We start from the raw sequence: 57,671 nt of genomic DNA, 5'->3' as shown, positions 1-57,671 counted from the left end.
AAAAGGCCGTTGTGAGTGCCCAGCGAGCCGAATGGCATCAGCTGTTCAAGTGGACTTTTCATGCCGCAACGGTCGGCTAACCGTTGGTCTCCTACAGGCGGCGGTGCCGCCGGCCGCCCGGGGGGCGGGGGTTGTCATAGGCCCCGGTCCGCCCATACTTCCACAGCAATCAAAGCCCCGTCCCTCCCCCAACTCTCTGCGTAAAAATGTCCCGAACCGGTGCGATCACGTTCAAAGGCAACCCGATGACCCTGGCCGGCGCAGCGGTGTCCGTTGGCGACGCCGCCCCCGATTTCACGCTGCACTACTTTGAGGGGGGGATGCAGAAGCTGGACCTGGCCGATCTCAAGGGCAAGCCGACCATCCTGAGCGTTGTCCCCTCGTTGGACACCGGCGTCTGCGCGATCCAGACCAAGAAATTCAACGAGCATCTCTCCGGAATGGGCGATGCCGTTAACGCTGTAACCGTGAGCCTCGACCTGCCGTTTGCCATGAACCGCTTTTGCGGTGCCGAGTCGATCACCAACTTGCGCGTCGCGAGCGACTATCAAGACCGCTCCTTCGGCAACGCCTTCGGCACGCTGATCGAAGAGCTCAAGATTCTGTGCCGTGCGGTTTTCGTTCTCGATGCCAACGGCGTTGTTCAGTACGCGCAGTATGTTCCGGAAGTCACGGAAGAGCCTGACTACACGGCGGCACTTTCCGCATTGAAGGGTCTGGCCGGCTAAGGCCGCACGACCGCTGCGCACTTCCCCGTTGCTGTTATGTTGCGAGCCTCTCCGCTAGCGATCGCCGCCCTTGGCGCGGCGATCGCTGCGCAAAGCGTGATCACCAGCGCGTCGACGCCCCTCTCAATCGAATCGCCCGCTAAGGGCCTTCGGTTAGTTGGTGCAGACGTTTCGACACCGCCGCAGCGTGTGCCTCTCGGCGAAGGGGAACTGCTCCAAGGCCTGCCGGGGTCCGGATCGCTCTCGGCAGAGGAGTTGCAGAAGTGGCTCTCCAACGCTGCCAACCACGCAGCGCTGCAACCGGTTCTCCCCGTGGGCCTCGATCAGGGAGAGCTCGATCGCCAGGGCCTCAAAGCGAACCCGCTCACGCGCGCTAAAATCGAGTTGGGACGACAGCTCTTCTTCGACCCGCGGCTGTCGATCGACGGAACGATTCGCTGCGCGTCGTGCCACGATCCCGACCACGGCTTCGCCGATCCCCAACGCTTTAGCGTTGGCGTGCGGGGCCAGTTCGGAACGCGCAACACGCCGACGGCAGCCAATCGGTTGCTCTCGGCTGCCCAGTTCTGGGACGGCCGGGCCGACTCGCTCGAAGCGCAAGCGATCGGGCCGCTGGCGAATCCCACCGAAATGGGCTTCTCACACGCTGCGGTCGTCGGTCTTCTCGAGCAGGTTCTCGGTTATCGGATACAGTTCGAAACGATCTTCGCCGAGGGGGTGACGATCGAGAACGCTGCTCTGGCACTCGCCTGTTTCGAAAGGGCCTTGGTGACGGGCCCCACGCCGTGGGATCATCGCGCCCGCCGTAGCGCCTTTGAGGTTGCTAATGCGGATGACCTCGCCGCTGTTGCGGACGCGGCGCCCGAAGACTTGGACGCGGACGACGCCGAGTTGCTCGCTGATTATGGCCTGCTGATCCGGGCAACCGAGGCGATGCCGCTGTCGGCACCTGCCCTGCGCGGATCCAAGCTGTTCTTTGGCGAGCGCGGCGGGTGCTTTCAGTGTCACGCCGGGGCCAACTTTTCTGACGAGCAATACCACAACCTGGGAATCGGTTTGGCAACCATCAATACCAATCGGCGCGTCGAGCCGCTTGCTGCCAATCTCGAAACGACGATCGATTGGGGCCGCTACACCGTCACCAAGAACGAAGCGGACCGTGGAGCCTTCAAGACACCCACGCTGCGTAACGTTACGCAAACGCCGCCCTACATGCATGACGGCTCCCTGGCGACGCTGAACGAAGTAATCGAATGGTACGTCGGCGGGGGTCACCGCAACCCGTGGCAGAGCGAGAAGATCCAGCCGCTCGATCTGTCCGTAGATGAGCAATCGGATCTTGTGGCTTTTCTCGAAGCACTTACCGGCGCTTGGCCCCAGGTCGAGCGGGGCCGGTTGCCCGAGTAATCGAGTCGAACTGGTTGCGTCCTAGCGGCGCCAATAACTTCTGCTGTGCTCAGCAACGAGCGATCGGATCCCGCTCAGGGAGCCATCCGTGCCATCGTCTCGACGGTGTTCGCATACAGTTCGGCGACAAGCTCGACATCGCGAGCGTACCCGCCACCCATCATGCCGATAACCGGCAGTCCGAAATCTCGACAGGTCTGTAGCACACGCTGATCGCGCAGGCGGAGCCCCTCGCCGGTAAGCTTCATCCGGCCATACCGATCCTGCTCGTGGGGGTCAGCGCCCGCGATGTAGAACACCGCATCAGCCGCTGCGAGCTGCGGAGCAATCTGGTTGAGCGCCTGCGCGAGCTGCGCGAGGTACTCGTCGTCTTCACAGCCGTCGGGCAAAGGAACGTCCAGATCGCTCGGCTCCTTCAACCGTGGGTAGTTGCGGGCCCCGTGCAGAGAAAGGGTGAACACCGACGCGTCACCAGCAAAGATCGCCGCGGTGCCGTTGCCTTGATGGACATCGCAATCGATCACCACGACACGGGCGAGGCACGCTTCGGCTTGCAAAGCGCGGATCGCCACCGCGGCGTCGTTGAATACACAAAAACCTTGCCCCCGGTCCGGGAAGGCGTGGTGCGTGCCGCCCGCTAGGTGGACCCCCCAAGCCTGCCGTCCTGCGGCGCGATCCGCAAAAACCGCTCGCGCCGCGGCAACGGTTGCCCCGGTCGAGTGCAGCGAGCGGTCGACGAATCCTGGCGACCAAGGGAAACCGATCTCGCGTTGTTCTTGGCTGGTCAGCTCCCCTGATCGCACACGATGCACATACGCGGGCGTATGCACCCGCAGCAGATCCTCATCGTTCGCTGCGGAGGCGGCCCGCAGCACAACCCCCAGTTCGTCCGCGAAGCGCTCGACGCGTTCACGCGCCAAGCGATACTTGTTGCGCGGAAAAGCGTGCTTCTCGGGTAGCGGCAGAGCGATGTGGTCGCTGTAGTAGGCGTAGAGCACGTCGCGGCGCGGTGTCAAGAGAAGCGGTTCTCTGCAAGCCTCGGCACTGTAGGAGCCGCCCCTACCGCGGCCAGGGTACGCGAGGGCGTGGCCGCCGGCCGTTGCCTACGCGGCTTAGCGCAGACCCGCCGCTCCGGGCTGCGTGCCGGCACCGTAGATCGTCCCGCCGCGCACGTCCTCGTACTTGAACTTATCGAGCTTGGGCCAGTACAGCAGCTTGCGGCCATCAACCCGCTCGGGTTGGCGGCCGGGGGCGGCTTGGCGCCAGATGGTGGCGCTGCGGTTGACGTCGCCCTCTAGCACAAACACCTCTTTTGCTTGGCTATAGCTAGCGACCACGGCCTCGGCGGCAAAGGCCTGTGAGTTGCTCGGATCAGCACCCTCGGGTCGGCCCTCCAGGCGGACGGCTCCTGTCGCTTGGGCTTCGATTGGCCCGATCGACGTCCCTTGCGCCGAAGAGGGGGCAACGGCGTAACGGCTGGCCGGATCTTCGCTCAGCCGCAGCTCGCGGCAGGCGAGCGTGACGGCTCCCGGCGGCGGACCGGCTGAGCTCACCGGCGGGGGCTGATCGTCCCATGCCAGCACCGGTGTATACAGCGCGCTGACACGTTCATGAAAGCGAACCACGCGTGTGTTTATGTTGCCGCTTAAGCCGCGGCGGAAGTCGACCCGCAACATACGGAGCCCGCCATTTCCGCCGACTATGCCGTTGACGCCTGCCCCCGTGGTAATCTGCTGCGCGGCACCGGCAAGGTGCACACTGCGAAGCCAACCGGGCCCTTCTCCGCCGAGCTCGCCCGAGCGGAGATCCGCGCCCAGTGTCTTGAGTTGCAGCCGTTGGTGCGACGTCTGACCTTGCGGGTCAATCGTGCGATGGTCAATCGAGACGCCGCCGCCCGCGTCGAGGCGGGCGACTTCCAATCGTCCTGAAACCCCCTCGCGCAGATCGATGGGTCGCGTGAATCGAGCGGCTAACTCCGCGCAATGGAGCCACTGCTGCGGAGTCTCGGCAAAAACCTCGCCCCGCGCGACAAGCCGATCTCCGAGCAGTTCGAGTCCGTCGCGCCAACTGAGTTTTGCTTCGGGACCGAGCGAGCCAAGCAGCCCACCCGTGGCGCCCGTCTGGCTCAGTCGGATGCGGGCATCGCCGGGCCCCTCGATCCAGGCGCGGCCCGATTGCTGATCGACATGCAGATCACGTGCAAAGAGATGAACCCCCTTGGCCTGAACCTCGGCGCGTCCGCTGTCGGCTGTGTTGGCTGAATCCTCGGCAACGCTTCCCAAGACCGTCAGCCGCACACCGGGCTCTGAGATGCCCTCCACCCGCAGCGCAGCGCCGCGCACGACAAAAGGTTGCTCGGGTTCGCCGTTCGCGTCTCGCCGCGGGGCCGCAGCGAGTACCTGCCGTAGCTCAACTTCGCCGCGGCAAACGGCTTCGGTGGGTTCCGCGCGACGGCCTCTAAGAGTGACTGAAAGCTCAAGCTCTTCACCGGTCACGCGGTATCGGCTGGGAGCGCTCTGATTGAGGGTCGATGGCTGAACCCTGTCCGGAGCGACCGAGACGCCGGTGGCGGGCGTGAGCGCAAGCGTGCCACTCACCGGCTCTGAATCCGCGGTAGGGGGAGCAGGCTGAAAGTTTGCGCGAAGTCGGTCAACACGCCCTTCGAGCTCGGCACCGCGAAAATCGACCCCGCCTGCGGCGCGGATCGTGCGCACCAAGAAACCCTGCGAAGCCGCGCCGCGAGACAACGGCGTTTCAACAACGGGGCCTTCGCGGCCGTCTCCCGCGAGTTCGACCAGCGACGCTTCGAGCCGCGCCGCTTTCAACCACCCGACCTCGGCGGCGGCGATCTCCGGCTCGCCCTCGGCGATCAGCAGCGGATTACCGCCTTTGTCGCGCACCAAGCGCACCGCTTCAGAGGGACGCCCATCGCTGCTTGCTATCCCTTTCCAACGCGCCTCGACCAGTCGGGTGGGATCGCCAGCGCGAGTCGCAACGCGCATCCAACCGGGTCCCGCCATCGACAGGTTGCCCAGCGCACGCCCGGAACTCGCCGGCGGTGCTTCATAATCGATCCAGGCAGCGCGGGCTTCGTTCAGACCGTAGGCGACCATCGCCAGACGATCCCCGGGCACTCCTTCGACCCGCAACCGCGGCGTACCCAGCCACAGCTGAATCCGTCTTCCCTCGGCCCCGCCGAGAACACTGGGAGATTCAATCTTTGCGGGGGATCCGAGGGCTTCAACCCGATCGATCTTGAGGGCACCCAGTGTGGCAGTCTGGCTGCGGGCAAGATCCGGTTCGTCGATCGGGCTGATCGAGATACTGGCACCATCGGACCGCGCAAAACGCGCTCGCAGCTCATCGCACACAAGCGTGTCGGGGGGACCCTCGGGCCGAGGACGCACTATCCGCACGTCGTCTTGAAGCGACGCGGTAAAGGTGGTGAAGTCGAATCGGAACGAGCCGGCGCAGCGGGCATCAACCGGCTCGGTCGTCGGTGCCATTTGCGCCGAAGCCAACCGGATGGCGCGTTCCGCATAAACCGGGGCGATGGGTTGTCCTTGTCCGGCGGCAACAACGACGGGGCTAGCCGGCGACGACGCGGGGATTTCCACCCTTGCACGCACGTCGTGTCGCACTTCGAGCGAAGCCACTCCCGCTACCCCCAGCGCGGCAGCCACCCCATCTGGCGCAGCGTTGGGGTCTTCCAGCAGCTGGATCTCGAGCACGCGGCCCGAAGCCTCGCTGGCACCGATCCGTCCCACAACCTCGGCGTCGCTCGAGATCAGCAGCCCTTCGAGCCGAAGGTCGCGAGTACGAACGAACAGATCATCTTCAGGACCCGGATCGTTCATCGCGCTACGGATCGTTATCTCTCCCTCGAAGAGGCCGCGTTTCGGCCACCCGAAAGTTCCCTTGGTTGGATTGAAAGCCTCGTCAAATTGCAATTTGGCGACACCGGGCGCATCGATCACGATCGCGTCAGGCGGCGCGTCGTTCATGCCCCGCCGCGGTGTGGGAAAGAACACCACCGCGGTGTTGGTGATATCAACCCGACCAAAACGGTCCTTGCTCAGATCGCCGTAAACCAGCAACGCGTTGGCCGCGGTGTGCTCCAGCACCTTGGGAGACCCGGTGAGGGTCCAGTGCCCGGGCGGAAAATAATTCGCGAGCAGGCGCTGATAACGCTCCACCGCGTGCTGAACCTGATCCCACGGATCGTCCGCGTCCGCTTGCGCCGCCACCAACGGGGGCGGATCAAGTCGCGGTGCCACCGTCAGCGTGTAGGTGTGATACGCCGCCAAGAGGGCGAGCAGCGTCACAACGGCGTTACGGAGACGACGGTACACAGTGACTGGGTTGGTGAGAAAACGGACTTAGGTGGAAGCAAGCCCCTGGGCGTCGGCAAGTTGCCAGCGTCCCGACGCACGCAGCAACGTCTCGATAAGCTCACGCACCGCCCCGCGGCCCCCAGGCAGCAACGTTGTGTGGTCGGCGGCAGCCAGCAGTTCAGGACACGCGTCTCCGACCGCCACGCCAAATCCCACCGCGCTCACCACGGGGAGATCGGGCAGGTCATCGCCGATGTAGGCGACCTCGGCTAAGTCCATACCGTGGTTGGCCGCGATCTGCCGCACAATCGGCAGCTTGTCTTGAACGCCCTGATGAACGATCGATAGGCTGAGCTCTTCGGCGCGCTTGGTGACAATTGTCGAGCTGCGGCCCGTGATAATGCCAAACTCACCGGCCGAGCGGCGCCACAGCTTGATCCCCAGGCCGTCACGCACATTAAAGGTCTTCAGCTCACGGCCTTCAACGTCAAAGGTGAGCGACCCGTCGGTCATGACGCCATCCACATCCGAAAGCAGCAGGCGGACCTGCGCGGCGCGGCGCGGTAGTTCGGATTCATCCATCATAGGTAGGCTCATTTTCGACCGCGACACTCAACCCGCCGCATAGACGTCCTCGCCAGGGAAGATCCGCACCGGGGTTGAGGGTACGGGGTCGGCTTGCGCCATTGCTTCGGGGGCCTCGACAACGTCGGTCACGTCGATCATTCCGATCGGCTTGCCTGCGGGATCGGTGACAGGTAGCTCGCTGAACTTTCGATCGGCCAGCAGTTTGATCGCCTCGCTCATGCGGGCACCGCTGCCGATCGTTGTCGGGCTGGCAACCATCCGTTGCGAGACAGGCTCGTCCAACGCCGCTTCGTCGCGGGCTTCGAACAGTCGGACCAGATCGCTATCCGTAAACAGGCCCGCAAGTTTGCCCGCCGCATCAACGAGCATGACCGCACCTGTGCGACGACCGGGCTTGCCACAGCCAACAATCACTTGACGGACCGTTTGCGTCACGAGCGCGACACGACAATCCACAAGCGGACGCATCACCTCATCAACCCGCGCCAGCTTGCGCCCCAGCGATCCGCCCGGGTGGTAGCGAGCGAAGTCTTCCGCGGTGAAGCCCCGCATCGAACTGAGCACTAAAGCTAGCGCGTCGCCGAGTGCCAGCATGGCGGTGGTAGTGGTGCTCGGAGCCAGCCCCAGCGAGCACGCCTCGTCGAGTTCTCCCAGCGGCAGAACGACCCGCGCCGCGCGGCCGACGGTGCTCTGCCCGTTCGCGGTGATCGCGATGATCGGCACGCCAGCTTGATCGAGGCTTGGCAACAGTTGCAGCACCTCGCCGGTCTCTCCGCTTTGCGAGAGCATCAGCACCACGTCGCCGCAGCGGACACGCCCCAGATCGCCGTGGAAGGCTTCGGCCGGATGCATGAAGTGACTGGTGGCGCCGGTCGAGGCGAGGGTCGCGGCGATTTTTCGGCCGATGAGCCCCGCCTTACCCATACCGGTCACGATCACGGCACCGCGGCAGGCGTGGAGCAAGTTCAGCGCGTCGTTCAGCTCTTCGCCCAGCCGGTGCGAGACCTGCCAGAGCGCAATCGCCTCGCGGCGAAGCACCTCGCGTGCCGCTGCCAATTGCTGAGCCGGCGCAAGCTGACTAGGTGGCGATATCGAATCGAGGCGGAGAGCCGTGCTGGCAGCCATGGGAGCGTCGTCCGTGACGTCTTCCAAAGTGGGGGGGGAGGGGGGAGGGGTCGCGGAGTCTAATGACCCAGCGGCCTCGCCACAACGCCGAAGGGTGGGCGGCGTTACCCCACCGACCGCGCATAAAAAAAGCTCCCAGAAAAGCACACGTCCCAGGGGGGCGGAGGACGGGAAACTTTTCCGGGAGCGATTGGACGCTGCAGCAGCCCTTTGGCCGAAGGGGGGAGGGATCGGCCGAAAAGCGGCTAAGGCGTCGGGAGTGGACGCAAGCGGTGGAGCGGCTTCCTTGCCACTGCCTACCGCCCGGTGAGCGACGCCTTTGAAGGGCGTCTCTCGCCACGTGGTTCGCTGAGCTGATTTGTGAGAGAGCGGCGTCGGGGCGAGGCGTAATCAGCCGCGGCCCCCGACACGTGTGGGGCGGAAGTTACGGGGCTCGACCGAACGCAGCAAGGGCGATTTTGTTCGACGCGAAAAAAAAGCCGATGCGAGCCCTGCTAGCAACTGCCAGCGGCGCACCCTCAAGATCCATCACGGCGATGCGCTCACGAATGTGCGATCACGAATGTGCGATCACGGCTCGCTGAAGCGCTCTTGCAGACTTTGCACCTGCATCTCTTCCGTGGCCAGCGCGGCCATCGCATCGACCGCCGCGTAACACGCCTCGATGGTTGTCAGACACGGCACGCCAGCGGCGACGGCCGCGGCCCGGATCTTTCCCTCGTCGGTGCGGGCCCCCTTGCCGATCGGCGTGTTCATCACCAACGCAACGTTGTCTTCCGCGAGGTAGTCCAACAGGTTGGGGCGTCCCTCTTGCAGCTTGTTCACTGAGGTCGCCGCAACGCCCGCCTGTTTGAGCGACGTCGCGGTGCCCGAAGTCGCGAGCAACTGATAGCCCAGCTCATGGAGTCGTTTGCCGATCTCCAAACCGTACTCTTGATCTTTCGGCGCGAAAGAGAGGAAGACGTTGCCGCTCGGTGGCAACACCGTGCCGGCCGCGAGCTGCGATTTGGCAAACGCCATCGCGAAGAGCGGACTGCAACCCATTACCTCGCCCGTTGATTTCATCTCGGGGCCCAGCACGATATCCACACCGCGGAACTTGATGAACGGCAGCACCGCCTCCTTAACCGATACGTGCTTGGGGACCGGGTCTTCCGTCACGCCTTGTGCGGCAAGTGTGGTCCCCGCCATGACCTTCGCCGCCACCGCCGCGACCGGCATGCCAGTCGCTTTGGCGACAAACGGCACGGTGCGGCTTGCGCGAGGGTTGACCTCGATCACGTACAACCGCTCTTGCCCCTCTTCGGTGCGGACCGCGTACTGGACATTCATCAAGCCGATCACGCCCAAGTCTTCGGCCATCGCGACGGTCGCTTCGCGGATCTCACGCAGGATTGCGGTCGAGAGGCTAAAGGGGGGCAGCGCGCAAGCCGAGTCGCCCGAATGGACACCCGCCTCTTCGATGTGCTGCATGATGCCAGGGACAACGACCCTTTCGCCGTCGGCGATCGCATCAACGTCAACCTCGGTCGCTTCTTCCAGGAAGCTGTCGATCAGCACGGGCTGCCCCTGGGCAGCTAAAAACGCCGGGCCGATGTAGCGATCGAGCTGCGTCGCGTCGTAGCAGATCTCCATCGCCCGACCGCCCAAGACAAAGCTGGGCCGCACGAGCACCGGATAGCCGATCTTGAGGGCGATCTCGCGGGCCTCGGTCGTCGTCCGGGCGATGCCGCTGGGGGGCTGTCGTAGGCCCAGGCGATTGATCAGGGCCGCAAACTTTTCGCGATCTTCGGCCGACTCGATCGCTTCGACCGGCGTTCCGATAATCGGTAGCCCGGCGTCTTTTAGCGCGCGGGCCAGGTTGAGCGGCGTTTGACCGCCGAACTGCACGATGATGCCATCCGCGGCGACACGCTCGCAGACATTCATCACGTCTTCTACCGTGAGTGGCTCGAAGAACAGTAGATCGCTCGTGTCGTAGTCGGTGCTGACCGTCTCCGGGTTCGAGTTGATCATGACCGACTCGATGCCCATCTCGCGCATCGCGAAGCTTGCGTGGCAGCAGCAGTAGTCAAACTCGATCCCCTGGCCGATACGGTTAGGACCGCCGCCGAGGATTACGATCCGCTTCTTCTCTGACTTGCTTGGCGTCTCGTCCTCGGTGCCCGAGTAGGTGCTGTAGAAGTAAGGCGTGTAGGCTTCGAACTCGGCGGCACACGTATCCACCGACTTGTAGACGGGTGTCACCCCGCGCGCCAGGCGATCGCGACGAACCTCGGTCTCTGAGCACGAGAAGATGGTGGCGAGCTGGTTGTCAGAGAAACCATGCCGCTTCGCTCGGCGGAGCAACTCATCCGCTAACCCCGCGATACCCTCGGACGCTTCCGCCGCGGCGCGCAGCTCGTCTTCGGTCTCGACGATCTCGGCGAGGTTGTCGAGAAACCAGGGATCGATCTTCGTCATCTCGAAGATCTCGGCGGTCGTCATGCCGAACTTCAGCGCGTAACGCAGGTACCACACGCGGTCGGGGCCCGGAGTGATGAGCTTCGCACAGATTTCATCGTCATCGGGGCGATCTTCGGTATACCAGCGGTCCTTCAGATCGCTGCCGAAACCGAAGGCCCCCACCTCGAGCCCACGCAGGGCCTTCTGAAAGCTCTCTTTGAACGTGCCGCCGATCGCCATCGTCTCGCCAACGCTCTTCATCTGCGTCGTGAGCGTGCTGTCGGCCTCGGGAAATTTCTCGAAGGCAAAGCGCGGGATCTTGGTGACGACGTAATCGATGCTCGGCTCGAAGCAGGCGGTGGTCTTGCGGGTAATGTCGTTGGCCAGCTCGTGCAGCCGATATCCCACGGCCAGCTTGGCGGCGATCTTGGCGATCGGGAAACCGGTCGCCTTGCTCGCCAGCGCACTCGAGCGGCTCACCCGCGGGTTCATCTCGATCACGATCATCCGGCCGTCGTCCGGGTTGATCGCAAACTGAATGTTCGAGCCGCCCGTCTCGACGCCGATCTCGCGGATCACCGCTAGCGAAGCGTCACGCATCCGCTGGTACTCTTTGTCGGAGAGCGTCTGCGCGGGGGCGACGGTGATGCTGTCACCCGTATGAACGCCCATCGGATCAAAGTTTTCGATCGAGCAGATGATGACGACGTTATCGTCCGCGTCGCGCATCACCTCCATCTCGTACTCTTTCCAGCCGATGATCGATTCCTCGATCAGCACCTCGGTCGTGGGCGACATCTCCAAACCGGTGCGCACGAGCTGATCGAACTCAGCGCGGTTGTAGGCGATGCTCGATCCGCTGCCACCCATCGTAAAGCTCGGCCTCACCACCGCCGGCAAGCCAACGATTTCGAGTTGCTTCTTGGCGTCTTCGACCGTCTTAACCGTCGCGCCCTGGCAGACGCCCAGGCCGATCTTGTGCATCGCGGCCTTGAAGCGCTCACGGCTCTCGGCCTTGTCGATTACGTCTGCTTTGGCGGCGATCATCTCCACGCCGTGCCGTTCGAGCACGCCGTGGTGGTCGAGCGCCATCGCCAGGTTGAGCGCCGTCTGGCCGCCGAGGGTCGGTAGTACCGCGTCGGGCTTCTCACGCTCGATGATCTTTTCGAGCACCTGCCAGGTGAGAGGCTCGATGTACGTGCGGTCGGCCATGACCGGATCGGTCATGATCGTCGCAGGATTCGAGTTGACGAGCACAACCTCGTACCCTTCCTCGCGCAGCGCCTTGCAGGCCTGGACGCCCGAGTAATCGAACTCGCACGCCTGGCCGATCACAATCGGTCCGGAGCCAATCAGCAAAATCTTGTGGATATCGTCGCGGCGTGGCATAGCGTTAGCAGCGGGAAGCAGGATAACAGCGTCAGACGCGGCCCCAACCGGTCGGTCGCAAGTGACACGGGCGCGGGGCCTGGGGAATCGGACCCCGGTCGCCGCCGGCGGAAACTCCCCCGCGGAGGCGCGCCAAGGCGATAGCTTGAGCAGGGTATCACGGCGAAAACGCCGGCGAAACGGGCCGGATTGGCGACTTCGGTCGCGCACGCGGAGTTCCTGGCGGCCCGAGGCTCGATCCAAGCGTTGGCCTCGGTCCCACCACGGATTACAACCGCAGTAGCCGCCACGCGAACAGCGCGAAGCCGGACAACCCACGGCGTGTCTCAGATGGGCTACTTCCGACCGATAAGGGGGCGATGACACCACCTCAGAGACCGCTGTTCGCAGCTCTGCTGCTGGCCCTGGCGGGCCTGCTGAGCGGAGGATTCACCGCCGGGCTCTCGTGGGGGCAAACGCCTTCAGACGAAGATGCCGAATCGACCGCCACGCTCGACGTGGCCCCTGCCCGTCCGCCGCAGGGACTCGAGGGGCTCATGGTTCCCGAGGGGGTCGAGCCCACACCGCCCGAGGTGCCCGTCGTCGCGTATCAGCCCGCGCCCGGCATCGCCCCGCAGATCGTGCGTGTCTTGTGCGATTTGGGCCCGCTGCGCGTGGTGGTCCTTCCCACGGGCGAACTCAAGGCGGTCCCGCGAGAGCAGACCCGCCCCGCCACGGAGCCGCTTAGCGTCGCCACTGACGACGAGATCCGCGCGTGGCTCGAAGCGGGCGGGCTGCGCGACTTTCAGCACGAGCGGGCCGGCTACTTCTACTTTGTCTATCAGTCGAGCGATGGTTTTTACCAACACACCCGCGGCATTCTTGAATCGATGCTCAAGGGGGTCGTCACTCAGCTCAGGGCCTGGGGCTTGCCGGTCGAGCGCCCAGCGACGCCGCTGGTGGTCATCATCCTGCCCAGCCGCGCGGCATTCGACGCCTACTACAAAGCTCCGCCCGAGATGCTCGCCTACTACAACATCGACACCAATTGTGTCGTGATGTACGAAGACGAACGGCTCTTCGACGCCGCGCCCGAGTACGCCCTCAAGCAGGCCTCGTACGTGGTCGCCCACGAGGCGATTCACCAGCTGCTCGCCAACACCGCCATCCAGCAGCGTCGTTCGGGCTGGCCCGCTTGGATCACCGAGGGGATCGCTGAGTACTTCTGTCCCTTGCAGGTCAGCTCGCGCATCCGCAAAGCGGACGGTGATCAGATCCCCGCCCGCGCGGTCGCCTGGACCCAGCCGGGCATGGTCAACGATCTCCGCATGCGTGACCTGCTTCGCACGCCGGGCGAAGGGGGGCGTGTCATCCGCGAGGTGGTCTCGGCACCGGGCCTCACCTCACACGGCTACGCCGTCGCCTGGGGGCTAACGCACTATCTGGCCGAGCAGCGGACCGACGAATTCACCGCCTACCTGCGCGAGCTGTCGGTTAAAGAGCCATTGACGCCGCCGCCCAGCGCCGTTCAGCACGGGCCCGATCCGTTGTTCGTCAAACACTTTGGCGACGACTTTGCCGCGATCGAGCAAGAAGTGCAGGCCCATCTTACCAGCCGTAAGCTGCAATCCGCCTACACAGACCCAATCGACAACCAAACCCACTACGTGATGAGTGTCACGGTCAAACGGGGGCGGGTGTTCTACACGCTGGCCGAGGTCGCGATCTCTCCTTCGGCAGCAGACCGGTGGGCCCGCAAGGTGCGAGAACGGCTGAAGGCGGAGGGCGCTTCGGGCCATATCGTGACGAAGGAGTATCCCGACCGTCGCGGCGCGATTCGCCATCTGCAACGCTTAAAGGCAAGGTTGCAGTAAAGCGATCAAATCACCGTCAGAAGGTGATCTCGTGTCGCGAGACCGGCAAGATGGCGCTAGGCGAGGCAACTCGGCCGCGACGGGATCCGTCGCTGATTCGCCGTGCCTTATTGCGAGACCGAGGCGGTGTGATTCAACAATCGCTGGCTAGGCCCTAAGTTGGCTAACGCCGCCGCCGACGAGGGACGAGCATCATCCCCACGCCGACCAGCAGCAGCCCTGCGGGTTCGGGCACGGCGATCGCGGGGCCCATCGCACCGAAGTTGTTGACCCACACGTCGTAGTCGTCTTGATCGACGATGCCGTCTCGGTCGCCGTCGGCGGTCAGATTGATCGTGTCGCCCAGGCTGTCACGCCACAGCGTGTAGTCGGCGACATCCACAACGTTGTCGTTGTTGTAGTCGCCCGGCAGACCGACCTCGACCACTTCCAATCGGACCGCGGTACCCGTGTAACGGACCTGCCAGGTGAGCCCGCCGCCGATCGTGGCGTCGCTCGTGTTGACCGCCGCAAAATTGCCGAACTGACCGCCCGGGGTGAGGAGCACATCGAACGTGTCCCCGAGCGAGGGCACAAACCCACTGATCAGGTCGATATCAAGATCGCCAGCGAGGTTGGCACCGTTGGTGGCGACGAGTCGGTCGTAACGGCTCGGATCGGTCCCGCCGATGTCGATAAAGAGTTGGGCGAAAGCCAACTGGTCGTAGAAGAACGTCGTGGCGGTGGCCACGTTCATGTCGGCGGCGGTTCCCAGGCGAACGCGACGATCGTTGACCAAGATCACGTCCTCCGTATCCACGCCGTCACGCAGCATGACGGTGCCCGAGTTGGTCGACCACAACAAACCACCCCCCACAAAAGTGGCGTTGGCGTCTACCGTTAACTGATTGAGAGAGACTCGGAGCTGTTCGTTCTCGTCCAGGTTGACGGTCGCAGTCGCGCCGAGATTCGCATTGGCGCTGATGTTCGCGCGGTTGCCGACGTTGAGCGTGCCGTTGAGCTGGGCTTCGCCCGCTCCGCGGAGCGTCGCGAAGGAGGTGGCCGATCCGTTCAGGTTGAGCGTTCCGCTCGGGGCGAGGGTCCAGTCTTCGTTGATCTCGAGCGAATAGGCGATGCCGCTGGGCGTGTCGAAGCCGACCGTTGCGATGCCGTTGAAGGCATCGCTCAGGGGGCGGTCGATGCGGAGATTGCCGCCGGTCACTTCGAGGCTGCCGTTCTCCGTAGTGCCGTCAAGGTTCAGGGTGCCGGCCCCAGCGGCGATAACCAGTTCTTGACCCACGCCCCCTTGGGTGCGGATCGTGCCGTTGTTGATCATCACGCCGGGATTGAGAGTCCCGTAGCCGCGGATCTCCGTGGTGTTGGTGGCCCCCGCTAGAGCGGTCACGAGCCCGCCGCGCAATTCGATTGCGCTGCCGGCCGGAGTGGAATAAGCATTGGCAAGCACAAGCTGCGAACCGGGCCCTGCGACGCCGATCACGCCCACGTCGAGCACCGCACCGTTTACAAAGAGCTGCCCCCCTTCGGCGATCAGCTCCGAGTTGCCAAGAAACCGCACGTTGGCGTCCACAAAGCCATACCCATACAGAGCCTTGCCGTTCTCGGCAACGATCTCGCCGCCGCTGGAGATCTGCCCGCCCGAGATCGTGTTCGGATTGTTAATCGATCCGCCGCCCAGCCGTGCCTGGGGCGTGACGGCGATCGTCGCCGTGTTGGCGCGCAGGGTGCCGGTAGAACCAATGTCGAGCCGAGCGCCCAGCCGTGTGATGTTGGTAACATCCACCAAGCCGAGAACCACGAGATCGTCGCCGGCCAGGGTTGTCGTGATGGTCCCCGACCCGTTGATGGTGATGACGCCATCGGGACCGAGCGTCCAGGTGTTGGTCGAGGACTGATTGACGGTCAGCGTGGCGTTGGCGTTGTTGATCGCGATCAGGTCGATGCCCGCTGCCACCGACCCGGCACCAAACACGCCGACCGAGGCGGCGTTCACGGTGAAGTCGTTGTTAAGCGTGAGCGTGGTGTCGTTGTTCGCCGCATCCTCATCGAGGAGCACGTCGCCCGTCATGTTGATCGTGGTGGCGCCGTTTACCGTGGTGGTGGTGCTATCGAACGACAACCGACCGGCACCGGTGTGAGACGACCCTCCTTGGAAGGTAACGCTGTTCGTGAAGATCAGCTTGCCATTGCTGTTCGGCGCAACAACCGTTGAAGAACCCGGCTCGAAAATGACCGGTGCGCCAATCTGCCCGAAGCCGGCAGTGTGATTGATCAAGCCGCCGCTGACGACGGTCATGGGACTTGATCCACCGAGCCGCCCCGCGATGCCCGAGCCAAAGGCAATATTCACCGTGCCGCCCATCTGCCAGCCACCCACAACGTTCGCGACGAGACGGCCCCCGGTGATGTTGATCGTGCCGTCAAACGTATCGTCCACCGCGCTCGGAGAGATATCGGTCGAGTTGATCGTCAGCTGGCCTGTGGGGCTGATGTTGGTAACCGAGTTCTCGGCCCCATCCCAGTCGAAAGGCGTCGAGCCGATCGTCACGGTATCGTTCACATTGATCGCGAGCCCCGAGCTGCTGGGAACGGCAAACGTCCCCAGCACGCTGGCGGGGGCGTTGAACGTGATCGCCGAGTTAGCAACGCCCAGCTGCAGAGTGGAACCCGGCTGAAAGTTGGTCCCCGCGTCGATCACCAGCTCGCCGCTGTTGACGAACACGCCCGCGCCAGGATTCACAACGACCGTGCCGCCGTCGATCGTCGCTTGCGGCGCAACCCCTGGCAGCGGGCTGCCCGCGTTGACCGACACCGTGCCATTGAGCGCCCAGCTGGTGTTGATATCGAGTTCGGCCCCCGGGTTGAGCGTCATCGTGCTGCCGAACGGCGTGATCGGCTGGTTGATGTCCAGCGTCGTCTGCGAGGTAACCCCGACCGTTCCATTGCCCGCGAAGCCGTCCAGATCGAGCGGCGCGCTGGCGGCGCTCGAATCAATCGACAGCGTAAAGCGAGTGGCATTGGACGAACCGGACTCGCGTTGGGTGGTCAGGCTGCCATCGTTCACCAGCGGCGAGATGCCGGCCCCGTAGGTGTCGTTGAATTGCAACTGGCCGTAGCCCGCGAAGAAGCTGTTGACTCCCACGATCAGGTCTGCCGAGGCGGCGCTTGAATCGGCCAGAACCGTTCGACCGCCGTTCATCACAAAGGCACCATTGAGTCCAGCAGTGATCGACGCGGCGTTGATGGCGTCCACGGCGGAGCCATCGACGTGCTCCGACGCTGTGAGCGTCGAGCCCGCGCCACTCACCGAGATCGGGCCGCTCACCTTGAGAAAGAACTTGGCCGTATCGACGTCTGCGGCGTTGCTGATCGTTAGGCTGTTGATCGCGAAGTCGTCGTCCAGCGTGGTGCTGTCCCCTACCGCGGCGGCAAGATTCCCCACAAAAACGTCGTCATTGTCTGGTCGCTGGTTCGGGCTCCAGTTGTTAGCGGTGGTCCAGCTCTTGCCGGAACCCCCATCGTCCCAAAAGACATTGATCGCCTCGGCAGGCGAGGCAACGACAAGCGCAAGAACCGCGCATAAGAAAAGATGAAGAGTGCGCATTTGTGGGGCCCGGGGGATACGTCGGGGCAAGCGGATGTCCGCAACATGGCGGACATCACCCTAACTTCCCCGGTCGGGGCATGCAAAGAATCTTTGTTTTTTTGGCCCAAGGAATGCAAAAAAACCTCGGCCAAAAGGCCGAGGTTTCGCGGTGACTTGTTTCCGATGCGGGCCTGTCGCGTTGGCTCAGCCCACTTCCTTCTCGTCGATCCAGCTCATCATACGGCGTAGCTCCTTGCCGACCTGCTCGATCGAGAACGGTCTCCTTCAAATATAATTTATACGCCTAAGTCTAAGCCAGCCTCGATATTCAAGTAGCCTACGCGACAAGCATCCATGAATTTTTCAGTCGATGACCAGCCATCACTACTGGGCATGCTCTCGTAACCATACCTCCACTTGGCAAAATTATCCGATATTCGATCCAAGTGACTATAGAAATCTGCTAGCTCTTTTTGCATGAACCCCAATCTGGGCGATGCTTCTATCTGTTCTACGCGAATTACAGGTGCGCTCCTTGTAACAAGATCTAAATAGCACAGCTGGATAACAGCTTGAGCATTTTCGCTTAAAGCATCGAACAGTTCGCGTAGTCTATGTGTTCGGGGCGGTTTGTTACCTTCAAATGTGATAGCAGCTTTTAGGTATAACTCCGAAGCAAAAGCTGCAAGCACAATGCCTGGGAATATGGCGGGCTTCTCCCATTTGAGTTCGCACTTTCTACCGGTCATTAACGAGTAATCTAGCTCGGCAACAGCCCGGTTTGCTTGATCGAATGAATTTGCCCAGTTGTATATTTTTCTTGAGGGCGACAACTCGTCGTGCGATGGGGAGTTGTTCATGCGATTCACTTAGCGCGTTCAGCCCACTTCCTTTTCGTCGATCCAGCTCATCATACGGCGTAGCTCCTTGCCGACCTGCTCGATCGGGTGGGCCTGCTCACGGCGACGCGTGGCTTTGAACATCGGGGCACCCGCCTTGTTCTCGAGCATCCAGTCGCGGGCGAAACGGCCCGATTGGATGTCGTCCAAGATGCGCTTCATCTCGGCCTTAGTCTCAGGCGTCACGACGCGCGGGCCCGACTTGTAGTCGCCGTACTCGGCCGTGTTGCTCACGCTGTAACGCATGTAGCTGAGGCCACCCTGATAGAACAGATCGACGATCAGCTTCAGCTCGTGGAGGCACTCGAAGTAGGCCATCTCGGGCTGATAGCCGGCCTCGACCAGGGTCTCGAAACCCGCCTTCACCAGTTCGCTAACACCGCCGCAGAGAACGGCCTGCTCGCCAAAGAGGTCGGTCTCGGTCTCCTCGGCGAAGGTGGTGCGGATCACGCCACCGCGTGTGCCGCCGATCCCCTTAGCGTACGCCATGCCGATCTTGAAGACACTCGACGATTCGTCGGCCATGTCGTCGTCAGCCGCTTTGGCGTCTCCCTTGCGGGTGGCGATCAGGCAGGGAACTCCACCGCCGGCGACGAACTCGCTGCGCACCAGGTGGCCGGGGCCCTTCGGTGCCACGAGCAGCAGATCGACTCCCTTCGGGGGCTGAATCAATCCGAAGTGGATGTTGAAGCCGTGCGAGCACATGAGGATTGCGCCCGACTTGAGGTTCGGCAGAATATCGGCCTTGTAGACATCCGCCTGGACTTCGTCCGGCAAGAGGATGTTCACCACGTCGCCCGCCTTGGCCGCCTCAGCTGCTGAGACCGGCTCGAAGCCATGCTTCTTGGCCAGATCATAGTTCTCACCGCCCGGACGCTGACCCACGACTACCTTTACGCCGCTCTCGCGTAGGTTTTGGGCGTGGGCGTGGCCCTGCGAGCCGTAGCCGATAATCGCCACGGTCTTACCTTCTAGGGCCTTCGCGTCGGCGTCGTAGTAAATCTTGGCCATCGTGTCTGCTGGGGGGTTGTAACGAAGCCAACTGCTAAAGGGCTGGCGATTCGTAAAGGCTGATAGTAAGCAGCGAACGACTCGCTGTGATCTCTTGTCTTGGCGACGCCGGGCGGGAGTCGCGAATCACGCCGGGCTCAGGCCCCGGCGTTGCTGACCTCATCGGGCTGACCCGTGAGCGGGCGGTTCACGCTACGGACCATGGCGATCCGCCCGGTGCGACACAACTCGATAATTCCAAACGGACGCATCATGTCGATAAACGCTTGAACCTTCTTCTCTTGGCCCGATAGCTCGATCATCATCTCGGTCGGCGAAACATCGACGATGCGGCCGCGGAAGATGCGGCTCAGCTCGCGGATCTCGGGGCGATCTCCTTTGTCGGCCTTGACCTTAATCAGCATCAGATCACGCTCCACGTGATCCTTGGAGCTGACGTCGTCCACGCGGACAACGGTGACGATCTTCTCGAGCTGCTTGCGGACCTGCTCCAGGATGCCGTCATCGCCGACCACGACGAAGGTCATCCGCGAGAACTCCGGATCCTCCGTCTCGCCTACGGCCAGACTGTGAATGTTGTAGGCCCGCGAGGCCAGCATGCCCGAGACGTGAGCTAGCACGCCCGGTACGTTCTGGACGAGGGCTGAGAGGACGTGTCGCATGGGCCAGAACGCGGCGAGCGTCGATGGAAGTAGGGAAAACGTTAAATCGAAAGGTACCGCCGAAATGCGGTTGCCCGCACCCAGAGCCCCGCAGTCAATCATGGAGCCCCGCAGTCAATCAAGGGCGATCCCGGGAGGGCCGTTGTCGGGGGGGGGGGATAAGGTCCCTCCACCGAGCCGGCACCGAGACGCCGCGAGCCCCGAATCGTAATCCGCCCCCCGGGGCCTCGCAACCTGCCCGCCCCGGCAACGGATTGACCAGCCGAGACGCCCCCCGTAACCTAACCAGCTTCGCGACCCTTCATCGGCCCGAAGGGTTCACGAGAGGGGCGGTCCGCAGCGACCCCGCCGCCGACAGCCCCAGCGCCACCCGGCGCAGCACACCAAGAGGCCGAAACCACCTAACGCCGGACCTTATGACCGCAGCCCCCCGGGCCGCTGTCGCGCCGGTGTGCCACTGAAAGTCGATTTTCGATGTCGCTAGTCAATGAGCTCGTTGAATCGGGCGTCCACTTCGGTCACCGCGCTAGCCGCTGGAATCCGAAGATGCGGCCGTATATCTACGCCCGCCGCAATCTGATCCACATTATCGATGTTCGCGAGACCATTCGCGGTCTGCTGCGTGCCCGTAAGTACCTGTCGGATGTCGCGGGCCGCGGGAGCCTGATCCTGTTTGTCGGCACCAAACGGCAGGCCTCGGAGACGGTCGCCCGCGAGGCCGCACGGGCGGGCATGCCCTTCGTCTCGGAGCGTTGGCTGGGCGGTACGCTGACCAACTTCCGCACGATCCGCGACCGGCTCAGCCGACTCGAAGAGCTCGAAGCCATCCGCCAGGGCGAAGCGATCAAGAGCTACTCGAAGAAGATGCAATCGACCCTCAACCGCGAGTACCGCAAGATCTACCGCAACCTGAACGGGATGCGGACGATGTCGCGGCTGCCCGAGTGCTTGTTTGTGATCGATCCGCGCAAGGAAAAAAACGCGGTCAAAGAAGCCCGCGTGCTGGGCATTCCGGTGGTTTCGCTGATTGATACGGACTGCGACCCGGACACGGTCGATCTGCCGATTCCCGGCAACGACGACAGCCTGCGTTCGATCGAGCTGATCTGCCGGTTGATCGCGGACTCGGTCGTGGCGGGCAAGGCCCAAGCGGTTCTGCAACAGCAAGCCGCCAAGGACGAAGCACGGGCCCAAGCTGCCGAGAAGGCCGCGGAACGAGCTGCCGCCGACAAGGCCGCCGCCGACAAGGCCGCTGAGCAAAAGGCCGCTGAGGACAAAGACGCGGATACCGCGAGCTGAGCGCTTCCCGCCAGGGAGCCGCCGATTGCCTACACACGACGCGGAACCGGCGCTAACCAGCGCGATCGGGACGAGGGCGATTCTTTCGCGAATCTTTGCCTTGCGAGACGCCCTCGACCCGGCCAGCGACTTTTTCCCCCTTTCAACCATCCGTTTAACATATCGCCGCGGTCCGCACGCCGGCGGCAAGAGCATCCCCCACACTGAGGACTCCCATGGCCGAGATCACCGCCGCGATGGTTAAGGAGCTGCGTGACGAAACACAGCTCCCGATGATGGATTGCAAGAAAGCGCTCGCCGAAGCAGGGGGCGACAAAGAGGCCGCCAAGCAGGCGCTCCGCGAGAAGGGCCTGAAACTCATGGAAGGCCGCCGTGACCGCGTCACCGAAGAGGGCCGCATAGCGGTCTTCTGTGGTGTCGATCAATCGGCGGGAGCAATCATCGAGTTGCAGGTGGAATCGGCCCCCGTCGCGGGCAACCCCGAGGTGGTCGCTCTGGCCAACGATCTGGCGAAGCAATTGGCCACGGGTCCCGGGGCCGCCACCGCCGATGCGCTGTGGGAGCAACCGAGCCCCACAGCGGCGGGCAAGAAGCTCAAGGAGATCAAAGACGACCTGGAAAACCGCATCCGCGAGGTCTTCAAGCTCGCCCGCATCGCACGCGTCGAAGGCCCGTGCGGTGGCTACGTGCACTTCGACGGCAAGAGTGGCGTGCTGCTCTCGGTTGAGGGGGGCACGAACGACCTGGCCAAAGACATCAGCATGCACGTCGCGGCGATGAAGCCCACCGCTACCAGCACCGACGAGCTCGACGCCGACGAAGTAGCCCGCGAGCGCGCCATTTTGGTCGAGGCGGCCAAGAACGAGGGCAAGCCCGACAATATCATCGAGAAAATGGTCGATGGGCGGATGAAGAATTACTACGCCGAAAAGGTGCTCTCTGAGCAAGCCTTTGTGAAGGACGACAAGCAAACCGTCGGAGCGATCGCCAAGGCGGGTGGCATGAAGCTCAAGGGGTTCACGAGCTGGCGCCTGGGCGAGACGAGCGTCGCGAGCTGAATCCGAGCCGTAAGCTTTTCCCCGAGCACGCACTTCAGCGAGCGTCCCGCGGCCCCCGCGAGACGCTCGCTTTTTTGTTGCGTTCCGGCAGCACACGTCCCCCCCGCCGGTTTCCCCGTCCACGGCAAGCCGATTAGACTCTGCCTAAGAGTTTCTCGCCCCTCGCCTGAGCGCAACGTTTGACTATGGCCGCATCCACCGGTTCGTCACCCTACAACCGCATCATTCTGAAGCTCTCGGGGGAGAGTTTTGCCCCTTCCGGGCAGCGGGGCATCAGCATGACCGAGGTGGTCGACATCGCAAGCCAAACGGTTCGTGCAGCCCAGCAGGGTGTGGAGATCGGCATCGTCATCGGGGGCGGCAACATCCTGCGGGGTGCCCAATTCACGGCCGGTGCCAATAGCATTCAAGAAGCGACGGCCCATTACATGGGGATGCTTGCGACGGTCATCAACGGCCTCGCCCTGCAAGACGCGCTCGAGTCGCTCGGAGCCGCCACACGGCTGATGACCGCCATCAAGATGGACGGCGTGGCCGAGCCCTTCATCCGTCGCCGTGCAAAGCGTCACCTGGAGAAAGGCCGGATCGTCATTTTCGCGGCGGGTACCGGTGCCCCCTTCGTGACGACCGATACGGCCGCGGCCCAGAAAGCGTTAGAGCTGGAGTGTGACATCCTCATGAAGGCCACCCGCGTCGATGGCGTCTACAGCGACGACCCCGAGACCAACCCCAACGCTGTTCTCTACGAGGAGCTCACCTACCAACAGGTTCGTGAGCAAGAGCTGCGCGTGATGGACTCGACCGCCATCGCGCATTGCATGGAGCACGATTTGCCGATCCTGGTGTTCAATTATCGGCGCGATGGCAACATCGAGCGTGCGGTCCGCGGCGAACCCATCGGCACGCGCGTTATCAGCCGGTCGGCAACAACCGCTTGAACAGCGATCCGAAACAAACTTTTTCCTTCCCCCCTCATCGTTTGCGCCATGACTGTTGAAGAAGTGCTTATCGACGCCGAAGAGCGGATGATCAAGGCGGTTGAGAAGCTCAAGAACGATCTGAACGGCATCCGCACCGGCCGGGCCAATCCGGGCATGGTGGACTCGCTACGGGTGGACGCCTACGGCTCGCCAACGCCGCTGAAGCAGCTGGCCAGCGTCAGCGCTCCCGAGCCGCAGCAATTGGTGATCCGTCCGTTCGACCCGTCGGTAATCAAGGACATCGAAAAGGCGATCGTCGCCTCGGACCTGGGCCTTGCGCCCCAAAGCGATGGCAAAGTGGTGCGGCTCAATATCCCGGCGCTCTCCGGCGATGTGCGCAAGAAGATGGTTGCCCGCACGAAAGACCTCACCGAGGAAACCCGCGTGAGTATTCGCAACGTCCGCCGCGACGCGAACAAGCACCTGGATCAGCTTGAAAAAGACAAGGAGCTGAGCGAAGACGAGTGCAAAACCTATAAGACGGACGTGCAGGACCTGACCACCAAGCACGAAGGGCAGGCCGGTGATCTGGCAAAGAGCAAGGAAGCCGAGGTGATGGAGCAGCTATAAACATGCGGCTTAGCGCAATATGTTGCAATTATGCAACGACTTGCTTGCTATCCGCGTGATCGTCGCGATACTTCGGATTGGTGGTAAAAACCGCATCCTGCCTATTCTTTCATCTGCCAGCCCCCCCACCGCGTGAGGAGCTACTGTGCGCCTACGATTTACAGCTCTGTTCGCTATCGCCGCCATGGCGGTCGTTACAAGTGCCCCCGCCGCGATTGTGTATGTCGGTCCCGATGAGGGCCCCGATGGCCCCGGCGGCATGACCGGCTGGATGGGTGCCGACGCGTGGTTCGGCCAGGTCACGGAATCGAACGATGAGGGGCCCGGTGGTTCTGACGCCATGCTCTTCGGCGCACCGACTTCGGTGAGTGGCAACTCGCTCGATTTCAGCCCGACCGGCTTCCTCGCTAGCGTCAACAGCACGGGACCGCTTGTCTCGGAGATTGTTGACAGCCAACTCAGCATGATGATCGTGGCCAAGCCCGGCAAAGTGCTCGACAACCTCCGCTTTACCGAGGCCGGCGACACAACGCTGGCAGGCAACCCCGCCTCGTTCACAACCGCTTCGAGCGTGACCAACGAGGTCTTCATCGATGTGGTCGAGGTCGATGGCATGCCGATCAGTGGCTTCAACATCCAAGCCCAGATGACGTTCACCCCTTCGGGCGGAACGTACAGCATGGCCCAAGACTCCAACGGCTTCCCGATCTTCTCGACCGATTGGTCGGGCTCGGTTGACGTGGATATCGCGCAAGCCTTGCTGAATGAGGGCATCGCCTTCCAATTCGGCGTGACGAAGATCAACGTCACGCTCGACAACACGCTCACCGCGGTTGCTAGCGATGGTGGATCGTCCTTCATCAAGAAGAAGGACTTTGACGGGCTCATCATTACGACAAACATCCCCGAGCCCAGCTCGCTAGCACTGCTGGCCCTGGCCGGCCTTGCCGCCCGTCGCCGTCGGTAATAGCCGCCTGGCCTGATCGACAAACTTTCTCCGAGCCGGGCGTGCTAGCACGCCCGGCTTTTTTTTGCGCTGTCTGTCTTCGTGTTATCACGGGTGGCGAGGCGTATCGGCGGTGGGCTAGCGATTTCTCTTCTCGCAATTCTCATGGGGTGCTAATCTCTCGCTCCCCGTCGGCGCTACTCCCCGCAAACTCTGCGCCCGGACTTCCTTTTTGATGGAGCAATAGCGATGGCCCGCAAGGACGCGGCGAAGACGCCCCCTGAGAGAGTACCCGCCAACACCGTTGTGCCAGATCGGCGTCGATGGTGGCTCGCGGCTTCTGCCACGCTGGCCCTTGGTGCCCTGGTGGTTGGCCGGCTGTTGATCGGCAATCCGGTTGCCGAGGCGGCACCGGGTGACACCCAAACGAGCCATCGCGCTCCGGCAACCCAGGCCGGCGCTGCAACCACGCCGCAGCAAGAAGTGATGGCGTTGGTCAACGGACAAGACATCCGTCGCGAAACCCTGATCCAGGGTTGCGTCGAGCGGCACGGCGAGGGGGTTCTTGAAAGCCTCGTCAACAAACGCCTGATCGATCACCACTGTCGCAAGCGCGGTTTGACAGTGACCGACGCTGACATCGACGCCGAACTCGATCGCATGGCGAAGCGCTTCAAGCTCGGTCGCGAGCAATGGCTCGAGCTGCTCGAGCAGCAGCGAGGCGTCAGCGCCGCCGAGTATCAGCGAGACATCCTGTGGCCCACGTTAGCGCTGCGGAAGCTGGCCGGGAGCGAGCTCGTGGTGTCCGACGCTGAGCTGAAAAAAGCCTACGAGACCCGCTTTGGGCCGGGAGTGCAGGTACGCCTGATCGTGGTTTCGGACGCTCAGAAGGCGCAGCAAGTGCAGCGCGAAGCGGCGGCCCGTCCGGCCGAGTTTGCACGGCTTGCGATGCAGCACTCGGAAGACATCAACTCGGCCAGCATCGGCGGTTTGATCCAACCAATCCGGCTGCACGTCGGCGAGGCCGCCATTGAGCGAGCAGCCTTCTCGATGCAAGCCGACGAGGTGTCAAAGGTCATCACCGTCGGCCCCCAGCACGCGATCATCAAGTGCGAGGGGCACGTGCCAGCACGAAACGTTGCGATGGCCCAAGTCCGAGCCGAGCTGGAAGAAGAGATCCGCGAGGGCAAGCTGCGTGAGGTCGCTAACGACCTGTTCGCCAAACTCCAGAATGCCGCAACGATCCAGAACGTCTACAACGACCCGCGTCTGCGGCAGTCGATGCCCGGTGTGGTCGCGACAGTTAACGGCGAACCGATAACGATGCAGGAACTCGGCCAAGAGTGCCTGCTGCGTCACGGAAAAGAGGTGCTCGAGGTCGAGGTGTCGCACCTCGCGCTACGGCAGGCACTGCAAGCCGCGGGATACAGCGTCACGCAGCAAGACCTCGAATCGGAGATGCGTCATGCCGCCCGCTTGGCCGGTGTGCTCGACTCAGCGGGCGAGGCCGACATGCGCCGCTGGGTTCAGATGGCAACCGAAGAGCAGGACGTGAGCTACGAGCTCTATGTCCGAGACTCGGTGTGGCCGTCTGCCGCGCTGAAGAAGCTAACCGGTGATCGCGTCATGGTCACGGATGACGATCTGAAGAAGGGCTACGAGGCCAACTACGGCGAGCGGGTCCGCTGCCTCGCAATCGTCATGGACGATCTGCGGCGTGCACAAGAAGTTTGGGACAAGGCGCGGCAGAACCCGTCCGCTGAGTACTTCGGCGAGCTTGCGGCCGAGTACTCGATCGAACCATCGAGCCGCAGCCTTCGCGGCGAGGCACCGCCGGTGCGCCGCTATGGCGGACAACCTCAGCTGGAAGAAGCCGCCTTCGCGCTCTCACCGGGAGAGATGTCCGGCATCACGCAAGTCGGAGACAAGTTTATCCTTCTTCGTTGTGAGGGCCGCACCGAGACGCTCGATATCGAGCTGGCCGAGGTTCACGATGTCTTGTCGCAAGACATCTACGAGAAGAAGATCCGCATCGCGATGAGCGAAGAGTTTGACCGGTTGCGGAGCGCCGCGCGGATCGACAACTACCTGACCGGTACAAGCCAGGCACCCGCTAAAGCGGAAGGCCAAGCCGAGTCTCGCAAGGACACGGCGGTACGGCAGGCTAGTGGCGTTCGCTAAATCAGCGACACACCCGATCCTTCATGCCCTGATGACAACGAGCGAGGCCGCGATCCTGCAAGGAGCGCGGCCTCGTTTTTTTGTCGGCATCCTCTCACCAGTCGCCATCGTCTAGCTCGACCAGGCCCTCGTCCTGCATCTTTTCGGCGCGGGCAACGATCTCGTGCGCCAGCAGGCATTCAGGGTCGGTGAGCTTCTCGGGGTCGATCTGCACTAGCAAGTCGAGCGCGCGGCCTGGCCGCTTGAGGCGGTCGACACAGAGCTGGGCCAGTCGCAAGCGGAGCGCGTGCGCCTGGTCGGGCTGGATTTCGATCCAGTCGGAAAGCAGTCGGGCACCCTCGGGAAAGCGGCCGGCTGCAAGCAGCCCCTTGATGGCGGGGGCGTACTGCGCGGGCTCGAGCCGCAAGCCCGCTCCGGTTCCGCGGAGTTTTGCGCACAAGGCCCCTGCGGCGGCGTTATTGCCATCGGCCAGGTACTTGGCGATCTGTTCGCGGGCCTCGTCCAGCAAGCGCTGGTCGCGTTCCGCGTTGTTCGAGGGCGTTGGAGCCCCGCGTTTACCAAAACGAGAAAGAAAGGACACGCGCCGCCTCGTCGGAGGAAACGGACCGTTTCCCGCACGGGGAGACGGGGCAGGTTGAAAGCAAGCGAAAAGGCCGGCTCGGCGAACCCGAGCGTAGACGAGTATACTCAAGCGTGGGCATCCGCTCGCCCAACTTTTTTCCCGTCCACGGCCCTCCGCCCGCCGACCATGAACCCCTCGAATCATCCGGCCGCTGCCTCCGAGCCCTTTTCAGTACGTGTCGCCGATCGGGTGACGCGGTTGCCGCCTTATTTGTTTGGGCGGATCAACAAGATGATCTACGACAAACGCGTCGCAGGAGACGACGTGATCGAGCTGGGCATGGGCAACCCGAGCGATCCGCCCGAGGAGCTCGTCATCGAGAAGCTCGTCGAGGCCGCGCGGGATCCACGCAACCACCGCTACAGCAAGAGCAACGGTATCGCCAACCTGCGCCGCGAGGTCGCGGCCAAGTACTTCAAAAAGTACGGGGTGCGGCTCGATCCGGACGCGGAGGTCATCACGTGCCTCGGCTCGAAGGAGGGCTTCAGCCATATGTGCCTGTCCCTGATGGGACCGGGCGATACGGCATTGGTGCCAACGCCGTACTTCCCCGTGCACGTGTATGCGGTTGCCCTAGCCAGCGGCAATGTGATTCAGTTGCCGGTGACCGACTCGGACAAATTCTTGTCGGCAATCGCTCACACCTGCGAGACGCTGTATCCCAAGCCGAAGCTCCTGCTGCTGTGCTACCCGCACAACCCGACAAGCGTTGTTGTGGAGCAGCCGTTCTACGACGAAGTGGTGCGCCTCGCGAAGCGCTATAACCTGATGGTGATCAGCGACTTCGCTTATGCCGACGTAACCTTTGATGGCTTTCACCCCCCCAGCTTTTTGTCGTCGCCCGGGGCGATCGATGTGGGGGTTGAATTCACCACCATGAGCAAGGGCTACAACATGGCCGGCTGGCGCGTCGGCTTCTGTAGCGGCAACCGCCAGATGATTCAGGCGCTGGCTACCATCAAAGGCTACTACGACTACGGCATGTTCCAGGCGATCCAGATCGCCGCGATCATGGCGCTACGCCACACCGACGCGGCGGTCGAACGCCAATCGCAGATCTACCAGTCGCGGCGCGACGCGCTGTGCGATTCGCTGGCGAGGATCGGCTGGGAAGACGCCCGCCCCAAAGCGGGCATGTTTGTCTGGCAGCCCATCCCCGAGCCGTGGCGCAGCCGCATGAGCACGATGGACTTTGCCATGATGCTGCTCGACAAGGGGAACGTCGCCGCGAGCCCCGGCAGCGGTTTCGGCCCCGATGGCGAAGGCTACCTGCGGATGAGCCTCGTTGAAAACGAAGAACGCCTCCGCCAAGCGGTCCGCCAGATCAAGGCATGCCTCAAAGAGGCTGAGGCCGACTACGCCGGTGCCCCCGCAGAGACGGCCGCCACCTGACCGACGCAACCGATTTATCGGTGCTGCATCGAACGTGGGCGGCGCGCTCTGCGTTTGGAGCTGGTTGTCATTCGGTCTCGCTGGCGGCTGAAGCCACGCGGCGTCGGCCCTCGACCGCCTGCAATTCTTGCCGCTGCCCCCACACGTACAGCACCAGCCCAACGAGCACCCCTACGAGCGCTGAGGACAAGACGGCACCCGAACTATTGGTGAAGCTGGAATTTTGCGCTGCCGCCTGGGTCGTCAGTACGAGGCCCACCAGGCTCACGAGCAGCCCCAAGAGGTCGGAGATAATCTCCGACAGGCTGAATCCCATTCGTCCCAACACAACGAGCTTGCCCAGGGTCAGTTGCAAGGCAAAGCTCACCACACCGGCCGCCATCAGGGCAAAGGCGATCCAGTGGAAAGCGGGAAACGAAAAGGCCTCGGCGAGCTGATAGATCGGCTGGAGCAGTCCGGCGGACACCTGCTGGACCCGCTCATCTTGGTCGATGGTCTGGGCGAGTGTTTCGGCGGTCTCGCGAGCGCTTTTGAGCGTTTCGGCCGCCTTCTGAGAGACGCTGGGGCTGGGCACCGGATCGACCGCGGCGGGCGTGTCGGAAGCTGCTTCCTGCCCCCAGGCGAAGCCCGTCAGCGCGAGCCCCAGAATCAGCAGCAAGGGCAGGAAAACCCGATGGTTGGCCATGATGCGACAATCTCCCTATTTTAATACGGGGGGGAATCCGCTCCGCGTCGGCAAGCGTTGCCGTCGGGCAGCGTTGTTTTCAGGCTATTCGCCGGGCAAGAACTAATCTTGCCCCGAATCGGCTTCCACCCAGCCGCCGGCCCGTTGAACCCTCCCGAGGGCCGAGAGACAATACGGCATCCTCCTCAGCCTTTGCTTCGCTCCCGACTAACGACTGCGGTTTCGCTATGCCCGAATCGACGCCCGCCAAGCTCGCCCTGGAAGACGGTACGGTCTTCACCGGCCTGTCAATTGGTGCCGAAGGGGAGGTGGCGGGAGAGGTCTGCTTCAACACCTCGATGACGGGCTACCAAGAGGTGCTGACCGACCCGAGCTACACGGGTCAGATCGTCACGATGACCTACCCGCAGATCGGCAACTATGGCATCAGCAGTGAAGACACGGAGAGCGCAACTCCCAAGGTGACCGGCTTTGTGGTGCGCGAGAACAGCCGCATCGCGAGCAACTTTCGCAGCGAGATCAAACTCGATAATTACCTCCGCCGTCACGGAGTGGTGGCGATCGAGGCGATCGACACCCGCGCGCTAGTGCGACGGCTGCGCTCGTCGGGTGCCATGCGCGGCGTGCTTTCGACGCGTGACCTGGACGACGAAAGCCTCATCGCCAAGGCGCGAGCGAGCGCCGGCCTCGTGGGGCGCGATCTGGTGAGCGAGGTCACCCCCGCCGAGCGTGGCACGTGGAGCGAGCCGCTCAGCTGCTGGACCCGTCTGGATGGCAGCGGCAGTCAGCCCGCCGGCAGCGCCGGCCCGCATGTGGTGGCCTATGACTATGGCATGAAATGGAACATCCCCCGTCACTTGGCGGGCAACGGCTGCCGCGTGACGCTCGTGCCCGGCCAGACCACCGCCGACGAGGTGCTCGCCCTCGAGCCAGACGGGGTGTTCCTTTCCAACGGCCCGGGCGACCCGGAACCGCTCGTTTACGCCAGCCAAGCGATCGCTCAGCTGGTCGGCAAGAAGCCGATCTTTGGCATCTGTTTGGGGCACCAGCTGCTGTCGCTAGCGTGCGGTGCCAAGACCTTCAAGCTGAAGTTCGGCCACCGGGGCTCCAACCATCCGGTGCAGGATCTCGCGACCGGCAAGGTGGAGATCACGAGCCAGAACCACGGCTTCGCGGTCGAAGCGGATTCGTTGCCCTCCGATCTAGAGGTGACACACGTTTCGCTCAACGACGGCACGATCGAAGGGGTCCAGCACCGCGGCTTGGCGGGCACCGCCACACCGGCGTTCAGCGTGCAGTACCATCCCGAGGCCTCCGCCGGCCCGCACGACAGCCACTATCTGTTCGACCGCTTCATGGCAGCGATGCGCTGAGCGGTGCCTGCGCAGCGGGGTTCTCTAAGAGATCGCCCGTTCCAGGGCCGCCAGATCGATCTTTGTCATCGTCATCATCGCTTCGAAGGCACGCTTGGCATGGGGGGGGTCTTTGCTCGTGATCAGCTCGAGCAGTCGCCTGGGCGTGATCTGCCAAGAAAATCCCCAGCGATCTTTGCACCAACCACAAGCGCTGGCGGCACCACCACTTGAGAGAATGGCGTCCCAGTACCGATCGGTTTCTATCTGATTGTCGGTCAACACCATGAAGCTGACCGCTTCGTTGGGCCTGAAGTTGGGGCCCCCGTTGAGTCCGACAAACCGTCGCCCAAGCACCGTGAACTCGACGGTCAACTCCTGCCCCGCTTCGCCACTGGGAAAATCTCCCGGCGCGTGATTGACGCAATCCACATGGCTATCAGGGAACGTGGCCGCATAAAAATCGGCCGCCTGTCGGGCTTCGCCACGATCAAACCACAGGCAGGTCACTAACTCGTTCATTGATAGGTCTCCTGTTGGTCGGCTTGTTTACGATCGACATCCAACGCTCTTTTTCAGCGTTTCAATCACGGCCGCAGGCCGCCCGGCACGCCGTTGGGGAACACGTCGCGGATAACCTGTTCGATGTAGGCGATGCGGTTGGCGGGCTTCGGGTGGGTGCTCATCATCTCGGGCGGGCCACCGCTGGGCGAGGCTTCGTCCAGCACCTTCATCACGCCCACCATCGCACGCGGATCGTAGCCCGCTTTCTCGCACAGGATTACGCCCCAGCGGTCACTCTGTAGCTCGTCGTCGCGGCCGTACTTCATCTGGATAAACTGCGCGGCCATTTGGGCCATGCGGGCCGAGTTGGCATCGCCTCCGGCAACACCGCCGGCGGCCGCCAGCCCGCTAAAGAGCTGCTGCTTCGCCATCCGTTCGTTGCCATGGCGATCGATCACGTGACCGATCTCGTGCCCCAGCACGCCCGCCAGCTCGCCGCGGGTGTTGAGACGGCTAAAGAGGGCCTCGGTGATGAACACCTGCCCGCCGGGCAACGCAAAGGCATTCACGGTACTGGGATCCGCGAGCAGGGTGAACTCAAAGTCGTACGGGTTGCGGAGTTCGGCACCGGTTTCGGCTTGCTTCTCGGCGATCCAGATTTCAAGACCCGCGAGCAGCTGGCGGCCAATCTGATCGACCAGCGCTCGCGCCTCGGCATCACTTGACACACCGCGGTGCTGACGGACCATCTCCGGTGCGGCCTGCCGACCGAGCGCCATCTCTTGGTCTTCTTCGGGCAGGGCGACGCGCTCGCGCTCGCCGGTGATCTGGTTCACGTCGCCCGGGTTGCCGTAGTACGAGAGCAGGGCGAAGACCGCGAGCGCCAGCGCGATCAGCAGCCGGACTTTCAGCCCCCCGCTGCCGAGCGAAGCCCCCCCCGAGGGGGCCTGAGGACGGCCCACTCCAAACGGCGGACGGTCGCGCTGGTCGTACCCTCCGGGCAGGCGCGACCCCTGCGAATCGGATCGGTGCGGGAAGCGACGGGTTGGCATCGGAAAGGGAAATCGCGACATAGCGGGTTCCTGGCTCGTGAGATTGCGTGCCGTTTGGCTGACCCGATAGATTAGCAGGATTGGACAACGATTTCCTCCGGCTCCCCCCGGAGAATAGGCCGCCCTATCGAAACTTCTGAGAGGCACCCGATGCGCTACCGAGCAACACGCTACACGGCTGCCTTCACGCTTGTTGAACTGCTGGTGGTCGTCGCGATCATCGGCATCCTGGTGGCTCTGCTGCTGCCAGCCGTGCAAGCGGCGCGCGAGGCAGCGCGGCGATCGAGCTGCGTGAACCACCTTCGGCAGCTCTCCCTGGCGGTACTGAACTTTGAGAGCTTCGCCGGCCACCTGCCGCCCAGCACGCAGATCACGGGCACCACCGGCAACAACGGTGCCTGGGGCGTACACGGCCGGGTGCTGCCGTTCCTGGAAGAGGGGGCCCTGTATCGCACGGTCGATCTGACCCTTGCTTGGGATAATCAGCAGCCGATCAACGGCCTCAAGATCGCCGTGTTCGGTTGCCCGAGCGATGAGAATTCTTTCCTGGTGCGTGATCCGGGCGGCGGCAAAGTGCTGCTGTACCCGACGAGCTACGGTTTCAACTTCGGCACGTGGTTCGTTTACGACCCCGCTACCAATGAAGGAGGCGACGGGCTCTTCTTTCCCGACAGCAATCTCGAGCTCCGCCGTGTCACGGACGGGGCCAGCAAGACGCTCCTTGCGAGCGAGGTCCTCGGCTGGCAGCACTACCGTCGCAACGCCCAACCCACTAGCACCACGATCCCCCCCGACGCCGATACGGCCGCCGCGCTCGTGCCCGCGGCCGAGTACAAAAACACCGGACACACCGAATGGCCCGACGGTCGGGTGCATCACACGGGCTTCACTGCAACGCTGCCACCCAACAGCCGGATGCTTCTCGATCAGGGAGGCGTGCTACTCGATCACGACTACAACTCTTGGCAAGAGGGCAAGCTCAGCGGCGGCGGCGGGCCGACTTACGCCATCGTCACCTCGCGCAGCGCACATCCGGGCGGCGTAAACGCGGCGCGGCTCGACGGTTCGGTTTCGTTCTACCAAGACAACATCGAGCGCGACGCATGGCGCACTCTGGCGATGCGCGCCGACGGGGGGCAAGCACCTTAACGCTCGACCTACTACGAACTCAACCTTAGCGTTGAGCCGCAGGCAACGGCCGAATGGCGTTGGTTGCGCAGTGAACGTTGCCCGACCACTTGTGGTACTGTCGATCGTCCACAAAGTGGAGCGTGGCGTTCGCATCGGAAAGCCGGCTACGGGTCTCTGCCTGGAACGCGTCCACGCCGTCGATCATCGGTCCGTTGGGGTCCGCCATCGCGACCTGCGCGGGTTGGCCCTCGGTGCCGGGGAGCACTAGACAGTTCACCACATTCGGCGTCCGGGGCGTGCCATCGGGCTGAAAGAGGACCGGCATCCTGCGCAAGCGATCGCGGGGTACACCAATTTCCTTCAGCAGCTTGCGTGACATCGGCTCGATTCGTTCGCGCCACAAACGCTGATTTGCGACTACAAAGTCGGCGTCGTCGAGCACCGAGTTGACGGTTGTTTGGTTTTCGAAGATGTCCAGCAGACGCGTGTCGCCGTAGCCGTCGTCACGCAGGTGACGCAACCGATCGAGCGCCGCGTTCGGATCGGGCACCAGCACCAAGAACCCACCGTCTTTCGCCGGAAGAAACGAGACCATCTCATCAACGTGCTTGATCGTCAGCCAACCGACGTCGAGCGCAAGCGGTTCGGCACCCAACTGTGCCGCGAGCCAAGCAAGCACTTTCGGGTGAAGCGAAGCATCGCGCTGCTTGTCGATGCCGTACAGAATCCTTCCAACAGGGTGCTCGTCCGTTGGGGGTGAGGCCTCGAGATTGCCGTACCAATCGATCCAAGAGACGCCACCCTCGCCCTCCGCGAATTTTTTTCGATAAGATCCAACCCGCATGTAACCGACACCGGGCCCGAGCAATCGGTCGCGGGCGAACCGATCCAAACGGCGAGCGCGGTTGGCCGACAGGGCAACCGTCATCGGTACCGGGGCTCCCTGGGCTTCGAGGAACTCGACCGTGTCTTGTAACCAGATGTGGTTGTAAGCGTAGGGCTCACCGGCCGGGACCACGTGCAACTCGGCGCCGGCAAGACGACAGATCTCGCCCAGTTGTTGGATCAAGCGTTCGTTGCGGTTGGGAAACTCACGCACAAAAACCGTCTGGGCCTGTGCCAGGCTAGAACGCACGCGGAGCGGCGCAACGTGGCCCTCGATAACCTCTTGCCGCTCATCGGTAGTGACATGCAACCGAAAGGTGCCATCCCAGTCCGGGTCTGCGGAACGCAGGGCATCGACCGCGATCTGCTTGCGATCGCTGGAAAGCGCAAACCGAATGGCCCCCGGTGGAGCATCACAGGCAACGCGGAGATTCTCGGGTAGCTGCTCCGCCGACCAAGCGATCACCACATCGTTGTCGGATAGCGAGAGCGGCTCTTGAAAATCGCGGACGCCGTTGCGGTTGTCATCGTCGGCATTAAAGGCCACGACAAGCGTGTCTCGCGCGTCGAGCGGCACGGGCGTGAGTAACACAATCGGCAAGAGCCAGCGAAAAGCAAACATCACAGATTAATCGTCAGAGTAGGAACGGAGGAGCACGCTGCTTATGTTAATCCCCCCTTGGGGGGTGAGGGCAACGCCGCCCCGTGAAAAAACGTCGCCAAAAGCCGTTTGACCGGTCGCGGAACGTAACCTAGGTTTTCAACGTGCGGGGGGATCGTCTGGGCGATTCCTCACACCCACTCCTCATCGATACCCCGGGGCTGTTTCTGGCCCCCGGGGACCTGCTCGGTACGTCCCTCTCTCCCTCTCCCGCCGGCGCACACATCCCCGCCGATACGAAGAAGACGTGTCGGGTCTATTATGTCCAACCCCTCCGCCGCCGCTCCCCACGAGCCGATCCGCCAGCTCCTGGAGGGCTGGCAGGATGACGAGGATCGTTTGGCCAACGAATACACCGCTTCGCTCGACGCGGTCGAGTCGGCAGTTCGCGAGCTTGAGGAGATCGGCGGCCGCATGGAGCAGCGGGTCGCTGAAGCCTACGAATCACTCGAACAAGAACGCTCCCAGTGGCGGCAGCAGCAAGAAGAAGAAGGGCGACAGCGACAACGCCTGCAGCACGATCTGGGTCTCGCTCGCAACCGCGTGGCCGAACTCGAACGGCACCTGCAGCAACGCACCGAGGAACTGCTAGAAGCCCAGGCTTCCAACAACGCCCTGGCTGCCCAGCTGCAAGAAGTGGGCGAGCTGCCGCTAGCAGAGCTGGCGGAACCCAACGCGGTGCTGACGGACGATTTTTCTGACGATTCGGCCGCCTGCTCCGAGGGGGGCGAAGAATCCCCCGGAACCTGTGCCGAAGCCGAGGAGTCCGTTGCGCAGCGTTTTGCCCGGCTGCGGAACAAACCGGCCTGACGCTCCGTAGCACCTGAAGCGCTCGGTGGGCAAACGGTGCGTTCTGCGCGGGGAACTTCCCCGAGCGCTGGTGCGTCCTTGGACTTACGCCAACGCCCCTATCTGCGCTGGCAACGGCGTAGCGCGAACTTAGTGCCTGGTTCGGGAGTCTTGCTAGCGGTTCAGACCGAATCAATGGCGGCACTAGCTGGCCCCGATTCAAAACTTAGCGATACCACCGGCCGATCACCGCCGCCCACATCTTTCAACGACACCTCGATTTACCTACTCCGATATGCTGCCCGCTACCGTTCTGCCGACCGATCGCTTTACGCCTGCTCCCGAGAGCAGCCTGACGGTAGCGGCTGCGCGGACCCCTGAGTCGCGGACCCCTGAGTCGGTCGTGCGGCGTGCCGAAAAGCAGTCGCTATACGAGCAGTACCGTGTGGTTACCCAACGTGGCCAAACCATCGCGCCACCCGTGCTGGAACGACTGGAAGAGCTCGATGACGCGCTCTTTGCCGCGCTCGATGGCGATCCGGCCGCGCTCGATGGCTTCATCCGTCAATGGAAAGCGGCAAGGGGTTCGACCCCCGATGAACTGCTCGAGGACTCGCGACGGCATTACGTGCGTCACGCCCGCGCTCGCGCTGCGAACAGCATGGCCCAGCGGCTTCTCGAAACGCTAGGTGAGCAAGACCGGCCGCAAGGCTTAGAGTAGGGGCGCGGTCAGCTCAGAATTCGGCGGAGAGCGGCGTTCGCGGGAAGGGGATCACGTCGCGGATATTGGCCATTCCGGTCACGTACTGCACCATCCGCTCCAGGCCCAGCCCGAAGCCGCTGTGCGGCACGCTGCCATAGCGCCGCAGATCGGTGTACCACCAGTACTCCGCCGGATCGAGCGACTGCTCTGCCATGCGACGCTCAAGCACTTCCAGGCGGTGCTCACGCTGGCTGCCGCCGATAATCTCTCCCACGCCCGGCACGAGAACGTCCATCGCCCGCACGGTCAATCGTCCCGCGGTGTCGGGCTCGTTGACGTACATGTAGAAGGGCTTGATCGAAGCCGGGTAGTCGTACAACACCACTGGAGCGCCAAACTGTTTCTCGGTCAGGAAGCGTTCGTGCTCTGCCTGAAGGTCCGAGCCCCAGGTTACGGGGTACTCGAAACTCTCGCCACTATCGGTCAGCCGTGTGATCGCTTCGGTGTACGGCAGCCGGACAAAGTCGTCGGCCACGAGCTTTTCGAGCCGCGGCATCAGGTCGGCGTCGATCCGTTCGGTGAAGAGCGCCAAGTCTTCTTGGCAGTCACGCAGCACGTCGCCGACGATCCGCTTGAGAAACGCTTGAGCCAGATCGATATTGTCCGGCAACTCATAGAACGCGGCTTCGGGTTCAACCATCCAGAACTCGGCCAGATGCCGAGAAGTGTGTGAGTTCTCAGCGCGGAACGTGGGGCCGAACGTATAGATCTTGCCGAGCGCCGACGCGTAGACCTCGCCTTCAAGCTGCCCGGAAACGGTGAGGTGGGTGCGTTTGCCAAAAAAGTCTTGCGCAAAGTCGACCTCTCCGGCGGGGGTCCGGGCGGGCTTATCCGCGTCGAGCGTGGTCACGCGGAACATCTCGCCGGCTCCCTCGCAGTCGCTGGCGGTGATGATCGGCGTCTGGATATACAGAAACCCGTCTTCTTGAAAGAAGTCGTGGATCGATCGGCATACGCGGTTCCTCACGCGCATGACGGCACCGATAGCGTTGGTGCGCGGTCGCAAGTGGGCCCACTCGCGGAGCTTCTCCAGCGTGTGTCGCTTCTTCTGAAGCGGGTAGGTCTCGGGGTCGGCACCGCCATAGATGGTGATCGCCTCCGCCCGCAGCTCGGTCGCTTGCCCCGCTCCTCCCGAAGCCACGATTTGACCAACCACGCGCACGCTGCAGCCGGCGGTCAGGTGACGAACCTCGGACTCATAGTTTGTCAGCTCGGCGGGAGCGACGACCTGAAGGTTTCCCAGGCAAGAGCCGTCGTTCACTTCCAGGAAGCTGAACCCCCCCTTCGAGTCACGCCGGGTGCGGATCCAGCCACTGACCGTGGCCGCCACGCCGATTGCCGACTCTTGCCGGGCCTCCTTGACCGAGAAGTTCTGCATGATGCGTCACAGAGACAGGTGATGGCAAAGATGTCGAGCGGATCGAGGGGGGCGGTTATCGGCGCAGGCAATCCAAACGATCGCTAGCTGACGTACAACTTCCTGGCTCTCCGCTGGCAAGCTGGGTCGGCTACAGACCTTTGCTCGCGAGCCAACGTTCGGCGTCGAGAGCCGCCATGCAGCCGGTGCCCGCCGCGGTGCATGCCTGTCGGTAGTAATCGTCCGAGACGTCTCCCGCCGCAAAAACCCCTTCGATACTCGTATTGGTGCGGAACGGCACGGTCCAGGTCACGTAGCCCTTGGCGTTGGTGTCGAGCTGCCCGTTAAGGAACTTCGTGTTGGGCGTGTGACCGATCGCCACAAACATGCCGGTCGCCGCGATCTCACGATCGGGCTCGCCGGCGGTGCTCGCGATCCGCACGCCGGTCATGCCATGGTCGTCGTCGCCCAGCACCTCCGCGACTTGCGTGTTCCACAGCACCTCAATCTTCGGATTGTTGAGTGCGCGGTCGGCCATGATCTTCGAGGCCCGCAGCGCATCGCGGCGATGGATCATGTAGACCTTTGCGGCGTGCTTGGTCAGATAGTCGGCTTCTTCCACCGCCGAGTCACCACCCCCGACGACGATCAGCTCCTTACCGCGGAATCGAGGCAGCGCGCCATCGCATACCGCACACGCGCTAACGCCTTGGTTCTTGAAACGGTCTTCAGAAGGTAAGCCGAGGTAGTTTGCGCTGGCACCCGTGGCGATGATGACCGCGTGCGCTTCGAGTTCGTTGGTCCCGCCCGTTTCGGGGTGATTGTCGCGGCTGCGGATCTTGAACGGCCGTGTGGAAAAATCCACATCGACCACGTCGTCCGTCAGAATCCGTGTTCCAAAATTCTTGGCTTGCTGACGCATGAGATGCATCAGCTCGGGCCCGCTGCACCCTTCGCCCTGGTGCATGTCCGCAAGCCAGTGGTGCTCTTCGTCCAGGGCCGACCGCAAGTAGCCCGACAGATCGCCCGCGGGCCACCCCGGAAAGTTTTCGACCTCGGTGGTCAGCGCAAGCTGTCCGAGCGGCAAGGTGCCGCTCTGGCGATTGTCTTCGGTGATCGCACCCTCGAAGACGAGCGGGTGGAGATTCGCACGGGCGGCATACACGGCGGCGGTCCAGCCGGCGGGGCCGCTGCCAATGATCACGACATGTTCGGGCACTTAAAGACTCTCTTTTTTCTCGACATCAAGCTGGGGCGGGGCGGACGGATTAAGTCCGCCGGGGCAGATGAGTATAGTAGGGTCACATGCCCAGGATCGGCGAGGGGCGGAAACGCTCCGCATGGCCCGCTGGCACGGCCAGTCGTACCTGTCGGTGTGCGTTACTAGCAGAATTACCGGTCTTCGCCCGTCCGGCCCCCCACCCTCATTTCACGCCCGTTCTTCTCCTCCTGCTCTCGATCGCGCCTCCACGCGGGGTGCCTTTCTTATGCTCACGATTCTGGTTGCGGTGGGTTCCTTTGCGGCGCTGCTGCTGGCGTACCGCTGGTACGGCGGCTGGCTGGCGCGATACGTCTTTAAGCTCGACGCGGGCCACCTCCCCCCCAGCCACACACTGCGAGACGGGGTCGATTTTGTCCCGACCGCCAAAAGCGTGGTCTTCGGCCATCACTTCACCAGCATTGCCGGAACGGGCCCGATCGTTGGCCCGGCGATCGCCGTCTTCTGGGGATGGCTGCCCGCGGTGCTGTGGGTGGTTCTCGGATCGATCTTTATTGGAGCCGTCCACGACCTCGGCGCGCTGGTCGTCAGCTTGCGCAACCAAGGCAAAACGATCGGCGAGGCGGCCGGCTCGATCCTCTCGCCCCGCGCTCGCGTGCTGTTCTTAGTCGTTCTTTTTTTCTCGCTGACCATCGTGATCGGGATCTTCGGGCTCGTGATCGCGATGATCTTCGGTGCCTATCCCGAGTCGGTCTTGAGCGTCTGGACCGCGATGCCGCTGGCGATCGCTATCGGCTGGGGCGTGTTGCGGCGGGGCGGCGGCTTGCTCATCCCCTCTCTGGCGGCGCTCGCCTTGCTGTATGCCACGGTCGGGATCGGTACGTATTGGCTGCCGATCAACATGCCGACGATCGCGGCGCTCGATAGCTTCGGCACACCGGTTGTGCTGTGGACCGTCGTGCTGTTGGTGTACTGCTACTTTGCCTCGGTCTTGCCCGTGTGGCTGCTCCTCCAGCCGCGTGACTACATCAACAGCCTGCAACTCTTGGTGGCAATGGCGCTGCTCGTGACCGGCCTGTTCGTCGCGGGAGCGACCGGGGCCGCCGATCTTAACGCCGCTCCCATGCTCGCCTCCGAGATACCGGCCGACGCGCCACCGATCATGCCGTTCCTGTTCATCACCATCGCGTGTGGCGCGTGCAGCGGTTTCCACTGCCTTGTGGCTAGCGGCACCACCAGCAAACAGATCGCCTCCGAGCCCGATGCGCTGTCGATTGGCTACGGCGGCATGCTCACCGAGGGAGCGCTCGCCGTGGTGGTGATCCTCGCCTGCTGCGCGGGGCTGGGGATGGGCGTCAACGGTCCTGACGGGGAACGACTGGTCGGCCGCGCCGCCTGGGAAGCAAAATACCCCACAAAGATCACGACGGTTACGGATAGCAACGGAATGTCTCGCAGCGTAGGCGGCTGGGCGAATCAAAGGCTCATCCAAAATGTCGGGGCCTTTGTCGAGGGGGGAGCCAACTTCTTGACCGCGATCTACGTGCCCCCCAAGCTGGCTGTGGCAACCATCGCGGTGCTGGTCGCCTGCTTCGCGGCGACCACGCTCGACACCGCCACGCGGCTACAGCGGTACGTCATCCAGGAGCTCGCCACGACGCTCAAACCGACGCTGCCCTGGATCAACCCGCTGCGGGGCAAGCATCCGGCAACGCTCTTAGCGGTCGTGGCGGGCGGGGCGGTCGCGATGATCCCGGGCCCCGCGGGGCCGGGCAGTGGGGGACTCATTCTGTGGCCGCTGTTCGGGGCCACCAACCAGTTGCTCGCGGGCCTCAGCTTTCTGGTGATCGTGTTCTTTCTGGCACGACAGCGACTGCCGATTGGGTTCGCGCTCGTCCCGATGGCCCTCATGCTCGTGATGCCGGCGTGGGCGATGATCGAGCAGATTAAGAACGACTTCGCGCCGAACTGGCACACCAAGTGGCCCCTGTTGGCTTTCGGCGTGGGGCTGCTGGTGCTTCAGGTGTGGATGATGCTAGAGGCGTTGTTGGCGTGGCCGAAGGTGCGCCGCCTGTTGCAGGACCCCCCCGATCGCGTCGCCGTGTGACCACGCCTCACCCGCCCTGCGAGGTGTCCTGATCGATACGCACGTGATGGTGCTCGATCGGATCCAAGATCCGGACCGCCTTGCGTCCCTTGTAAGCACCGGGCGAGGCGTGGAACTTCTCGCTCCCTTGGACCGAAACAACGAGCGGCACTCGGGTGTCTTTTTCGGTGGCAATGATGTCGCCCACACGCAGGCCGATGACATCTTGCAAAGCGATACGCGACTCAGCGAGCTCAACCACCAGCTCAACCTCTGAGCCGGTCAGCCGGTCGCCGATCATCTGGATCGACTCCGGGGTGGAGGGCTTCTTGCTGTAGGTGACCCAGCTGTTGGCGCTCAGCTTGCTGCTGATCCGTTCAATCGCGTTGAACGGGATACACAGGTTCATCATCCCCCGCGCTTCGCCCAGGATGAGTTCGAAGCTGATCAGCACGACAACTTCGTTCGGAGGTACGATCTGGACGAGTTGCGGATTGCTCTCCACGTGGTCGACAGCAAGGTCGAGCTTGAGCACGTTCTCCCAAGCGCCCGAGAGCTCGTCCAAAAAGAGCGACGTGATGCGTCCGACGAGACGCAGCTCGATCTCCGTCAACGGACGCCGGGCCGGCGGGGTCGACTCGGCACCGCCGCCCATGAGCCGATCGATCATCGGGAACAGCAGCGACGGATTGATATCGAGGATCAACTGCCCTTCGAGCGGAGCGGCGTTGATGAGGTTAAAGCAGGTGGGGTTTTCGAGGCTGAAGACAAACTCGCTGTAAGTAAGCTGATCGACGCTGGTCAGCTTCACTTCGACAATGGTGCGTAGCAGCGCTGAGAGGGCCGCCCCGTAGTTGCGACCAAAACCCTCGTGCATGGTCTGCAGAGCGCGCATCTGCTCTTTGCCAACCCGCTCGGGCCGCTTGAAGTCGTAGCTCGTAACCTTTTCGGTTGGCTTGGGGAACGGGCGGATCCCGCCCGCCAGAGAGCGTGGTGCCGGGGCCACCTGACCCGAGGCCGGTTTGGCCTCTGACTTGGGTGCCGGCTTGGCTGTGCCGGTAGCGCCGAGCAGATTCTCGATGTCGGCTTGGCTGAGAAGGTCATCCATGACGCGATTCCCGATTCCCGGGGAGTTATCAGGCCCCCCCGCCTCCGGCGTGAGGGCGCGAGCGATTTAGCGTATCTGCCCTGTGCCGAGTACGACGTACTTATAAGTGGTTAACTCGTCCACGCCACACGGACCGCGGGCATGAAATTTATCGGTACTGATGCCGATCTCGGCCCCCAGACCAAACTCACCCCCATCGTTGAAACGAGTGCTGGCGTTGATCATCACGGCCGCGCTGTCGATCCGGGCGGCGAAGATGCGGGCCGACTCGATATCTTTCGTGACGATCGCCTCGGTGTGTCCCGAGCTGTATCGATTGATATGCTCGATCGCGGCGTCGAGCGACTCGACAACCACGGCCGAAATAATCGGACCCAAGAATTCGGCACCCAGATCGGTTTCTTGTGCGGCAACGGCACCGGGAACCAGCTCGCACACGCGCTGGTCACCGCGGATCTCGATCCCCTTAGCTTGCAGCGCGGCACCGACACGCGGCAACAACTCGGCGGCCACGTCCGCATGCACCACGAGCGACTCCGCCGCGTTGCACACGCCCAGCCGATGCGTCTTGCTATTGACCGTGATCGCTTCGGCCATGACCGGGTCCGCCGTGGCGTCCAGATAGACGTGGCAGTTGCCATCGAAGTGCTTGATAACGGGCATGGTCGCTTCGGCGGCGACACGCCGGATCAGGCCTTCGCCGCCGCGCGGGATCGCGACATCGATGAGCGTATCCATTTTCAAGAAGTGACCAACCGCCACGCGATCGGTCGTGCTCACCAGCTGCACCGCGTCGGCCGGCAGGCCCGTTTCGGCAGCCGCCCGGCTAAGCAGTTTGACAATCGCGGTGCTGGAGTGGATCGCCTCTTTGCCACCCCGCAAAATGACGGCGTTGCCCGCTTTGACACAGATGGCCGCCGCGTCCGCGGTGACGTTCGGCCGCGATTCGTAAATAAAGAACACCACACCGAGCGGCGCTCGCACCTTGTCGATCCGCAATCCGTTGGGTCGCACGGTCGAATCGATCACGGCACCGATCGGATCCCGCAGCAGCGCGATCTCTTCGAGGGCGGCCGCGATCGCCTCAATCCTTTCGTCGTTGAGTCGTAAACGATCGATCTGGGCATCGCTGAGGCCGTAGTCGGGCGCGGCCGCAAGATCTTTTTCGTTGGCTTCGGCAAGCTCCGCGCCGCTCGTGCGGAGCAACTCCGCGGTGCGACGCAACCAAGCAATTTTCACCGCGCCAGAGACCGTCGCCAATTCTGCCGAGGCCTTTTTTGCCCGCTCCGCGACACGCCGGCAGTAAGCCGCGAGATCGGCATCGGCAGGGGCTTTCGGCAACGCGGCACGCATAACGGAGTTGGGGGGATCAATACGAGGAGCAAGGCGGGTTGACAGGGCATGCCGCAGGGAGGCAAGCACCATAGTATCCCCCGCCAGAAAACCCCGGTCAACGTCGCTGGTGGATTTGCTAGCACGCATCCAGACGGCCCCGCGCTGCGATCTGACGCGCTCGCAGCACCTCGCTCACCGCTAGGACATCGTGTACCCGCAGCACCTGCACGCCGGCATCGGCCAGATGCACTGCCACGCCGGCAGTCGCCGCCGTCCGATCCGCATCTTGATCTCCTAGAATTTGCCCAAGAAACTTCTTCCGCGAGTGCCCCACCAGCAGCTTGCAGCCCAGCGCGTGCAACTCCGCGATGCGAGAAAGAAGCTCCAGATTGTGCTCCAGTGTCTTGCCAAACCCGATCCCCGGATCGAGCCATATCCGCTCGTTGCTAACGCCAGCAGCGACTAGCGCATCGCGTTTGCCGGCCAGGTACGCCATCACCTCAGCAACAACGTTGCTGTAGCGGGGCTCCTCTTGCATCGTCCGCGGGGTTCCCTGCATGTGCATCACGCACACGCGGCAGTCCGAATCCGCGACAACGCGCAGCATCTCCGGGTCGCCGGTCAGACCGGTAACGTCGTTGACAATAGTGGCTCCGGCAGTGATTGCCGCCCGCGCCACGGAAGCCTTGCTGGTGTCGATCGAGATCGGCAGCCTTGTGCTCTCGGCGAGCTGGCGGATTACCGGCAATACGCGGCGAGATTCTTCTTGCGCATCGACCGGCTTGGCCCCCGGGCGGGTGCTCTCTCCGCCGACATCGAGAATCGCGGCACCGTCTGTCTCTAGCTGCAGGGCGTGCTGAACCGCCTGTTCAGCGTCGAGATAAAGCCCGCCGTCTGAGAACGAATCGGGCGTGACGTTGACGATGCCCATCAGATCGGGCAGGCGAGGGATCGGTGCTGCCACGGTCAGAAGATCTCGGCTAAAGAGCAGGAACCGGCTGGACGGTGCAAAACAAGATCGCCCCGGCAGCCGCGCAACCATCGGCTCCTTCGGCGACCTCGCGGAGACGATCCAGACTAGCCGACGATGACCGAGATCGCCAAAGTCATCCGGTCCGCAAAACGCCGACGGTTCACCAGGGCTCTTCCATCGTCGCGACAATCTGTTCGGCCAAGCGGGTAATCGCCAGCTGCTGTTGCGAAACGATCGTCTGCCCCGCTTCGGGGATCAGCGGAGTTGCTTGAGCGATACCCACCACGCCGCCTAGAACGGGGTCCATCGGCAGCGCGGTCGCAACGGGGGCCATCGCCGCCCGCCGACGATTGGTCCAGAGCACCTCCGCACGGAGCTGATTCTCTTGAACACGCGGGTTGTCGAAACCGTCTTCGGCAAGGGTCCGACGTGAGTCGGTCAGCAAACGCACCTCTAGCAGACTATCGGCGTTGGGCGTGGCGACCACCTTGTAAGGCGTCTTGAGCTCGATCTCGCGGACCACCGCCTCGGTTAGACGCTCGCCTAGATCGCGGCGGAAGCTCCGCGATTCGATCATCGGCACATAGACGGTTTGCACATCGGCCGCGTACAGCGTACCGGCACCCGCCCGGTAGCCAACGCACCCGCCCGAGACGGCCAGCGTGCCACCCAACAGCACGATCAGCAGGGCGTTAGCGGGTTGTTGTGTCGCCATCGGTGCCCTGCTCCGCGATGCGCGTCACATCGACGCGAGGATTCATCGGCGCGATGCCGTCGAGCGCCGAGCGCTCTTGGTTTTGGGGGAACATCTCGACGAGCCATTCCATGGGCTCGTCGGGCGCATCGGGCAATCCTTCGAGTTTGGCAAGCTGATCGCGCGCCTTCTCCGCCGCCGGCGAACTCGGATACTGCTTAATGACGTTGTTCAGCACAATCCGGGCGGCACGATGCTGCTTGGTTCCTTCGTAATAAGCGGCCATACGCAGGTCTCGCTCCTCGATCATGGCCTGGATGCGGCCACGTGTCTCGTTGAGCCGGGAGAGCTGTTCTTGGCTGAGGCGGCCACTGAAATTCAGTCGGGTGCGTTCTTCGAGCTTGCGTGCTTCCGTGAGCGGCGTGCCATCGTAGTCGGGGCCCTGGTAGCGCATGAGCTTGGCCTGCAAACCAAGCAGGTGCGCCTCAAACTGATAGTCGCTCCGCGGGTACTCCTGCCGCAGCAACGAGTAGTGATAATCCGCATCGGCGTAGCGTTGCCGCTGGTAGTAGATTCCCGCGGTTGTCATGATCGAGTCGTCGGCGCGGGGACCCGTTGGGTCGTTCATCCGAATCGAGTCGTACAGCTTGATCGAATTGCCAATCGTATCAAAGGTCGGCCGCGTTTTCTCGATCGGGTTGTAGCCGAAAGGCATACGCGAAGGAGAAGCAAAGTGCGTCTTCTCCCAGTACTGCGCGATCGCCCACATGCGTTCGATGGTGATGTCGAGCTTGGGCGTGCTTGGGTGCTCGGTAAGCAGCTTGAGGTAGGTCTCTGAGGCGTCCTGATAGCGGTCGTCCCAGTAGTACGACTCGGCCTGATTGAACAGCGCCAGCGAGGCGATATCTGATCGAGGCCAACGCGCTGCTGCCTTTTCAAATTCTTTCGCGGCGGCGGCGTAACGTTTGTCCTCAAACAGCTTCACACCAGCCGCAAGAAACTTGCGCGCCGCTTGTTGATCGGGCCCCAAACCAACGGCTTCCTTCACCTTCTGTGCGGCGAGCTTCGGATCGACTCCCGGCAGAATCCCTTTGGACTCTTCAGCACGGTGCAGATCAACCGTTATCTCGTCAACGGGCGCATCGATCGATCGGCCGTCTTGGTCGAAGAAACCCGGGACGCCCTCGACTCGGAACCCTTCGCCCGGGACGAACTCGGCCCGTTTTTTATTGGATCGCCACCACTCCGGCGTGCCGGGACCCTCGGCTGCATCCGTGGCAGTTGCGGCGCTGCCTCCTAACCAACGGGGCATTTCCAGCCCCCTGGCATGGGGGGCGCTGAGTGTCGCAAAAGCTAAGAGCAATGCGAACGACGGAGTTGCAACAGGCGCGACCATCCGGCAACGGCATACGAGGGCAAAGCGGGGCAAGAGGCACGCAACGCGTGCTGGCGGCGGACCGTACGAGCCCCCCCCAGCCGGCGTCAAGGCCAGCACCCCGGCGTGCCAGCACCACGCTCAGGACTCGTCACTCGCCTGGGAGTCGAACCGCTCAACCCGCACGCGCTCGATGCGGCGGCGCGTTGCTTGGAGCACCGTGACCCGTACCGCACCGTTCCAGGCAACCTGGTCACCAACCACCGGCACCCGCCCTAGCTCCGTAAATACAAATCCAGCGATGGTGTCAAAGCTAGCGTCTTCAGGGATATCCGTTCCCAGTGCCTCGTTGATCTCGTCGATGTGCGCTCGCCCGATAGCCTCGACGGCGCTATCGCCGATCGATCGGACTTCTTCCTCCACGGCGTCGTCGTACTCATCGACAATTTCGCCAACGATCTCTTCGAGAACATCTTCAATCGTCACGAGGCCCGTGACGCCGCCGTACTCGTCCAGCACCAGCGCAATGTGAGTGCGTTCCTGCTGGAACTGCTCCAACAAGTCGTCTACCGGCTTAGCGGCGGGCACGAAGATCGGTTTGCGCAGTATTTCTCTCAGCGGGCGTCGATCGGCCTCGCTCGAGCGGGCAAGCTCGGGCAACAGGTCCTTGACGTACAAGATGCCCGCGATCTCGTCCCGTGAACCCTCATAGACGGGGATTCTGGTATGTCCGAGTTCGATCACGATCGATAGCAACTCACTCCAGGACAGATCGACAGGCATCATGTGCATATCGGTCCGGGGCGTCATGATCTGCGAAACCTTGGCGTCGCCCAATTCGATGACGCTCTCGATCATCTCGCGGGCGTCTTCTTCGAGCAGCCCGCCCCGATGCCCCTCGGAAACAATCGTGCGGATCTCTTCTTCCAGAACATCTTCAGCATCTTGCGGCTCAGAGTTGCGTCCGGCCAGACGATGCAGAACCGCATCGCTCACCGACACCGTCGCGCGCAGCGGTGTGGAGACCGTATCCAGTGCTCGCCAAAGCGGCCAGGTGTGAAAGACAAACGCGGCCCCGTAGACCCGCGCCACCGTCCAGGGGGCCCCAACACGCACGAGCGCCAACACTAATCCGGCGAGCGCTCCGCTGCCCAGCAGTGTGGCGGCCGGGGGCCGCTGGGCGGGTGTCGTGGCGACGAGCGACACACTGGCCGCCACAAACAGTCCCGCGGCGATCGCGGCGAGCAAGTCGATGCCCAACGCGGTCTGGCCGCGCAGCCTGAGCACCTCGGTAAATCGCTGCGGACGATCGTACCGTTCGCAAACCTCTTGCAGCTCGGTGCGCGAGAACGCCCGCAGGGCGCAGGCTCCCAATGAAGCCAGCGCGGTGAACGCAAGCGAGACGGCGGCGATCCAAGCAAGCGGGTCGTCCATCATGATCGGGCCTCGTCGGCTGAGGGCAGCGCCACACCGAACGCGGCTAACGCACGCGCCTCAGCGGCGCGCATCTCGCTAATCTCGTCGTCGGTCTTGTCGCGATAGCCCACGAGGTGCAGCACACCGTGGATCACGTAGAGCAACAGCTCCGAATCGGCTGACCATCCGTAGTCAACCGCGTTGTCGGCCGCTGTCTCGGCGCTGACGATAACTTCTCCCTCGATCCTCGGCGGAGAGTCGAGGAGCGTAAAACTAAGCACGTCGGTCGGATAGTCGTGCTGCAAGTGACGAACATTCAACGCGTGAATGGTAGGATCATCGACCACCGCCACGCTGAGCTCACCCTGCGTGTAGCCGGCCTCGGTTAGCAGCTGCCGCGCAACCGCCGCGACGCGCTCTTCGTCTACCACAAGCCGTTGCTGCTGATTAGCGATCAGTACGTTCACCAAGGGCGATACGGCAACGAGACCGCGGCGGTTTGCCGCTCTCGGCCGACTACGCGGTCTCCTGTCCGGGGTACTTGACGCGGCCGTGATAGACCGCGGTGAGTGATTTGATAAGGCTCGCGCCGATTAGCCGCAACTCTTCCAGGGTGAGTCCGCACTCGTCGAACTGGCCATCGTCGAGGCGTTTACGGGTGAGCTGCTCTACCAGATTTTCAATCCGCGAGGGGGTTGGCTCGACGAGGGTGCGGCTGGCGCTTTCAACCGCATCGGTCAACATCAGCACGCCGGCCTCTTTTGTTTGCGGTTTGGGGCCGGGGTAGCGGAAAGAGCGTTCATCAACCGCCGAGTCAGACCCCGCCTCGTCGCTCCGCTGCTTGGCTTGTCGATAGAAAAACTCGACGAGGGTTGTGCCGTGGTGCTGAAGAATAAAATCGATGATGCACTCGGGCAACTTGTTCTGCCGCGCGAGGTCGGCCCCGTCCTTCACGTGCGCGATAATGACCAGGGTGCTCATCGCGGGCACGAGCGAATCGTGCTGATTAACGCTTTGGCCCTGATTCTCGATAAAATAACCCGGCTTGAGCATCTTGCCGATATCGTGGAAATAGGCCCCAACACGCACCAAGAGCCCTCGCGCGCCGATCGCTTCAGCCGCCGCTTCGGCGAGCGATGCCACCGTGATCGAGTGGTTGTAGGTTCCCGGTGCGCGGCGGATGAGCTCTTGCAGCAACGGGTGTGTCGGATCGCCTAGTTCGAGCAGGCTCAGGTCGGTTTGAACGCGGAAAGCCTTCTCGATCACCGGCAACACGCAGGTCATCAACGACCCCGCGACGAGGCACCAGAGCCCCACGATCAGTGACATCTGCACCGTCGGCCAGAGGGGCAAACCTTCGAGAATGCCTAGGGCGAGCTTGGTCGCAATCGCTACCAAGCCGGCAGCGAAACCAACAATCAGCAGCGTGCTACGGTGACGCACCGCGTCGAGCAGTACGATCCCACACGCAGCAGGAGCCAGCATCAAGAGGGCCTCGCTCAGGCTCATTCCGACTCCGATCGCTGCGCTGGCCACGACAGCCGCCGTGAGCAGCATGGCCGACTGGTGACGGTAGGCAATCGCCATCGTCATCGCGAACATCAGGATCGGAGCCAACTCGACCGACCACGCTTGGCCGTAGCCGAGCGCAACCCCCGCTAGGGTGAGCAAGACACACCCCCAAAGCAGGCCATACCGGCTCAGCTGAATCAGGGTCTCGCGATCCGCGCGGTACAGTCCCACGGCTCCGATCGCGGTCAACGCCGCATGGATCCAGGCCGCCCCCAGAGCGCGCAGGATACGGTCGGTCCAAGAGCGCTCGACCATCCTTTGCTGATAGCCCAGCTCCAACAGCGCAAGCTCGGCCTCGCCGATCGGCTTGCCCGCGGGGGCCAAGGTCTCACCCGCCTGAAAAGTGCGATACACGGGTTTGACCTGCTCCTCGCGTGCGTCCTGCTGCGCACGAGTAGCGATGCTGTTGCGTTTGAGGGTCGGCATCAGGTCCGGACGAAGCCGGGCCGCGATGTGTTGCGAAAGATCGAGTTCGGGCAGGCGCTGGTTGAGTGTCAACCCCAGGTCGCTGCGGACGTTGTCGATCAGCACCGAGCGGACCGTGGCAACCTGCTCGAAACCCTCGGTGCCGGCGGGCCGGATGAGGATCTCTTCGCTGTTGGCGTCGATCGGCTGCGATTCGAGCAGGCCGCGCTGCTCGAGCGGAGCGAACACCGCTTCGATCGCGGCGTTGAAATCGCTCTGTGCCTTCTCATTGCGAAGGGCCTCGCGAAAGCGTGCAAAGCGCTGGCTTCGCTGCTCTTCGGTTGGTTCTGGCGTGCCCTCGGCACGCGGTGGTTGGTATCGCTGCCAGAGGTCTTGATCGACCGTGTCAAATGACTCGGCAGAGATCAACTGCGTGACCTCGCTCATGAGGGCGGCCTTGAGCTGACGCAACGACATCGGGTCGTTGTCGAAGACCGCCTCAGCAAATCGGCGGGCACGATCGCGTGCCTCGGCGGTAGCGCGCTCGTCTAGCTGCTGGAACTCGACTGTCGCCACGAGATCGCGGGACGGTATCTGGCGAAGGGCAAAGTCGCGGGGCGGGTCCCAGCCACGCGTCATCGCCACGATGCCCGCCACGGCTAACGCCGCCAACCCTAGCCGCAGCAGCACCGTTCCGCGGCGCAGCTCGGCAAGCAGCAGAGAGAATCGACCTCGCGGCAACTCAACCGATGCGACGCGTTGGCTGCGAGTTCGTGTTGGAGAAGCAGAAGACATGATCGGCGGCACAAAAGCAGGCGCTGTGGGGGAGTGACGCCTAGAGGCGACACTCTCGCGTTTAGGCCTAGGTCCGCTTGGCACCCTCCTCGTAAGCGTTGACGATCAGATTCACGAGTCGGTGACGCACAATGTCGGCACGGCCCAGGCGGATGCAGGCCAAGCCCTCGATCCCGTCGAGCCGACCGACAGCGTCTGCCAGACCACTGGGTGTGTTGGGGGGCAGATCGACTTGAGTGGCATCGCCCGTAACAACCACCTTTGAATTGCTGCCCATGCGAGTCAAGAACATCTTCATCTGCGCGACCGTGGTGTTCTGTCCTTCATCCATGATGATGAAGGCGTTGTTCAGCGTGCGGCCCCGCATGTAAGCCAGCGGAGCCACCTCGATGATGTCTTCCGATGTGTAGCGTTTTAGCTGATCGTAATCCATCATCTCGCCCAACGCGTCCAAGAGCGGGCGAAGATACGGATTGATTTTCGCCTGGAGGTCGCCGGGCAGGAAGCCGAGGCTCTCGCCGGCCTCAACCGCGGGACGGACGAGGACAATTTTACGGATCCGGCGCTCCTTGAGCGCCTCGACGGCGGCGGCCACCGCCAGAAACGTTTTTCCGGTGCCCGCGGGCCCCACACAGAATACCAAATCGTGGGTGCGGATCGCTTCGAGGTACTCAGCCTGGCCGTCGGTCCGCGGACGGATCTTGATGCCCGGCTGTTGGACAAGAACTTCGTAGTTCGACAGCGGAGATTTGCCGCCTGTCGTCTCGGCGAGCAACTCAGCGAGGCGTTCGGGGCCGATCGGCCCCTCGCGTCCGACGGTGGACTTGAGCCGCTCGAAGAGCTCCGTGGCTTGTTTAACGGCGGCTTCGTCGCCTGACAGGTGGATCCGGCCATTGCGCGTGGCGATCTTCGCCGTTAGGTCCTGGCGGATCCGTTTCAGGTGCTCATCGCCGACGCCAAAGAGCAAGAGACTCTCTTCGGGTCCGCCAACCGGGATGGTGGCTTCGATCATCAAACGCGGGGGTAACACTCCGAGCGACCGGGGGCGACATCGGCAGCGACCCCCCATGGGATCGCGCGCTCGCGCTCTAATAAATATAGCGGACACCCTGCGCCGCCCGCCACTCTCCCGCTCGGATCAGCCCCCGCACCCCCCATCGGGGGGTGCGGCCAGGGCGGTTGTAGGGGCTCAGAGCGAGCTTTAGAGAGCCCGCGCGTCTTATCCGGTATAGGGCCGTGATTCTCACAGCCGCGCATCAGGGCCCGACGACCCGGGCCAGCCACAGCAGGTATGCCACCGGGGCCGCAAATAGCACCGAATCAAGGATGTCCAGCACCCCGCCGAAACCGGGCATCCAGCTGCTGGAATTCTTCAAACCGGCATCGCGTTTGAGGAGTGAAACCGCCAAATCCCCCGCGACACCGGCACCGCCAACGAGCAGGGCATAAACAAGCGATCCCAGCCAGCTAGATGCAACCTCGGGGCCCGACTCGCCGGTCACCCAGCGCGCGACGGGCCCCAGCATGAACATGGCGGCAACGGTCGCCAGTGCGAGTCCGCCGATGAAACCTTCCCAGGTTTTCCCGGGGCTCAGCACCGGAGCCATCCGTGTCCGACCGAAGAGGCGCCCCGCGACATAAGCCCCAATATCGCTCGATTTGACCACGACAATCATCGACAGCAGAGCGACCATTCCCCAGCGGCCCGCGGTGTCCCAGGGCGCGTCGTTCAGAAGGCGGAGCTGCACAACAAACCCCATCAACCCGCCCGCATAGGCGATGCCGAAGACGGCCAGCGCCAACCGGGCCGTAGCGGAGCCGGGGGAGCGATACCGCAGCATCTCAATCGAGAACGCCGCCAGGCACGACCCGGCAAGCCCGATCGCGACCCAACCGACCCGACCGATCTCAGCGGCCAGTGAACCAGCCGGCGCGAGCATCGGCACACAGCTCATGGCGACGGTCGCGATCGCACCGGGCACAACCACATACCGCGAGGGGGAGGGCAGGTTGGGGTCATGCTCGAACATCCGCACGAGTTCGCCGGCTGCCAAGCACGCCCCGCCCAGCGCAAGCGGCGACATAACCAGCCCCGGTCGCCCGCCATGAAAATCGAACCAAGCCAGCGTCAATACCGCCGTTACGAAGAGCACTCCGAGGATGATTCGCCAGTGCAGCAAGGAACGGCTCAGCGGTCAGGGATTAAAAGAAAAGGGGACGCGCACGGCGGAGCGGGTCGGCAGGTTGGGGCCCGGTGTTAATTTTCAGCGTCGGTCTTCTTTCTCCCACTGATAGTCGCCCGCGGGCCACAAGTCGAGCCACCGCAGCCCGGCGTGCTGAAGGCTAAGGCGGATCGGTGAGCGTGTTGAGCCCGCCAAAACGCCGATCCCGAGCCGCGTAATCCTCGATCGCTGCGTGCAGCGCGTGCTCGTCGAAGTCGGGCCACGGGGTCTCGGTTACCCAGATCTCGGCATAGCTGATCTGCCACAACAGGAAGTTGCTGACACGCAAGTCTCCGGCGGTGCGGATCAGCAGGTCGGGGTCGGCGGTACCGGCGGTGTAGAGGCTCTGGGCAATCGCTTGCTCGTCGATCGCCTCGGGCAGGAGCTGCCCGGCGTGGACACGGCGGGCCAGCTTTTGCATGGCGTCGACCAGCTCTCCGCGCCCGCCGTAGTTGATCGCGAGGTTGAGCAGCAAGCCGTCATTCGCGTGGCTCATCTCAACCGTCCGATCGAGTTCGGCAAGCACGCGGTCGGGGATCCCCTCGCGACGGCCAATCATCTGCACGCGAACGTTGTCCTCCATCATGATGGGCCGCTCGTCGATCAGATACCGCTCGAGCAGCTGCATGAGAAAGTCGAGTTCCGCTGCCGGTCGCTTCCAGTTCTCGCTCGACAAACAGTAGAGCGTCAGCTGGCGAATCGGCTCGAGGCGGGCGCACTCGCGCGTGATCGCGCGGACCACGCGGCCCCCACGGTCATGTCCGTAGACACGTGCAAGCCCCTGGCGCTCGGCCCACCGGCCGTTACCATCCATGATGATGGCGATGTGATGGGGCCACCGCTCGGCGGGCAGCCGGTCGAGGAGCGACGACGGGGCGGGCGGATCGTTGGACGTGGGCATCGCGCGGACCTCGCGTCCCTAGGTCGTCGCGGCAAGGGGAGCCAACTCGCCCAGCAGGATCGTCTGATCGCGGCCCGGGCCGACCGAGACGAGCGAAACGGGCCTTTCGACCAGCTCGCTCACACGCTTCAGGTACGCGAGCGCTGCCGGTGGGAAGTCCTCCATCGAGCGGCAAGCCGTCAGGTCCTCGGACCAGCCCTCGACCGTCTCGTAGATCGGCTTCACACGGCGCAGCTCATCCACGTGACTCGGGAAGGCGTTGGTCCGGTGGCCGTCGATCTCATAAGCCGTGCAGATCTGCAGATCTTTCACTCCGCTGAGCACGTCAAGCAGCATCACCGCAATCGAATCGACGCCTCCTAGACGAGCCGTATAACGGACCGCCACCGCGTCGAGCCAGCCGCAGCGCCGCGGGCGACGGGTCACCGTGCCGTACTCGTTACCCTGGTCGCGCAGTTGCTGACCGTAGGCGTTGTCTTGTTCGGTGGGAAAGGGTCCGCCGCCCACGCGGGTTGAGTACGCCTTTACGACGCCGATCATATGCCCGACGTACTTGCTGGGCACGCCCGAGCCGCTCGCCACGCCGACGCCGCTCGAGTTGCTGCTCGTCACGTAGGGGTAGGTGCCGTGATCCACGTCGAGCAGCGCACCCTGGGCCCCTTCAAACAAGATCCGCTTGCCAGCTTCCGCCGCGGTGAGGAGCAACTCGGTCGTGTCGCACACGTGCGGACGCAGCCGCTCGGCGAACGCCCGGTACTGTTCGTAGATCGCGGCAGCGTCGAGCGGGGGGGGTTCGCTCTCGGCAGGCGACATCGCCCGCAGAACGGGTGTCTTGGCGGCGACGATATGCTCGATGCGCGAGCGCAGGTCGTCGCGATACAGATCGCCGAAACGCACCGCGTGCGACCGAGCGACTTTATCGCGATAGCAGGGCCCGATGCCACGCTGGGTCGTGCCGATGCTCTCGTCCCCTTTTACAGCGCCATCCAGCGCGCGGTCTTCAGCGAAGTGCCACGGCAGGATCACGTGCGCGCGGTCGCTGATCTTGAGGTTTTGCTCCAAGCCCTGCACACCGCGCGAGGCGAGCTCATCGAGTTCCTCGATCGCCTTGGCGGGATTCACCACCACGCCACCGGCGATGACGCTCGTCACCCCTTCGGTCAGCACCCCGCTGGGCAGCAGCGAGAGCTTATAGACCTCTTTGCCGACCACCACGGTGTGGCCGGCGTTGGCCCCCCCCTGATAGCGCACGACAAAGTCATGCTGGGGGGTCAAGATATCGACGATCTTGCCTTTGGCTTCATCGCCCCACTGCAAACCGATAACGCACGTGCCGGGCACGAATGACTCTCACTAAACACGGGCCAGAGGGGCGAAAACCAGCCCGGTAGTGTGAAACGCCCAACGCCGCCCGTCAACCTGGCGAACGGCAAACGGTATGTGCAACCGCCCGAATTACTCGATCCGCAGCTCGAACGGCGCGAGCAAAGCGACCGGTTCGTGGGCAAACACCTGGCGCAACCAACCGGCCCGCTGGACGGCTTCGCCCAGTTCGGGGACCAGCCCGCCGAGGCTCAGGGCCTGCCGAACGCCCAGGCTGACCTCGCGCTCGGCGTCGTTATTGCCGAAGAGCGACTCGAAGAAGTCGGTCGGTTCGGGGTAGGTCTCGATGCGGACCTCGGCGTCGGCGTCGAGCCCCGCACGAAGCTTGGCCTCGCGGACCGCGGCGGCGAGGTCTCCCAAACCGTCGATAAGCCGCAACTCCGCGGCCTGCTTGCCCGTGTAAACGCGGCCTCCGCCCAGCTTGCGGACGCGGGTCTCTTCCATGTGCCGGCCGGCAGCCGCCTTAGCAACGAACTGCGAATAGGTGTCGTCCATCAGCTCAACCAGCGCAGCCCGCTCCGACTCGGAAAACTTCTCCATCGGGCTGAAGATGCCGCTGTTGGCACCGCGGGCGATCAGGTCGCTGGTCACGCCCAGCTTGTCGAGCATGCCGCTGACCGCCATCTTGCCGCCAACCACGCCGATCGAGCCGGTAACCGTCGTCGGCTCGGCGAGCACGTGGTCACAGCCCATCGAGATGTAGTAGCCGCCGCTGGCGGCGACGTCGCCCATGCTGGCGATGACCGGCTTGTCGATCGTCTGGATCTTCTGCCAAATCAGGTCGCTAGCCACGGCCGAGCCGCCTGGGCTGTTCACACGCAACACGATCGCCACGGTCCGTTTGTCGCGGGCCGCCTCGTCGAGCGCTTCGACAACCGTCGTCGAGCCAACCGACTCGCTCTCGCCAAACGGATCGACCTTGCTCTCGCCGGTCATGATCGGGCCCGTGGCGTAGACGATCGCCACCTTCTGCCCACGGGGTCCTCGTTTCTGACTGCCCGAGGCCATGAAGCCCATCAGCTTGAAGAAGCCGGTCGGGCCACTGAAATCGGTATCGACCTTCTGTTTGCCATAATTCTCAACAAACACCACGTTCGCCTTGTCGTGACGCGCGGCGAGCGTCTCGCGGAGTGAATCGGCGTAAGCCAGCCGATCAATCAGTTGCGCGTCTTTCGCTTGCGTGGCGGTCAGCAGGCCACGATCGATCGCCGCGATCACCGCGGCACGGGTCATCGGACGATCCATCGCGATCGTATCGATCATCTGCTCATACAGATCGTCGATCATCGAGGTCAGATTTTCTTTGACCGGCTCGCTCCACTTGCGGCGTGTGTAAGGCTCGGCGGCACCCTTGGCCTCGCCGACGTGGACAAAATCGGCCTTCACGCCGATCTTGGCGAGTAACCCCTTGTAAAAGAGCGGCTCGGCACGGATGCCCGGCATCACCAAGAAGCCTGACTCGGGCATCACGATCTCATCGCAAGCCGAGGCGATCAGATAGGTCGCGCTCGAGCCGACCTCCATCTCCGCGACGACCGGCTTGCCGGCCGCACGGATGCGCCCGATCGCTTGGCGGAGTTCGTTGACCTGTCCGCGACCAAGCGTGGCGTCACGCAACTCAAGCGCAACGCCGTCGATGGTCTTATCTGTCGCGGCGTCGTCCATGCGGACGATCAGCTTGCGCAGCGTGACGCTCAACTCGCTAAACGGGCCCGAGCCGCCGGGCGACTCGGGGAACGCGCCCTTGAGAACGAACTGCGCGTAACGAACCTTCTTGGGGGTTACGGCCGGCTTTGCGTCAGGCTTGGGCGATGAAGCGCTGCTAGCAGCCGCGGACGCTTCCGCTTTTTCGGCTGAGGCGGGCACCTCCGCGTTGGACTCGTCGTCGGCCGTCGCCGAGGGCTCGGCCGTCGCGGACGGGCTGTCAGCGACAGCG

45 protein-coding genes (2 of these 45 running past the window's edge) are annotated in these 57,671 nt (G+C 63.2%); 16 read left to right on the top strand and 29 right to left on the bottom strand.

Features of this window, described 5'->3' with window-relative positions; all coding sequences use genetic code 11:
* The 3 genes from Pla111_RS04725 to Pla111_RS04715 form a co-directional block, all read left to right on the top strand.
* Positions 1-80, top strand: partial view of a hypothetical protein gene (locus tag Pla111_RS04725; RefSeq protein ID WP_146571911.1) — the final stretch only. Its footprint begins 508 nt before the window's first position; 80 of the gene's 588 nt are visible here — the last part of the coding sequence; its start codon lies beyond the left edge, outside the window; it ends in the stop codon at positions 78-80.
* 126 nt (positions 81-206) lie between these two features.
* A complete protein-coding gene (tpx, locus tag Pla111_RS04720) occupies positions 207-728 on the top strand; it encodes a thiol peroxidase (protein ID WP_146571909.1) in 522 nt (173 codons plus the stop codon).
* Positions 729-764: 36 nt separating this feature from the next.
* Complete coding sequence (locus Pla111_RS04715) at positions 765-2,135, top strand: cytochrome-c peroxidase (protein ID WP_231930744.1); 1,371 nt, start codon at positions 765-767, stop codon at positions 2,133-2,135.
* Positions 2,136-2,209: 74 nt separating this feature from the next.
* Here the strand turns inward: Pla111_RS04715 and Pla111_RS04710 are convergent, their stop codons facing one another.
* The 5 genes from Pla111_RS04710 to carB form a co-directional block, all read right to left on the bottom strand.
* Positions 2,210-3,151, bottom strand: a complete 942-nt coding sequence (locus Pla111_RS04710; protein ID WP_231930742.1) for a histone deacetylase family protein — start codon at positions 3,149-3,151, stop codon at positions 2,210-2,212.
* A gap of 96 nt (positions 3,152-3,247) precedes the next feature.
* Positions 3,248-6,487, bottom strand: a complete 3,240-nt coding sequence (locus Pla111_RS04705) for a hypothetical protein (protein ID WP_146571907.1) — start codon at positions 6,485-6,487, stop codon at positions 3,248-3,250.
* Between the two features lie 27 nt (positions 6,488-6,514).
* Positions 6,515-7,054, bottom strand: coding sequence for a KdsC family phosphatase (locus Pla111_RS04700; protein WP_231930740.1), 540 nt, complete (start codon positions 7,052-7,054; stop codon positions 6,515-6,517).
* 27 nt (positions 7,055-7,081) lie between these two features.
* On the bottom strand, positions 7,082-8,209 hold the full coding sequence (locus Pla111_RS04695) for a KpsF/GutQ family sugar-phosphate isomerase (RefSeq protein ID WP_197524753.1): 1,128 nt from the start codon (positions 8,207-8,209) through the stop codon (positions 7,082-7,084).
* A gap of 543 nt (positions 8,210-8,752) precedes the next feature.
* Positions 8,753-12,016 carry a carbamoyl-phosphate synthase large subunit gene (gene carB, locus Pla111_RS04690; RefSeq protein WP_146571905.1) on the bottom strand — a complete coding sequence of 1,088 codons (3,264 nt, stop codon included), beginning with the start codon at positions 12,014-12,016 and terminating at the stop codon, positions 8,753-8,755.
* A gap of 359 nt (positions 12,017-12,375) precedes the next feature.
* Between carB and Pla111_RS04685 the strand changes: the two genes are divergently transcribed.
* Positions 12,376-13,869: a DUF1570 domain-containing protein gene (locus Pla111_RS04685; protein ID WP_146571904.1), complete on the top strand. Its 1,494-nt coding sequence runs from the start codon at positions 12,376-12,378 to the stop codon at positions 13,867-13,869.
* Positions 13,870-14,032: 163 nt separating this feature from the next.
* Here the strand turns inward: Pla111_RS04685 and Pla111_RS04680 are convergent, their stop codons facing one another.
* From Pla111_RS04680 to ilvN, 4 genes are all read right to left on the bottom strand, one after another.
* Positions 14,033-17,470: a hypothetical protein gene (locus Pla111_RS04680; protein ID WP_146571902.1), complete on the bottom strand. Its 3,438-nt coding sequence runs from the start codon at positions 17,468-17,470 to the stop codon at positions 14,033-14,035.
* 278 nt (positions 17,471-17,748) lie between these two features.
* Positions 17,749-18,312, bottom strand: a complete 564-nt coding sequence (locus Pla111_RS04675) for a HEPN domain-containing protein (protein ID WP_146571900.1) — start codon at positions 18,310-18,312, stop codon at positions 17,749-17,751.
* An 18-nt stretch (positions 18,313-18,330) separates the two neighbouring features.
* Positions 18,331-19,362: a ketol-acid reductoisomerase gene (gene ilvC / locus Pla111_RS04670; RefSeq protein WP_146571898.1), complete on the bottom strand. Its 1,032-nt coding sequence runs from the start codon at positions 19,360-19,362 to the stop codon at positions 18,331-18,333.
* A 137-nt stretch (positions 19,363-19,499) separates the two neighbouring features.
* Entirely contained in the window at positions 19,500-20,024 is a 525-nt protein-coding gene (gene ilvN, locus Pla111_RS04665; protein WP_146571896.1) for an acetolactate synthase small subunit, read from the bottom strand.
* Between the two features lie 474 nt (positions 20,025-20,498).
* Between ilvN and rpsB the strand changes: the two genes are divergently transcribed.
* From rpsB to Pla111_RS04635, 6 genes are all read left to right on the top strand, one after another.
* Positions 20,499-21,323: a 30S ribosomal protein S2 gene (rpsB, locus tag Pla111_RS04660; RefSeq protein WP_146571894.1), complete on the top strand. Its 825-nt coding sequence runs from the start codon at positions 20,499-20,501 to the stop codon at positions 21,321-21,323.
* A gap of 215 nt (positions 21,324-21,538) precedes the next feature.
* A complete protein-coding gene (tsf, locus tag Pla111_RS04655) occupies positions 21,539-22,381 on the top strand; it encodes a translation elongation factor Ts (RefSeq protein WP_146571892.1) in 843 nt (280 codons plus the stop codon).
* A 185-nt stretch (positions 22,382-22,566) separates the two neighbouring features.
* Positions 22,567-23,319, top strand: coding sequence for a UMP kinase (pyrH, locus tag Pla111_RS04650; protein WP_146571890.1), 753 nt, complete (start codon positions 22,567-22,569; stop codon positions 23,317-23,319).
* 48 nt (positions 23,320-23,367) lie between these two features.
* Positions 23,368-23,931: a ribosome recycling factor gene (frr, locus tag Pla111_RS04645; RefSeq protein ID WP_146571888.1), complete on the top strand. Its 564-nt coding sequence runs from the start codon at positions 23,368-23,370 to the stop codon at positions 23,929-23,931.
* A gap of 184 nt (positions 23,932-24,115) precedes the next feature.
* Positions 24,116-24,898 carry a PEP-CTERM sorting domain-containing protein gene (locus tag Pla111_RS04640; RefSeq protein WP_146571886.1) on the top strand — a complete coding sequence of 261 codons (783 nt, stop codon included), beginning with the start codon at positions 24,116-24,118 and terminating at the stop codon, positions 24,896-24,898.
* A gap of 228 nt (positions 24,899-25,126) precedes the next feature.
* A complete protein-coding gene (locus Pla111_RS04635) occupies positions 25,127-27,058 on the top strand; it encodes a peptidylprolyl isomerase (protein WP_146571884.1) in 1,932 nt (643 codons plus the stop codon).
* 94 nt (positions 27,059-27,152) lie between these two features.
* Here Pla111_RS04635 and Pla111_RS04630 read toward each other — a convergent pair whose 3' ends face one another.
* Positions 27,153-27,638: a hypothetical protein gene (locus tag Pla111_RS04630; RefSeq protein WP_146571882.1), complete on the bottom strand. Its 486-nt coding sequence runs from the start codon at positions 27,636-27,638 to the stop codon at positions 27,153-27,155.
* 168 nt (positions 27,639-27,806) lie between these two features.
* Between Pla111_RS04630 and Pla111_RS04625 the strand changes: the two genes are divergently transcribed.
* Positions 27,807-29,072: an aminotransferase class I/II-fold pyridoxal phosphate-dependent enzyme gene (locus Pla111_RS04625; protein WP_146571880.1), complete on the top strand. Its 1,266-nt coding sequence runs from the start codon at positions 27,807-27,809 to the stop codon at positions 29,070-29,072.
* A gap of 67 nt (positions 29,073-29,139) precedes the next feature.
* Here the strand turns inward: Pla111_RS04625 and Pla111_RS04620 are convergent, their stop codons facing one another.
* Positions 29,140-29,757: a hypothetical protein gene (locus Pla111_RS04620; protein ID WP_146571877.1), complete on the bottom strand. Its 618-nt coding sequence runs from the start codon at positions 29,755-29,757 to the stop codon at positions 29,140-29,142.
* A 227-nt stretch (positions 29,758-29,984) separates the two neighbouring features.
* On the opposite strand from Pla111_RS04620, the gene carA reads away from it, so the two are divergent.
* Positions 29,985-31,130, top strand: a complete 1,146-nt coding sequence (carA, locus tag Pla111_RS04615; protein ID WP_146571875.1) for a glutamine-hydrolyzing carbamoyl-phosphate synthase small subunit — start codon at positions 29,985-29,987, stop codon at positions 31,128-31,130.
* A gap of 24 nt (positions 31,131-31,154) precedes the next feature.
* Here the strand turns inward: carA and Pla111_RS04610 are convergent, their stop codons facing one another.
* Both Pla111_RS04610 and Pla111_RS04605 read right to left on the bottom strand, forming a co-directional pair.
* Positions 31,155-31,631, bottom strand: a complete 477-nt coding sequence (locus Pla111_RS04610; protein ID WP_146571873.1) for a VOC family protein — start codon at positions 31,629-31,631, stop codon at positions 31,155-31,157.
* A 65-nt stretch (positions 31,632-31,696) separates the two neighbouring features.
* Positions 31,697-32,686 carry a M48 family metalloprotease gene (locus Pla111_RS04605; protein WP_231930738.1) on the bottom strand — a complete coding sequence of 330 codons (990 nt, stop codon included), beginning with the start codon at positions 32,684-32,686 and terminating at the stop codon, positions 31,697-31,699.
* Between the two features lie 129 nt (positions 32,687-32,815).
* Between Pla111_RS04605 and Pla111_RS04600 the strand changes: the two genes are divergently transcribed.
* The gene (locus Pla111_RS04600) at positions 32,816-33,814 is read left to right on the top strand and encodes a DUF1559 domain-containing protein (RefSeq protein WP_146571871.1); all 999 of its coding nucleotides are present in this window, start codon (positions 32,816-32,818) and stop codon (positions 33,812-33,814) included.
* 25 nt (positions 33,815-33,839) lie between these two features.
* On the opposite strand, the gene Pla111_RS04595 is transcribed toward Pla111_RS04600, so the two are convergent.
* Positions 33,840-35,303, bottom strand: coding sequence for a protein-arginine deiminase family protein (locus Pla111_RS04595; protein ID WP_146571869.1), 1,464 nt, complete (start codon positions 35,301-35,303; stop codon positions 33,840-33,842).
* 300 nt (positions 35,304-35,603) lie between these two features.
* Here Pla111_RS04595 and Pla111_RS04590 point away from each other — a divergent pair, with 300 nt between their 5' ends.
* Positions 35,604-36,152: a hypothetical protein gene (locus Pla111_RS04590; RefSeq protein WP_146571867.1), complete on the top strand. Its 549-nt coding sequence runs from the start codon at positions 35,604-35,606 to the stop codon at positions 36,150-36,152.
* Positions 36,153-36,426: 274 nt separating this feature from the next.
* Entirely contained in the window at positions 36,427-36,852 is a 426-nt protein-coding gene (locus Pla111_RS04585; protein ID WP_146571865.1) for a hypothetical protein, read from the top strand.
* 13 nt (positions 36,853-36,865) lie between these two features.
* Here Pla111_RS04585 and asnS read toward each other — a convergent pair whose 3' ends face one another.
* Positions 36,866-38,272, bottom strand: coding sequence for an asparagine--tRNA ligase (asnS, locus tag Pla111_RS04580; protein WP_146571864.1), 1,407 nt, complete (start codon positions 38,270-38,272; stop codon positions 36,866-36,868).
* A 130-nt stretch (positions 38,273-38,402) separates the two neighbouring features.
* Positions 38,403-39,470 (bottom strand): thioredoxin-disulfide reductase, encoded by a 1,068-nt coding sequence (locus Pla111_RS04575; protein ID WP_146571862.1) that lies wholly within the window; start codon positions 39,468-39,470, stop codon positions 38,403-38,405.
* A 268-nt stretch (positions 39,471-39,738) separates the two neighbouring features.
* Between Pla111_RS04575 and Pla111_RS04570 the strand changes: the two genes are divergently transcribed.
* A complete protein-coding gene (locus Pla111_RS04570; RefSeq protein ID WP_146571859.1) occupies positions 39,739-41,577 on the top strand; it encodes a carbon starvation CstA family protein in 1,839 nt (612 codons plus the stop codon).
* Positions 41,578-41,584: 7 nt separating this feature from the next.
* Here the strand turns inward: Pla111_RS04570 and fliM are convergent, their stop codons facing one another.
* The 13 genes from fliM to sppA form a co-directional block, all read right to left on the bottom strand.
* Entirely contained in the window at positions 41,585-42,664 is a 1,080-nt protein-coding gene (gene fliM, locus Pla111_RS04565; protein WP_146571857.1) for a flagellar motor switch protein FliM, read from the bottom strand.
* A gap of 66 nt (positions 42,665-42,730) precedes the next feature.
* Positions 42,731-44,017, bottom strand: a complete 1,287-nt coding sequence (locus tag Pla111_RS04560; protein WP_146571855.1) for a glutamate-5-semialdehyde dehydrogenase — start codon at positions 44,015-44,017, stop codon at positions 42,731-42,733.
* Positions 44,018-44,135: 118 nt separating this feature from the next.
* Positions 44,136-44,963 (bottom strand): dihydropteroate synthase, encoded by an 828-nt coding sequence (gene folP / locus Pla111_RS04555; RefSeq protein ID WP_231930736.1) that lies wholly within the window; start codon positions 44,961-44,963, stop codon positions 44,136-44,138.
* A 169-nt stretch (positions 44,964-45,132) separates the two neighbouring features.
* Entirely contained in the window at positions 45,133-45,687 is a 555-nt protein-coding gene (gene lptE, locus Pla111_RS04550) for an LPS assembly lipoprotein LptE (RefSeq protein WP_146571853.1), read from the bottom strand.
* Entirely contained in the window at positions 45,665-46,978 is a 1,314-nt protein-coding gene (locus tag Pla111_RS04545; protein WP_197524752.1) for a tetratricopeptide repeat protein, read from the bottom strand. Before Pla111_RS04545 ends, lptE begins: the two co-directional genes overlap by 23 nt.
* A 204-nt stretch (positions 46,979-47,182) precedes the next feature.
* Positions 47,183-48,478, bottom strand: a complete 1,296-nt coding sequence (locus Pla111_RS04540; protein WP_146571850.1) for a hemolysin family protein — start codon at positions 48,476-48,478, stop codon at positions 47,183-47,185.
* Positions 48,475-48,924: an rRNA maturation RNase YbeY gene (ybeY, locus tag Pla111_RS04535; RefSeq protein WP_197524751.1), complete on the bottom strand. Its 450-nt coding sequence runs from the start codon at positions 48,922-48,924 to the stop codon at positions 48,475-48,477. Before ybeY ends, Pla111_RS04540 begins: the two co-directional genes overlap by 4 nt.
* A gap of 49 nt (positions 48,925-48,973) precedes the next feature.
* Positions 48,974-51,229, bottom strand: coding sequence for an HD family phosphohydrolase (locus tag Pla111_RS04530; protein WP_146571846.1), 2,256 nt, complete (start codon positions 51,227-51,229; stop codon positions 48,974-48,976).
* Positions 51,230-51,296: 67 nt separating this feature from the next.
* Positions 51,297-52,241: a PhoH family protein gene (locus tag Pla111_RS04525; protein WP_146571844.1), complete on the bottom strand. Its 945-nt coding sequence runs from the start codon at positions 52,239-52,241 to the stop codon at positions 51,297-51,299.
* 244 nt (positions 52,242-52,485) lie between these two features.
* On the bottom strand, positions 52,486-53,409 hold the full coding sequence (locus Pla111_RS04520) for a phosphatidate cytidylyltransferase (protein WP_197524750.1): 924 nt from the start codon (positions 53,407-53,409) through the stop codon (positions 52,486-52,488).
* A gap of 163 nt (positions 53,410-53,572) precedes the next feature.
* A complete protein-coding gene (locus Pla111_RS04515) occupies positions 53,573-54,352 on the bottom strand; it encodes an isoprenyl transferase (protein ID WP_146571840.1) in 780 nt (259 codons plus the stop codon).
* Positions 54,353-54,370: 18 nt separating this feature from the next.
* Complete coding sequence (locus Pla111_RS04510; protein ID WP_146571837.1) at positions 54,371-55,693, bottom strand: adenylosuccinate synthase; 1,323 nt, start codon at positions 55,691-55,693, stop codon at positions 54,371-54,373.
* Between the two features lie 114 nt (positions 55,694-55,807).
* Positions 55,808-57,671, bottom strand: partial view of a signal peptide peptidase SppA gene (sppA, locus tag Pla111_RS04505; protein ID WP_146571835.1) — the 3' portion only. Its footprint extends 86 nt past the window's final position; the window shows 1,864 of its 1,950 coding nt (coding positions 87-1,950); its start codon lies beyond the right edge, outside the window — the gene reads right to left on this strand; it ends in the stop codon at positions 55,808-55,810.

The organism is Botrimarina hoheduenensis, assembly GCF_007859815.1.
Lineage (GTDB): Bacteria > Planctomycetota > Planctomycetia > Pirellulales > Lacipirellulaceae > Botrimarina > Botrimarina hoheduenensis.
Note: the sequence above shows the minus strand (reverse complement) of the source record. Positions and strands in the feature narration are given on the sequence as shown.

Coding starts and splice junctions, on each gene's coding strand:
- carB (WP_146571905.1), bottom strand. CDS start 12,016: ATGCCACGCCGCGACGATATCCACAAGATTTTGCTGATTGGCTCCGGA.
- Pla111_RS04625 (WP_146571880.1), top strand. CDS start 27,807: ATGAACCCCTCGAATCATCCGGCCGCTGCCTCCGAGCCCTTTTCAGTA.
- Pla111_RS04715 (WP_231930744.1), top strand. CDS start 765: ATGTTGCGAGCCTCTCCGCTAGCGATCGCCGCCCTTGGCGCGGCGATC.
- ilvN (WP_146571896.1), bottom strand. CDS start 20,024: ATGCGACACGTCCTCTCAGCCCTCGTCCAGAACGTACCGGGCGTGCTA.
- Pla111_RS04560 (WP_146571855.1), bottom strand. CDS start 44,017: ATGCGTGCCGCGTTGCCGAAAGCCCCTGCCGATGCCGATCTCGCGGCT.
- Pla111_RS04605 (WP_231930738.1), bottom strand. CDS start 32,686: ATGTCGCGATTTCCCTTTCCGATGCCAACCCGTCGCTTCCCGCACCGA.
- pyrH (WP_146571890.1), top strand. CDS start 22,567: ATGGCCGCATCCACCGGTTCGTCACCCTACAACCGCATCATTCTGAAG.
- Pla111_RS04540 (WP_146571850.1), bottom strand. CDS start 48,478: ATGATGGACGACCCGCTTGCTTGGATCGCCGCCGTCTCGCTTGCGTTC.
- fliM (WP_146571857.1), bottom strand. CDS start 42,664: ATGGATGACCTTCTCAGCCAAGCCGACATCGAGAATCTGCTCGGCGCT.
- tsf (WP_146571892.1), top strand. CDS start 21,539: ATGGCCGAGATCACCGCCGCGATGGTTAAGGAGCTGCGTGACGAAACA.
- frr (WP_146571888.1), top strand. CDS start 23,368: ATGACTGTTGAAGAAGTGCTTATCGACGCCGAAGAGCGGATGATCAAG.
- Pla111_RS04590 (WP_146571867.1), top strand. CDS start 35,604: ATGTCCAACCCCTCCGCCGCCGCTCCCCACGAGCCGATCCGCCAGCTC.
- Pla111_RS04640 (WP_146571886.1), top strand. CDS start 24,116: ATGGCGGTCGTTACAAGTGCCCCCGCCGCGATTGTGTATGTCGGTCCC.
- ilvC (WP_146571898.1), bottom strand. CDS start 19,362: ATGGCCAAGATTTACTACGACGCCGACGCGAAGGCCCTAGAAGGTAAG.
- Pla111_RS04635 (WP_146571884.1), top strand. CDS start 25,127: ATGGCCCGCAAGGACGCGGCGAAGACGCCCCCTGAGAGAGTACCCGCC.
- Pla111_RS04515 (WP_146571840.1), bottom strand. CDS start 54,352: ATGCCCACGTCCAACGATCCGCCCGCCCCGTCGTCGCTCCTCGACCGG.
- tpx (WP_146571909.1), top strand. CDS start 207: ATGTCCCGAACCGGTGCGATCACGTTCAAAGGCAACCCGATGACCCTG.
- Pla111_RS04610 (WP_146571873.1), bottom strand. CDS start 31,631: ATGAACGAGTTAGTGACCTGCCTGTGGTTTGATCGTGGCGAAGCCCGA.
- asnS (WP_146571864.1), bottom strand. CDS start 38,272: ATGCAGAACTTCTCGGTCAAGGAGGCCCGGCAAGAGTCGGCAATCGGC.
- Pla111_RS04530 (WP_146571846.1), bottom strand. CDS start 51,229: ATGTCTTCTGCTTCTCCAACACGAACTCGCAGCCAACGCGTCGCATCG.
- Pla111_RS04595 (WP_146571869.1), bottom strand. CDS start 35,303: ATGTTTGCTTTTCGCTGGCTCTTGCCGATTGTGTTACTCACGCCCGTG.
- lptE (WP_146571853.1), bottom strand. CDS start 45,687: ATGGCGACACAACAACCCGCTAACGCCCTGCTGATCGTGCTGTTGGGT.
- Pla111_RS04700 (WP_231930740.1), bottom strand. CDS start 7,054: ATGATGGATGAATCCGAACTACCGCGCCGCGCCGCGCAGGTCCGCCTG.
- Pla111_RS04620 (WP_146571877.1), bottom strand. CDS start 29,757: ATGGCCAACCATCGGGTTTTCCTGCCCTTGCTGCTGATTCTGGGGCTC.
- Pla111_RS04675 (WP_146571900.1), bottom strand. CDS start 18,312: ATGAACAACTCCCCATCGCACGACGAGTTGTCGCCCTCAAGAAAAATA.
- Pla111_RS04685 (WP_146571904.1), top strand. CDS start 12,376: ATGACACCACCTCAGAGACCGCTGTTCGCAGCTCTGCTGCTGGCCCTG.
- Pla111_RS04600 (WP_146571871.1), top strand. CDS start 32,816: ATGCGCTACCGAGCAACACGCTACACGGCTGCCTTCACGCTTGTTGAA.
- rpsB (WP_146571894.1), top strand. CDS start 20,499: ATGTCGCTAGTCAATGAGCTCGTTGAATCGGGCGTCCACTTCGGTCAC.
- Pla111_RS04585 (WP_146571865.1), top strand. CDS start 36,427: ATGCTGCCCGCTACCGTTCTGCCGACCGATCGCTTTACGCCTGCTCCC.
- carA (WP_146571875.1), top strand. CDS start 29,985: ATGCCCGAATCGACGCCCGCCAAGCTCGCCCTGGAAGACGGTACGGTC.
- Pla111_RS04545 (WP_197524752.1), bottom strand. CDS start 46,978: ATGCCCCGTTGGTTAGGAGGCAGCGCCGCAACTGCCACGGATGCAGCC.
- Pla111_RS04680 (WP_146571902.1), bottom strand. CDS start 17,470: ATGCGCACTCTTCATCTTTTCTTATGCGCGGTTCTTGCGCTTGTCGTT.
- Pla111_RS04570 (WP_146571859.1), top strand. CDS start 39,739: ATGCTCACGATTCTGGTTGCGGTGGGTTCCTTTGCGGCGCTGCTGCTG.
- Pla111_RS04525 (WP_146571844.1), bottom strand. CDS start 52,241: ATGATCGAAGCCACCATCCCGGTTGGCGGACCCGAAGAGAGTCTCTTG.